Here is a 44145-nt window from a genome sequence, read left to right as displayed (position 1 = left end):
AACAGTCAACAGTCAACAGTCAACAGTCAACAGTCAACAGTCAACAGTCAACAGTCAACAGTCAACAGTCAACAGACAACAGACTAAAACTATTGTTGTTAAAATTGGAACTTCGACTCTGACTCGATCGACTACAGGAAACTTAGCTCTTTCAACTATTGCTGCATTGGTCGAAATTTTAGCTGATTTGCGGCAGCAAGGCCATCGAGTAGTTTTGGTTTCTTCGGGTGCAGTTGGGGTTGGCTGCGCGCGCTTGGGTTTGACGGAACGCCCGCGAAACATTGCTATGAAACAGGCTGTGGCGGCTGTGGGCCAAGGGCGACTGATGCGGGTGTACGATGACTTGTTTACTACTCTACAACAGCCGATCGCTCAAGTATTGCTCACCAGGGGTGATTTAGTGCAGCGTAATGGTTATGTTAACGCTTGCAATACTTTTCAGCAACTGCTCAGGTTGGGCGTGATTCCGATCGTCAATGAAAATGATACTGTGGCGGTAGACGAGCTTAAATTTGGTGATAACGACACGCTTTCGGCGCTAGTAGCGAGTTTGGTAGAAGCAGATTGGTTGTTTGTGCTCACAGATGTCGATCGGCTGTATTCCGCTGATCCGCGCAGCAATCCCGACGCGCAGCCGATCGTCCTAGTCCAAAGTATGGCACAGCTAACAGAATTTCAGGTGCAAACAGGAGATTCCCGCAGTGGTTGGGGAACCGGCGGTATGGTGACAAAAATTGAAGCGGCGAGAATAGCAACTGCATCGGGAGTGCGGACTGTCATCACTGACGGCTGCTTTCCTGGTAATATCGAGAAAATACTCAACGGAGAGTCGATCGGTACTCAATTTGAGCCTCAACCGCGCCCTGTAAACGCTCGCAAACACTGGATAGCTAACGTGCTAATTCCGGCAGGAAAACTATATTTAGATGCGGGTGCTGTCAAGGCAATTTCCCACGGCGGAAAATCGCTTTTAGCTGCGGGTATTGCTCAAGTAGAAGGAGAATTTCAAGCTGATGATTCCGTGCAGTTGTGCGATGCTGCCGGCAAGCAAATTGCTAGAGGGCTTGTGAATTATAGCAGTTTAGAATTGAGACAAATCCAGGGCTGCAAGTCAGAGAAAATTGCTGAGATTTTAGGCTATGCCGGCGTAGAAACGGCGGTACACCGAGATAATTTAGTGATTGTTTAAACTAACAAATATCGAGACAGTCGATCGGGCAATGAGCGAAGGTAGAAATTGAGGATATTTGCAGCACAGTCTTGCAAGAATTTGTTTGGCTGTGTTGGAATAGCTCGTTCATCGCTTCTGTAAACAGTTCAAATACATTTTGTGCTAATTCTAAAGCTGCTTGGCATTCCGCATTAGTAAGTTTGATCTCTGCTAAAACTTCCAACATCTCTGGCGTGTTTAAAAGGTGATAATTTTCTAAACCCCCATAACCTCCTCCAAAATCAACATATTCTTTTTGGGTAACTTGCTGTAATTCCATTACCACTGCAAGCGCCGCCTCAAAAAAAACTTTTGCCGTTCCTTCGAGGACTTCCACTAACACCAGTTTCTCAATGGGAGAGGCTTTCCAAGCGTAGCGTTCAAGCACTGAACAGAGCGATCGAGTTTTTTTAGTTTCTTCACCCCAAAGCAGTCTGAAGTCGCCGTAACTCATTAATTGGTTTAAGCCTAGTTCCTCTAGGTATTCTAGATAGTCGTGCCAGTAATAGTTTTTTTTATATGTATATTTATTAATTAGTTCCTGAACTTTGCTATTACTAGAAGATTCTCGCAATACATATTTATTTAAATCGCTCAATCCCACAGCCAAAGGAGCGAGTACAGGTGCAAAAATTAGTCGTTGATTCGCGTGGATGTGTTTATTGGCTAGAAAGTCAAATAAGGGCAATTTTGCAAACTCTTGCTTTTTGGGTTCAATGAATGCTACAATGGATTTCATACTTTTTTCGTCTGAATGGTGGCTGTCAAGATAATCTTCATACCTCTGTTAATTATCTATATTTTTGACACTAAATCATTGTGTTTATTATCATACATATTTGTATTTGAGATCATAGGTAAGAGTGTTTGCAGTCACAGCAAATTGTGACTGAAAGCATCCAGGATACAAGCCCCCGGATTCATCCGTGGAAAAATAAAAAACCTGTATCCGATGAAACTTGCCCCCCGAATTGATCCGTGGGGTCAATACTTCAATTCTAAAATCTAAAATCTAAAATCTAAAATCTAAAATCGATTGACTTGTATCATATTGTGCCCGAAGTTCGAGCATCTTGTTCCCTAGAGATAAAATGTTCTACATTTAAATTGCATATTTCGGGCGTTGCTTAAAGCCACCCCACAAGAGTTTGATTATTTATTGACCGATAATTTAAAGACTGATTAACTTAATATAGGCAAATGATAATTCTGCTCGAACTCCTAAAAAATGCTGTTTACAAAATAGGGATGCTCCCGGCAAATCAGTCCTAGACGCATAGGAGTCTCCCAACCAGGTTTCTTCGGAGATTCATCGCTGCTCAACAAAAATTTTTCTGAGAAACCCGGTTTCTTTAACCATTGGTTTTATTGGTTCTTCCCTCTTTTCTCTTCCCTCTTCTTATTCCTTCTTCCTTCTTCCGGCGGCCATCAGCCTCCAAATGACAATTTCCAATTCTCAGAATTGCCTTTAGGTGCGTTGTGAGTTACTCTATCTTTTGGATCAGTTAACACAATTATAGGAGTTAATCTTGGAACGGACTTTTTTAGCGATTAAGCCAGACGGCGTACAACGCGGACTCGTCGGCGAAATTATCGGTCGTTTTGAAGCCAAGGGCTTTAAGCTAGTTGGTATGAAGCTAATGACGGCGAGTCGCGAACTAGCGGAACAACATTATGATGTTCACAAAGAAAAACCCTTCTTTGCTGGATTGGTAAACTTTATCACTTCAGGCCCTGTAGTGGCGATGGTGTGGGAAGGCGACGGCGTTGTGGCGTCGGCGAGAAAAATCATTGGCGCAACAAATCCTCTGAATGCAGAACCTGCGACAATTCGGGGAGATTTTGCTGTCAATGTCGGCCGTAATCTGATTCACGGTTCTGATGCTGTCGAGACTGCCCGTGCGGAAATTAGCCTTTGGTTCAAGGAAGAAGAATTGAGTGCTTGGACACCTTCTTTAACTCCTTGGATTGTGGAATAGTTTTGATATTCTCCCGATTGATTAATCGGGAGATATAGCCTTTCTCAGATAGATGATATCGATTCCGGTTGCAGCGTCCGTAATTGTTGACTGTTGACTGTTGACTGTTGACTGTTGACTGTTGACTGTTGACTGTTGACAAGGGAAATATTTTACACCTAATTTCCACCTCCCAGATTCATGTGTGGAGTCAAATCTAAAATCTAAAATCTAAAATCTAAAATCTAAAATCTAAAATCGACTGACTGTTGACTGTTGACTGTTGACTTGCTGTCAAAAAAATGAAATTTGCGCCAATTATTTGTTGGCCGCTTGATTCGACTTTACGCCCGATGAATCGCCGATTTGAGATCATTCCGCCGCAGCCGGAATTGATATGAAATATCATGTGGCTGACTCACTCATCACCGTAAAATATAGAATAGTTTGAGATTTCTTCTAGTTACCAGGAGTTTCTTGATAACTAGAAAAAAAACGTTAATCGGAACTTAAAAACTCCAAATAATTATTAGTCAATTCTTTGACTGCTAATTCGTAAAACTGCTGACCTTGTTCGGGGGTTGCTAAGCCCGGATTTGAGCCCATTCTCCCGTCGGGAAATCGGCGGCGGAAGTCAGCAGCACCGAAAATTTTGTGCCCGGAAGCGACTTCTTCCGAAAGCGGAGCTTGCTTGATTGCTTCTGGATAAAGGTACTGGGTTAAGGCGATTTCGCTGGGGGTGGCGTGGGAACCTTCTTGGTTTCCGTACAATTCTTTTGCTAGTTTGTAGACTGAGCCGCACATGAACCAGTTGCCGATTTGACACTGGATTCGATCGGCATTCGGTAAATTTAAGTCAGACAAATGCGCGTAAGTCTCGGAAAATGCTGCTTTCATGGTGGCAATGTTGCCACCGTGACCGTTGATGAAGAAATATTTCTCAAATCCCGCTTTTGCCAAAGATGTGATGTAATCCCTGATTACCAGTATCAGCGTCTGCGGTCGGAGGCTGATTGTGCCGGGAAAGCTGGTGTGGTGCAAGGCCATCCCTACATTAATTGTCGGGCCGATTAAGGCATTGGCAGCTTCGCCGACACCGCGGGCGATCGCCCTGGCAGCAATGGCGTCAGTCCCGATCAAGCCGGTGGGCCCGTGCTGTTCGGTGGAGCCGATCGGGATAATTATGCCTCGGGAGCTTTCGAGATAAGCTTCTACCTCCGGCCAGGTACTCAAATGCAGCAACATGATAGGCAGTCTACATAATTTTTACTTGCTATCGTCGATCGTAGCCGGCACGGGAAGAAAAAGGAATTTGGAGCAACTTATTATTGTATTCTTAAAAAAAGCTCTACAGTGCGATCGCAACTTTACCGTTATATTACTTAACGTTAATAATTTAACCAATTGATTACCAAAATTTTACCTTTTAATAACCTTTTAAGAGTAGTATAACAAGCATATCCCTATAGATTGGGTGTTATGTGGTCAATTAACAGCGGGCAATGTTTTATGAAATTAACACCGACCCCGAAAAATGACCAGACTTCTGTGGCCTGGACACAGGCAGACAGCGCGGCTCCGGCAACTGCTCTACGGCTGTATTCCTTGCATGAGCAAGTAGCAAAGGTCGAGCGCGTGTCTGTGGGATGGACTGGCGAAGGATTCTAAGCGATCAAACAAATGGCGATCGTACAAACGATCGCAGCGCGAGAGTGCCTCAGCTACTGAAGAAGGTACCTCGCGCTAGCCACATACAAACATCACTCCCACTGATATTTATGTCTTCTGCTGAATTAAGCGAAAGTCCTTCAAGGTTGGCTGTTGGACAAGCCGGCCGTATCTTGTTATTGGAAGGTGAAGACCTGTTGCGGGAAATGCTAGCTTTAGCCCTTAAAGAACAGGGCTATGAGGTGGTGGTTACTAGCGACGGGCGCAATGCCCTGCCTTCTGTACAGGCTTCTTCGTCATACCACGGTGAATTTGCCTTCAACCTGTTAATTATGGATTCAATTAACGGTTTGGATCTGTGTCGAATGTTACGGCATCAAGGAAATCCCGTCCCTATTTTGATTATCGGTGCTAGAGGAAGTGCCAACAATTGCGCTTTTTACCTAGAAGCCGGATCGGATGATTATCTGACCAAGCCTTTTGGAATGCGGGAGTTTATCGCTCGCTGTCGGGCGCTGATGCGGCGCCAGCGCCTCAGTCGGTTACCGGAACCGAGGACGCTGCAATATAAGAGCATAACTCTGTATCCTGAAGAGTGCCGCGTGTTGGTTCGTGGTCTGGAAGTGAAATTTTCTCCTAAACAGTTTCGCTTACTAGAACTATTTATGAGTAATCCCCGGCGAGTTTGGTCTCGCGATCAGTTGCTGGAAAAAATTTGGGGTCAAGATTTTATCGGAGACAGCAAAACAGTTGACGTTCACATCCGCTGGCTGCGCGAAAAGTTGGAAATCGATCCGGGCCAACCGGAATATATCATTACGGTACGCGGGTTTGGCTATCGATTTGGTTAAATTATTAAATCAGTTGTAGAGTGGCAAATTGCAGTCGAATAGACAAATAAGGACACAACATTTTTGTGTCCTTATTTGTCTATGGAGGGTGTGCAATACAATAGCTTGGAGGTGCAACCAGTAGAGCTATTCCAGCGACTGTTGCCGTTCTCTTTTACCGTGGGCGATCGGTATAAACTCACATCTTGCCCCATTCTCAAGAACAGGCAAGATGCCTGTTCCACAAAGAGTGAATTTTCTGGTGGAAGAGGCATCTTGCGTCAGCAACAGGCAAGATGCCTGTTCCACAAAGAGTGAATTTTCTTTCTTGTGGAACAGGCATCTTGCCTGTTCATAAAAAGCTGATTGAGAATGGTGCAACATCTCAGTATAAATCAAAACTCCCCCGTCCACTCCCAACAATGAAGTTTCGAGCAATCTCCTGCAACCGCAACAGCCGCCACCATATCTGAACCGGGAAATAATTCAATTAAAGACCATCTCGATGCTTCTTCGGGGTTGTCTTCAACATTTAACAGCGCTGCAGGTTCTCCTGGTGCGAGGCTGACATCAAACTGATTCAGGGGAATAGAAAGTCCTTTGCCGACTGCTTTAATGTAGGCTTCTTTGCGAGTCCAGCAGGTGAAAAAAGCGCGGGGTTGGATCTGTTCAGGGAGCGAACGCAACACAGAGTGTTCTAAGGGTGAAAAAAACTTTTCAGCAATTTCCAGGCAAGAAAAGTTTGGATTTATGCTTTCAATATCGACACCAATATCTCGATTTTTGGTAATAGCAACTAGAGCCATGCTCCCTGAGTGAGACAAATTGAAACGCAGGGCATTTCCACCTTGTGCCGCGATGAGAAAGGGTTTGCCGTAGGGATTGTAGTCAAAGCGCAAAATGTGAGGATTTATGTTAAGATAGCGACTCAGAATCGCTCTGAGCGCGCCACGACTCACAATAAATTGCGATCGACCTTTGGGAAAGTGAAAACCCTCGGCTTTTGTCCGCTCATCGTTAGAGAGAGTCTGTTGTAAACTCTGCAAGCAAGATTCTGTTTGAGCCAGAGACACGCGCCAAACATGAATTTCGCCCAGATCCAATGTCAAGTCTAGCGGTGGGGAATTCCAGGAATCAAAAGCAGCAATCATGTATTTATCTTCTTTTCTGAGTCACCTCATCCAGCATTCCCAGAAACAGGCAAGATGCCTGTTCTACTTTGAGAAACAGGCAAGATGCCTGTTCTACTTTGAGAAAGAGGCAAGAGGGAGCATCTCAATGAAAGCAGCAAAGCTCGAAATTGGAATTAGGAGTCAGGAGTCAGGAGTCAGGAGGAAAGAAGAAGAAGGAAGAAGGAAGGAGGAAGAAGGAAGGAGCCATAATAAGTGTTTTTACAAATATGAGATGCTCCCAGGCAAGATGCCTGTTCTACAACAGATGAATTTCAATCGCAAGAATCAATTAATCCAGGTTTGTACAACTTTTCCCGCTAATTGCTGTCCCAACCAAGGCGTATTTGCCGATCGCGACTTCAGACTATGCGCGTCAACAGTCCAACTCATTTGCGGGTCGAACAAAATCAGCTCAGCAGAGACTCCTGGTGCAACAGTGGCGGGGGTTTGCCCGATACACACGGCCGGCCGGGTACTCAAAACTCGCCACAGTTCCAAAGCCGAAAATTCGCCAGTTTCTACCAGTCCGTGCCACAGCAAAGGCAAAGCTAATTCTAAGCCGATCGCCCCCGGCGGACTATCAGCAAAAGCCACAGTTTTCTCCTCATAAGTATGCGGCTTGTGGTCGATCGCGATCGCATCAATTACCCCATCTTTCACAGCTTGAATCAGCGCTAATTGGTCGTTGAGATTGCCCAACGGCGGTTCAAGGCGTAAATTCGGATCGTAGGGCAACGAAGCAGTCAGAGCATTTTTCCCGCCGCCGGAATCTTGAGAGTTTCCTGAAATTGCCCCGACATTCAACAGCAAGTGCATCCAAGTCACACTCGCAGTCACCGGCAAACCCCGCGCCTTCGCATCTCGAATCAATTCCACGCTGCGCGCCGTAGAAACCCGCATAATGTGCACTCCTGTGCCCGCAGATGCCACCAACTCCAGGATTGCCGCCAAAGCCGAAGTTTCCGCACTCGCCGGAATTCCCGGTAAACCCAACCGCACCGACACCGCACCCTCCCGCGCCGCGCCATTTCCTGCCAAAGTTCGATCGCACGGCCACAAAGCCACAGACTTGCCCAAAGGCTGGATATACTCCAGCAAACGCCTCACCAGAGCCGGATTAGACAGCGGCAAACCGTCCGCAAAACCCACCACTGCACAGGAGGCCAGCTCGCCCAACTCTGCCATCTGCTGACCTTTAACGCCCGCTGTCAGCGCTCCCCAAAAATACAAGCGGGGCAGCCCAGGCGACAAATTGCGGATATATTGCTGCAACAAAGCTAAACCGGCCAAATTGTCAACAGGTGGCGAGGTATCCGGCAAAATCGCCACTCGCGTAAAACCGCCAGCCGCGGCAGCCTGCATCAAGGATTCCAGGGTTTCTCGATCCTCAAAACCCGGTTCTCCGCTGTGGCTGTAGATATCTGTTAATCCCGGCCCCAAAATCAGTCCCTGGCAATCCCGCACTTGGGTGTCAGCGGGAAACTCAGCAATTTTTTCTGCAATGGCTTCGATCTGGCCTTCGGTAATTAGAATATCAGCGATGCGATCGCTCCCTGAAACTGGATCTAGCACTCGTACATTTTGTAGCAGTTCGCGGCTCATATAACAGAAGGAAGTTCGGCAACGGATTATGTAACGGATGTAACGGATGTAACGGATGTAAAGGATAGAAAGAAGAAGGAAGAAGGAAGAAGCAATCCAGCGCATTAGTTTCAGGAATTAAGAACTTCCTAAGCGTCGGGCGCGGTTGTTATCAAAATTCAAACTTTTTTCAGGCGCGAACCCGTAGCGGTGGGCGTTCCTTCCGCTACGGGTTCGCGCTCAGCACTTTACTAATTAGAGTGCTCCGGCTGCTGTTTTGTCAAAAACGCCGCCGCTCAAATGAGTTGTGACATTCATCGCTTGTAATACCGGCAAACCATCCGGGCCGTGGGGATAATCAATCACGCTAACGGCTCCGTTTCCTTGTTTGAATTTCCAGAAATGTTCTGGTTCCAAACCGAATAGGTGGCAGAGAATAGCTTTGTTAATGGCATCGTGAGCAACGACAATTCCAGTACCAGAAACAGATTGTACAATTTCTCGCCAAGATGCGATCGCCCGCGTCCAAACTTGCTGCAAATTCTCTCCTTCGGGCATTTGGACTGTTTCTGGAGATGTTTTCCATTCCTCTAGCAAACCCGGATAGGATTCTTCTATTTCTGATTCAAACTTTCCTTCCCAAAGTCCGTGGCTGATTTCTCTCAACTCATCCCGGAGTTCGAGTTGCAAACCGCCGTGATATTGGAGAATAATTTCCGCAGTTTCTTTCGGCCGCAGCATCGAACTACTAATCGCAAAATCTAATTTTACATCCTTGAGAAATTCTGCTGCCCGCCTGGATTGTTCGCGGCCGTTATCGTTGAGAGGTACGTCTATTTGCCCCTGAAATTTACCGGCTTTATTCCAGTCGGTTTCGCCGTGACGCACCAGCAACAAGCGGGGGCCTTGGTGTCCGTCCCTCGGTTTGGGAAAAATTTCCCCGGTATGGGAAGTTAAATTCACTGACTCTAATTGAACTGCAACTTTCTTTTTTGGCTCTCCAAGTGCGTCGTTGGTAACAGGGTAAGTTCCAAAATTAATGACGCTAATTCCGCAATTTGACTGTTGAATTGATTGATAGTAATCAGGGGTAATTTCCGACGCGGTGGCGATGAGAGCGCGGTTGATTCCGTTGTGACCTACTACTAGAATTGTGCCGTCTTGGTGGCGCGATAAAAGTTCTTGCCAAAAATGACGGGCGTTAGCAAAAATTGCCAATACGGGAAAGTGTTCGATTTCTCCGTCAGCAGATGGCAGTTTCATGGAAAATTTGTCGGGCTGTTTTTGCCACTGCTGATATGCTTCGGGGAATTTGTCGATCGCATCTTGGCGCAGCATTCCTTCCCACAGAGGCAAATCGATTTCCATCAAATTATCAGTTGGCTGGAGTTGTGGCGGATTTGTCAAGCGCGACAGGATGATTTCCGCTGTTTCTTTGGCTCGTTGCAGGGGACTGGTATAGGCGGCATCAAAGGCGATACTGCTGAGTGTGTCGCCTACTTGCAGGGCGGCGCTGCGGCCTGCTTCTGTCAAAATTGATTTATCGAGGCGGCCTTGGATGCGGCGTTCTTGATTGTATGTGCTTTTGCCGTGACGGACTAAGATAATGCGAGTCATTCGATTTTAGATTTTAGATTTTAGATTTTAGATTTAGCCTGTTACGCGCTTCGGGTGCGCGGTGCGGATATTACCTCATACATCGCGGGTGGTTACTCACATCTTGCACCATTCTCAATTACTTGTTTAGGAACAGGCAAGATGCCTGTTCCACAAGAAAACTCAATTCTTTGTGGAACGGGCATCTTGCCCGTTCTTGACAATGGTGCAACATCTGAGTTATGCCGCACTACTCCTGTAGGGTGCGCCATAAGCACCGTTGGGCTAAGGTGTGAACCTTACGCATACATGGCGGAGCGAGGATTTGTGGCGTAAGTCTTGTTGAGGCGAGTCAAAAAGATGAGCCAGTGAAATTTTACCAGTTGTCGGGATACTCTCGTCTGCAACGACCTATGATTAAAGACGGAAAAGATTTAGCCACGGATTCGCGCGGGACGGAAAAGCAGGAATGACACTGAAGCGGGTTATTTTAGGTATTTTAACGGCGATCGCGATCGCCCTGGTCGGTTTATCTTTACTTGCTAGTTGGAATCAGCCGCAAATTCAAAGCCGGCTGGAACTCTACCAGACAAATTTGCTGCTGCACGCCTCGGAGTGGCAAGGAGAAAATAATCAGAGTGATAATTTAAGTTCGGCGCGCACCAATATTGTCGGTGCAGATCCTTTAAATACGGCTTTGACGCAATATCAAGAAGCGCGAGACTCGACTCGCAAAACTCTCGAAACATCTCAAGCACAAGTTAAAGAAATTCAGTCTGCCATTGCCTCTAAGTCGGAGGACAATACTCTGAATTTGGCTCAAAATAAGGCGGCGTCCGAGTCGATAAAGCAACAGTCAGTGCTGCTAAATGAACTTGACTTGCGATTGGGAATTTTGCAGGCAAGCAGTGGCAAAACTGAGGCAGCTCTGCAAACTTGGAAAAATTTAGTTGAGCGCTACAAAACTAAAAGTGATGATGATTCTTCGGTGGAAACTGCTCAAGTTTTAACGGGAATTTGGAGCAATCAGGCTCAACTGCTGCCGGATGCTGAGCCGAGCATTCAAAAGTCTTTGGATGGCTGGTTTCGCTATCGCGCTCTAGCTCAACTTTACAAGCTGCAAGAACGTTCTAAAGAGCTGGCGGCGCTGCAAGCAGCAGAGCAAGTAACGGCCCAGCAAGCTGTAGAAAAGTTGGCAATTATAGTGGGCGTTCCGGCGATCGCACTTTGTATTGGCACGGTTTTGCTGGTTGGTTTGACAGTGCAGTGGTTGTTGCAGCGAAAGCAGTTAGATACAGCAGGTTCCGGCCCGGTGTTGGCGCGAAATGCGAGCTTGACTTGGGATGTGCCTTGGGACGGCGAGATTGTTTGGCAGGTGCTTGTAGTCGGCTTTTTCTTTGTCGGGCAAATCTTGATTCCCTATTTGTTGCTGCCAGTTTCTCTGGCTGTTTTAAAACTCAACCCAGCTACTTTTGACCCGCGCGAGAAGGCTTTTTATATCTTTGCTACTTATTTGTTGCTGTCGGCTGGGGGGCTTTCGGTACTGTATTTTTCGGTCAAGTCTTTTTTGCCTTTGCCGGAAGGTTGGTTTCGGATTAATTGGCGGGGAAGTTGGTTTTTGTGGGGTTTTGGCGGCTATTTTGTTGCTTTGCCTTTGGTAGTTTTGGTGTCGCTAATTAATCAGCAATTGTGGCAGGGACAAGGTGGCAGTAATCCGATTTTGCCGATCGTTCTCGAAGGTAGGGACAACGTGGCTTTGGCGGTGTTTTTCGGCACTGCTGCGATCGCGGCTCCGGTTTTTGAGGAAATTGTGTTTCGGGGCTTTCTACTGCCTTCTCTGACTCGCTATTTGCCTGTTTGGGGGGCGATCGCAGCTTCTGCTTTCTTGTTTGCTGTGGCTCACTTGAGTGTCTCTGAGATTCTGCCTTTGGCGACTTTGGGTGCGGTTTTGGGCTTTGTGTACACGCGATCGCGCAATCTACTTGCTCCTATGCTTCTGCACAGTCTCTGGAATAGCGGTACTCTTTTGAGTCTGTTTCTTTTGGGCGGCGGCGCGAGTTAATTCGGACGGTTGTTAATAATTGTGAATTAATCGAGTTTTTTTGACAGTTTTCGTGGGGGCGATCGACTCTTGCCAAAAACAGCAGTAGGATGTTCGGTGCGCCCCTGATATCTAGCCCGCTAAAATAACCGGAATTTCATTAGGGACGGGTTCACCCTAATCTGTAATCTCAGCCACAGATCCAGATAGACCCGCCCCGGTCGCTTATTTTAGCGGAAAAACAGGGTTTAACATGGAAGTAATATCTTATTGGCTGAGGATTGAGAGACTCACCGGGGCGATCGAACCAAGCGGAAGTTGACAATCCGGCTAATTTATAGGTAAATTTTAATTTAGGATGAGGCTTAAACCCCATGAGCAATTTGAACAGCCACAAGTTAGAGGGAACGCCGAGTTGGATGCGTTTCGCACCCTACGCAGCCTTGGGTCTGTTAATATTTTCTTTCAATTCAGGCAGCGAACTCAATTATTTCTTGAGAGGCTACTTGGTGATTATGCAGGCTCAAGTCGGTATAGTTCTGCTGTATTTGGCGATGTCTAAGTTTCGCAAAAACCCAAATAAATGAGTAAAAATTAGTAAGATTACTGAACTCGATCGTTAAAGGTAGAGATTTAAAGGTCGATCGCGGAAGTTAAAATAAAAAACTGGGGAAAGTAAAAATGGTAAAAGATAAAAGCGTAGCAGTTGTGTTAGCTTTCTTTGTAGGAGGTTTCGGAGTTCACAAATTTTATTTGGGCAATAACTTAGCAGGGGTATTATACTTGCTATTTTCTTGGACATTAATTCCGTCAGTTATCGCATTTTTCGATTTTATCGGCCTGCTGCTGATGTCGGAACAAGCTTTTCAGGTTCAGTACAATGGCGGTACGTTGCCGTCGGGGTATGCCCTCAGAGCGGCAAAAGATGTAACCGGGGCGATCGGCGAATTAAAAAAACTTTACGATATGGGCGCAATTACGGCCGAAGAATATGAAGAAAAACGCCAAAAACTGCTCCGAGAATTGTAATTAAGAAGGCAGAAGGCAGAAGGCAGAAGGCAGAAGGCAGAAGGCAGGAAGAAGGAAGTTCGGCAACGGATTATGTAACGGATGTAACGGATGTCAGTCCGATGGAAGTCGGAAGAAGGAAGAAGGAAGCCCACTATTAAAAAAGTGGGAGTGAAATAAGTAAGTGTGAGAGCACAACTATTTAAGGATAAAATTAAAGTGTCTCAAGATTTATACTGGCTGCGTCAAACTCCAAACTGGGTGTGGTATTCTTTTATTCCCTACTTCGGCGGATTGGCGATCGCCTATGCAGGCCAAAAGTCAAATATTCGCAGTTGGATGGGATGGGGTGTTGCCATTACTTTAGCAGCACTAGCGGTATCTTCTTCAACTAATTTGGGTACGATCGTTTGGATTGCTCAAATTGTCACTGCTTTTAGTTTGAAAAAGCGCTATCTGATCAAAACTGCACCCAGAGGTTTATTGGTTCCTGCAAGTCCGACGAATGCCGAAGAACTGGCAAACGTGCGCGGCAAAATAGATATTAATGAGTGTACCAAAGACGATATGGTCAGAATCTTGGGTTTGCCGATCGTCTACGCCAACGATATTGAATCTTTGCAAAACGAAGGCTACATTTTTACCCACGCCGAAGAGTTATCAGAAATAGCCGGAGTTCCCGAAAGTCACGTCCGACGCATCGCCCCGATGATTTGCTTCAGCTACAATTATCAAAAAGAATTGCAGTTTACTTGGAAACGGTTAAATATTCTTTCGCCGGAAGAGTTAATCGCCAGCGGTTTAGATCGATATGTTGCGGAAAAAATAGTTAGAGAAAGGCAGAGAAAAGGCGCTTACAAATCAGTTGTAGAAGTAAAGCGGCGGACGGGACTGCCTTTTGATTCATACCGCCATATTTGTTAATTTACAGTTGTTAGCACGAACAGCTTATCACAACAAAATTAGAAGTTTAACGACAAAAATTGTCGAAGTGAACGCCGGAGTGGAAAAAGTAATCGGGTGGTAATTCTCCTGGACTTGCTTAAGTGGCAATTTCAACCGGATCAAAGAAGTGGTACCATCTCTAAAATCTAAAATCTAAAATCTAAAATCTAAAATCGATTGAGGGATTGAAACCACTGTGGAAAAGTTGCGGGTTCGCGACTATTCAAACATCGACTGGGAAAATCTGATTGCAGAAATAGAAGACATGGGGCGAAGTGAATGCCGGAGTTTAGAGAGTAATCAGGTGGTAATTCTCCTGCACTTGCTCAAGTGGCAATTTCAACCGGATCAAAGAAGTGGTACCATCTCTAAAATCTAAAATCTAAAATCTAAAATCGATTGATTTTCTGGCAGATGAGATGATTCAAGGGTAGTATGGCAAAAAACTCGATCGCCTCCTGGTAATTGACATTAAATGCACCGGCTGGCAAAAATCTCCCCCTGCAGGCGGGCAAGCGCGAAATTATAAAAAAAGTATTTATAGCAATCCTAAGTGATTTTCTAGATATGTAAAATCTGAAAGTCTTGCTATATAAGAAGTCTAGGAAGACAAGAAGGCGTGGTGTTGTGAGACTCAGATCGGATTGCTATATCAAAAAACTGGGTTTAAAACCCCGTCCTTCTAGGACGACTTTTATGTAAACTTTTGTTGTACCACCTCTTACTTTGTGCCAGATGATGTAGCATAAGGTGGGAGGTAAAACAATGCTAGTCTTCGAGTTAAAAGCTTACGGAAAATCAAGCCAGTTCACGGCAGTAGACGAAGCAATTCGCACTGCCCAGTTTGTTCGCAATAGTTGTTTACGCTATTGGATCGACAACAAAAAAGTGAACAAGTACGATTTGAACAAATACTGTGCGGTATTGGCAGCATCGTTTCCGTTTGCTGATGAACTCAATTCGCAGGCTAGGCAAGCTAGCGCCGAACGTGCTTGGTCTGCTATCTCCCGATTCTCCGACAACTGTAAAAAAGGAACTCCCGGCAAAAAAGGGTATCCAAAATTCCAGAAAGACTGTCGTTCTGTCGAGTATAAATCGACTGGCTGGAAACTTGCAGACGACAGGAAATCGATTAAATTTAGCGACAAAAAAGGAATTGGCAAGCTCAAGCTAAAAGGTACACGCGATCTGCACTTCTACCAAATCAACCAAATTAAACGGGTTCGATTAGTAAAACGTGCAGACGGTGTATACGTCCAATTCTGTATCGATGTCGATAGAAAGGAAAACACGGAGCCCTCTGGCAATACCATCGGACTAGACGTTGGGTTGAAAGAATATTACACCGATTCAAACGGAGTTACGGTGGAAAATCCTAGATTCCTGAGAAAAGGTGAGAAAGTTCTCAAGCGTTGTCAGCGTCGCGTATCCAGAAAAACTAAAGGTTCCAAAAATAGAGGCAAAGCTAGACAGATTTTAGGTAAGCAGCATCTCAAAATAAGTAGACAACGCAAAGATCATGCAATAAAACTTGCACGGTGCGTAGTGAGCGTCAAGCGACTTGATAGCCTACGAAGATTTGAGAATCAAGAATATGGTGCAAAATCATTGCTTAGCTAAGTCTATTAACGACGCATCTTGGTATCAGTTCCGCATCTGGCTTGAATATTTTGGAAAAGTATTTGAGCGGGTAACGGTTGCGGTAAATCCGCAATATACCAGCCAAGAATGCTCTAACTGCGGAGAAGTTGTTAAGAAAACGCTGTCCACAAGAACGCACGTCTGCAAGTGCGGGTGTACCTTGGATAGAGATTTCAATGCAGCCAAAAACATCCTAAGTCGAGGATTGGGTACGGTAGGGCATACCGGAACCTTTGCACTTGATGCAAGTAACGCTTTGGGAGAATCAATCTCTACTTTGGCTGGAGAAATCCTGTCTCAGCAAATTGACTCGTAGATCAAAGAATCTCTGTGGCTTTAGCCCGGAGAGTGTCAATGAAATGCAAAACGACACAATAGTAGCAGTACCGCTAACATCAAATTATGTCTGACTCTCCTCCATCCCAAATCTCCCCAGAAGCTGCACCGGAAAGTGTTGCTACCGAAAACCGCAGTGCCAAAACTAGGCAACTGTTGGGCATGAAAGGGGCAGCTAGCGGGGAAACTTCCATCTGGAAGATTCGCTTGCAATTGATGAAACCGATTACCTGGATTCCCTTAATTTGGGGCGTGGTGTGCGGGGCGGCGTCTTCTGGAAACTATGTGTGGAACCTAGAGAATTTCTTGATCGCAGCCGCTTGTATGTTGATGTCAGGGCCGTTGTTGACCGGGTACACTCAAACTTTGAACGATTTTTACGATCGCGACATCGACGCCATTAACGAACCCTACCGTCCGATTCCCTCCGGTATCATCTCGATTCCCCAAGTAGTAACGCAAATATTGGTATTATTAGCCGCTGGCATTGGGGTGGCTTATGCTCTAGACTTGTGGGCGGGTCATGAATTCCCGATAATGACTGTTTTGACTCTCGGTGGCGCGTTTCTAGCTTATATCTACTCTGCGCCCCCGCTGAAACTCAAGCAGAATGGCTGGTTGGGAAATTATGCCCTGGGTGCTAGCTACATTGCCCTGCCTTGGTGGGCGGGTCAAGCTTTGTTTGGTACACTAGATCCCACGATTATGATCTTGACCCTGTTTTACAGTTTGGCAGGGCTGGGGATTGCGATCGTCAACGATTTCAAAAGTGTTGAGGGCGATCGGCAATTAGGGTTAAAATCTTTGCCAGTGATGTTTGGCATCAGCACCGCAGCTTGGATTTGCGTGTTGATGATAGACATCTTTCAAGCTGGGATTGCAGGCTACCTGATCAGCATCCACCAAAACCTTTACGCTGTCATTCTGCTGCTGCTGATAATTCCCCAAATTACTTTTCAGGATATGTACTTTTTGCGTAATCCCCTGGAAAATGATGTTAAATATCAGGCAAGTGCTCAGCCTTTCCTGGTTTTGGGTATGCTGGTAGCAGCCTTGGCACTGGGTCATGCGAGTTAAGCAGAGTTTTGAGGTTTGAGTTAAAAAATTTTGAATTCAAAAAATCTAATTCACTTCTCAAAAAAATACCAAGCTCTGCATTGTTAAGAAAAGTTTTGAATTTGAGTTTTGAATTAAAAAGTTTTTAATTCAAAAAATCTAATTCAAGGCAGCGGGTTATTCAAGAAAAAATGTCGAATTAAAAATTAAGAATTAAAAAAGCTAGCTTTTTTCAATTCTTAGTTTTTAATCGGACTTGATGAGGTGTGAAGGTCTGAACGTGGCAGAATTTTTCTCAAATATCAAAGATACATTGAGCAAAGTCACTAACGCAATAAGCGGTAATTCCGATCGAGAACCGCCGAAGCCTGCGAAGGGCAATAAGCTCAACTCGCCGGAATCGGAGGCGGAATTTTATACAGGGACAACGGCCCAAAGATCGGAGTATGTGGTATCAGAAGATGCTGCACCTCTAGAAGAGTCTGAATTAGAATCAGAATATTTAGAATCAGAATATTTAGAACCAGAATACGCTCGATATCCAATAGTCAACCGCAGGTGGGAAGGGTTGAGGCGCTTAATCGCTTGGTTGGAAATTGAACCTCAAGTTACCAGCTTGCAAACCAAGGGAAAAGAATTGTTGCGGCCGGGATTAAGTTTGCTGGGAACTAAATCACCCAAAAAATCGGATAGTAGCCAATTGCGGGAAAATAGCGCACCGCAGAACACCGAACTGCAGAGACATACGGAACTACAGGAAATTAGCGCACCGCAGGAAAATAGCGCACCGCAGGAAAATCCTAAAAAACGGATCTCCCGTCGCCCTAGATTTTGGATAAGTTTAGGTGTGGCCAGTATAGGCGGGGGCGCTTTAATCTACGGTTTATGGATTTTGTACACCTTAGACAAAGGTTTGCCGGATGTTAACGATTTGTCGGCCTTTAACCGCGACGGGACACTGACAATTAAGGCGGCAGATAATACGATTTTGTTGCAGTCGGGGCCTGCAACTAGAGATAAACTGAAACTTCAAGAAATTCCCGAAATGTTGGTTAAAGCTTTTATTGCCATAGAAGACCGCCGTTTTTACCAACATCGCGGGGTGGATTATCAAGGTATTGTGCGATCGATTGTTTCTAATTTGATAGCAAGAGATTTAGTGCAGGGCGGCAGTACAATTACCCAACAATTGGCTCGCGTTGTTTTTCTCAATCAGGAAAGAAGTATTAGGCGGAAGGTTCGGGAAGCTCTTTTAGCTCAAAAAATAGAGCGGGAGTTGAGTAAAGACCAAGTTTTAGAAAGATATTTAAATCTGGTTTATTTGGGTTCGGATGCCTACGGAGTGGCAGATGCAGCTTGGGTTTTCTTTAGCAAAACAGTCGATAAATTAACTTTGGCCGAGATGGCAACTTTGGCGGGCTTGCCGCCGGCACCGAGCGAATATTCGCCTTTGGTTAATCCCGATATTGCTAAGAAACGCCGCAATCTGGTGCTGCAACAAATGCAGGAAGCAAAGGTAATTACAGAGGTTCAGGCGAAGGAGGCGATGGCGGAACAGATCGCCGTTAAACCAAGTCCGCCGAAGCGATTTAAAGTAGTCGCGCCTTATTTTGCTAGTTACATTCGGAAGGAATTGCCGCGCTATGTTTCTCAGGATGCTTTGGAAGCTGGCGGTTTGACTGTCGAGACGACGGTGGATTTGAAGTGGCAGAAAATAGCGGAAAAGGTGGTTAAAGATGCGATCGAAGTTGATGGCCGCCGTCAGGGTTTTGAACAGGCGGCTTTAGTTTCTATGGACACTAAGACTGGGGAAGTTAAGGCGCTGGTAGGAGGTGGAAATTTTAAGGAAAGTCAGTTTAACCGTGCTACGCAGGCTTTGCGGCAGCCCGGATCGACGTTTAAAGGGTTGGTTTACGCAGCAGCGATGGCGGCTGGTTTTTCTCCCTATGACAGTTACGAAGACGAACCAATTATTATCGACGGCTATCAACCGAATAATTATGGCAAAAAATTTAGCGGTTGGCGATCGATCTCGGATGCTTTGACGAGTTCGGTGAATGTCGTAGCTGTGAAGGTGTTGATGGATGTGGGGTTTGAACCGGCGATAAAATTAGCCAACGATATGGGAATTAAGTCGAAATTGAGTCCGATTTATTCCTTGGCTTTGGGTTCTTCGGAGGTGAATTTGCTGGAGTTAACCAATGCTTACGGTACTTTAGCATCGCAAGGGAATTTTATTGAAGCCCACGGAATTAAGCGGGTGATTAATCAGCGGGGAGATGTGATTTATCAGGCGAATTTTAAACCGAAGCGGGTTTTGGATAAGGATAGTGCTGCGATTACTACTTGGATGTTGGAGGGTGTGGTGCAAGACGGTACGGGGGGGCCTGCGGCTTTAAACGATCGCGCTGTAGCGGGCAAAACCGGTACTTCGGAAAATGTCAGGGATTTGTGGTTTATTGGTTACATTCCACAGGTGGTGACTGGGGTTTGGCTAGGGAATGATGACAATTATCCCACGTGGGGAACTAGCGGTACGGCGGCGTATAATTGGCGCGATTTTATGAGTCAAGCTGTTAAGGGAATGCCGGTTGAGAAGTTTCCGAAGTTGCCGGAGTTGGAGGGCCGCAAACGCAGTATTAAGCCCAAACCGGTGGAGCCTAAGAGGATTATTCGCGGGATGATTGTGAATGAGGATGGTGCGATCGTACCGTACAATCCTAATCCTGAACCGAAGTATTACCCACCGCAAGAGCCGGCTTATCAAGAGCCAGCTTATCAAGAGCCGGCTTATCAAGAGCCTGCTTATGAAGAGCCAGCTTATCAAGAACCGGCTTATTAAACTATCGGTTTGGAGTAAGGACTTTATACCAATTTAATGTGAAGTTGCACATATCTCGATCCCCCTCGCATCCCCCTTAAGAAGGGGGACGAAAGATCGGAATCTTGTCCCCCCCTTAGTAGGGGCGGTGCCCCCGTGCCCGCCCTTGGCTAGGGGGGATCGGATTCTACGGGGCCTCATAAAAAATTGGTATTACTCGTTTTTTAATTGCTTTAGCCTCACCATAAAAAAGCCGTCCATGTGATGTCTGTGCGGCCACACTTTCACCCATCCTTCGGGTGATGGCTGTACGGGTAAATCAATTGTTGGCGGTTCTATTTCCCAGTGAGGATTGTTGTCTAAGAACGATCGAATAACAGTTTCATTTTCCAAGGGATGAATTGTGCAAGTTGCATAAACTAATACGCCGCCGGACTTGACAAATGTCGCTGCATTTGCTAGCAATTCCGATTGCAGTTGAGATTGTTGTTGAATGTTTTCGGGCGTGTGATGCCAGCGGGCGTCGGCGCGGCGGTGGAGGGTTCCGAGGCCAGAACAAGGTGCGTCTAGTAAAACTCTGTCTGCGAGGTTGACAAACTCTGGGAAATGGCGGCTGTCTCCGGTATGAATTTTAATAGATTTCATCTGGAGTCTGTCTGCATTTTCTTTAAGTTTTTTGAGTCTGCTGGCGGTTTTGTCGCAGGCATAAATTGTCCCTTCATCCTGCATTAATTCGGCGCTGTGGGTGGTTTTTCCCCCCGGCGCGGCGCAGGCGTCGATAATAGTTTCCCCTGGCTGGGGCGCTAGTAAATGGGTGACTAATTGAGCGCTACTGTCTTGGATTGTCCACCAACCTTCGCTGTATCCGGGGAGGTTTTGAATTGCGCCGATGCTGCCATTTAGTCTTAATGCTTGTGGCAAGTTGGGGATTCTGTTAGTTGAGATGTTGTGGGATTTGAAGGCAGCTTCGATTTGGGCGATCGAGCTTTTTAAGGGATTGATTCTCAGGTCAATCGTGGGGGATTGGTTGAACCATTCACAGAGTTGTTCGGTTTCGGCTTCGCCTATTTGTTCGATCCACAATTTTACCAGCCATTCGGGGAAGCTGTGGAGAATTCCTAGGCGTTCGACAGTTGATTTATAATTAGTAACTGTTAAGGGGTTTAAGTTGTTATCTGTTAAACGGATGTATTGGCGCAACAAACCGTTGACAAAACTGCTGAGTCCTGAAAATCCGTTTTCTTTTGCTAGTTGAACGGTGGTGTTGACGGCGGCGGAGGGGGGAATCTGGTTGAGATATTCGAGTTGATATAAGCCTAAATGTAGGATGGTACGGAGTTCGGGCGGTTGCTGGGAGGATTTCTTTGTTGCTAGTTTGTCGATGATGAAGTCGATCGATCGCATTCTCCTGACGCTACCGTAAACTAATTCTGTCACTAAACGCCGATCGAGGTCGTTGAGTTGAGAATTGCTGAAAGCGCGATCGAGTGCGGCATCTGCGAATGCACCGCGGCGGTGGACTTCGCGGAGTGCGAGAAAGGCTATTTGGCGGGGATTTTGCATGGGGAATTGTTGATATGTCAAGTTATTATAGGTGATTCAAATACCCGACGGTTGAAACCGCGTCTACACAGACAAAACTCGCCTTCGCTAGTTGAAGAAACCTAACGGTTTAAACCGCCGGTGGTCTCTAAAAGTTTCAAATTTCCTCTGGATTGATGCCCATTTCTCGCAATTTCTCGGATAGGCGATCGGCTTTTTGCTGTGCTAACTCTTTATCTTGCCGTTCTTGTTCCATTTGTTGCTGTGTTAGTTCCATTTGTCGCTGTGCTGATTCTTGTTGTCTTGACAACTCCACATAAGACAAAAACTTCTGTCCATCAGGCCGATAAATTTCCAAGTCTCCCGATTCAGTTTGAAAACGGATCTGCAAACGCGGACTCACCCAACCATCCATTAATTCAATATAGTTGAGTTTTCCATCAGAACGCAGCCAACCAATTAATTCATTATCCTCTGGACTGTAGACATAATATTCTTCGACTCCATAATCCTGGTAGAAATTAAACAGCTTAAACAGTGCTCCGATTCGATTTCCGGGCGAGAGGATTTCAAAGACTACTTGCGGGGCGATATTATCTTCAAGCCACTGTTGGTAGGAACCTCTGTAACCTTTCGGCCTGCCAAACACTACCATCGTATCAGGTGCTTGGCGAGTTTTGTTATCTCCTTCCACGGGATACCACAGCAAATCACCTGCTACAAAGACATTTTCGTTGTCTTTGTATAAGGCATCTATTCCGCCTTGAATGGTGACAATTAGTTCAAACTGTTTTGTATTGTCTGACATGGGTTTGCCGTCGCTGTCTGGGTAGATGATTTCTACTGAGGTTTTAGTTGGAATTGTTGCGGTCATGGGGATGAGTCCTTTGCTAGTATCATCAATTTCTATTTTATACCTATTTTATAGGACTTACCCACGGGACCCAGAAACCTGTTTTTTTTACGAAAATACTTCGTTCGTACTCGAAGATTAGGTAAAAAACCCGGTTTCTTTGTCGGAGTGCGTAAGTCCTGTTTTACTTATTCGGGTTTTGTTGACACCAACGGTTCTAATAAATTGCGTTCTTCAATGGGAAGTTCTAGCAAAACTCGTCTGTCGCCCTTGGTTTCCTTATAGCGGACAGCCGCTTTCAGCAGGCGGATGGGAATTTGAAATTCTTCGTACTTGCTGGTTAATTCTTGCCACAATTCTAACCAAGTGCGTGCGGCTTTGTCGCTTACCATTTCTGACATTAGCGCGGGGATGTTTCGCACAATCCCATTTCCTAATATTGAGAGACATTTGTGTTTTTCGTAAACTGCAATTAGGCTGATAATGCGAGTTTTAGTTATCGGCTCGTGCGTGTTTGCAAATAGGTTGCGGGTAATTAAATTGGCATCTTCAGAACTAACTTCCTCGTCTGATTCAATGCGTTGGAATGCGTCGTCTAAGGCGGCGAGGCCTTCATCCCAACGATTTAATCCGAGAATGGCAATGGCGCGATGGAAGAAGACATATGAATATCGATCGCCAAGTTCGATCGCTCGATCGTAAGATACTAATGCTTCATCATAGCGTTTGAGGCTCTTGAGTACAATGGCTCGTAAAACCCAAACATCCCGATCATTTTCGCCAAGTTCGATCGCCCTATCGTAAGTTTCTAAAACTTCATCGTAGCGTTTGAGGTGGGTGAGTACAATGCCTCGTAAAACCCAAAAATGCAGATTATTTTCCTCAAGCTCGATCGCCATATCGTAAGATTCTAAAGCTTCATCGTAGCGTTGGAGGTTGTAGAGCACATAGCCTCGCTTAGCCCAAGCCGACTGATTATTAGCATCAAGTTTGATCGCCATATCGTAAGATTCTAAAGCTTCTTCATAGCGTTTGAGGTCGTTGAGTACATTGCCTCGGTTAGCCCAAGCCAACTGATTATTAGCATCAAGTTCGATCTCCCTATCGTAAGATACTAAAGCTTCATTGTAGCGTTTGAGGTTGTAGAGCAAATAGCCTCGTAAAGGCCAAGCCCACGGATAATTGGTATCAAGTTCGATCACCTTATCGTAAGATGCTAATGCTTCATCATAGCGTTTGAGGTTGTAGAGTACACTCCCTCGATTAGCCCAAGCCCACGGATAATTGGTATCAAGTTTGATCGCCCTATCGTAGGATACTAAGGCTTCTTCATAGCGTTTGAGCTTATGGAGTACATAGCCTCGCTTAGCCCAAGCCAAATGATTATTAGCATCAAGTTCGATCGCCCTATCGAAAGATGCTAAAGCTTCATCGTAGCGTTTGAGCTTATGGAGTACATAGCCTCGTAAAACCAAAGCCGACAGATCGTTGGGGTCAAGTTCGATCGCCCTATCAAACGATTCTAATGCTTCATCATAGCGTTCGAGATTGTCCAAGCAACGTCCTTTTTCTAACCAATCCCGTGCCTTACCGCGAATTGCCACCAGTTTATTTGCTAGATTCAAAGCAGAAACATAATCTTTCTTCTCTTCGCAATTTTCAATTTCCCGCACGTAGGCTGCCACGCGAGAGTCTTCGCAATCATCTGTTTCCCTTGCCTGAAGCGCGCGCAGCAAATATTCTCGCTCAAGTAGCTCATTAGGTGGTAGTGTTTCCCAACTTATCTGATACTTCAAATGACTTTTTTCGGACCTATTATCAATTAGCTCTTTCCCGATCGCACTAAATCCTACTCCCAAGCGCTCCAATCGCTGTTTCAACTCTTCTTTCGTGTACCACAACCGCAAAAAATCGACAATTAAACTAATCGGCTCACCCCGATGCTTCTTCACATCCATGCAAAAACGCATCAGCACTTCTTGAAGTTCATAATACGACTCGCGCCCGATCGATTCGCTCGTCACATAACCCATTCCCGACAGTTGTTTAAGTTGGCTGGATGCTGTCTGATGCGTCATAAAACAGCGTTGGGCAATCTCTTTAACCATGACAGCCCCGCCCCGATCGCACAAAAATTCAACTATCTTTCGTTGCTGCGGCGAAAGCCACGCCATCCGCGCCTGATAGTACGGTGTCAATTCATCCAGCGTTTGCAAAAACGGTTTTACCAGTCGATCGAGCGAGTCGCGGGTCAAAAATTCCGCAAAAATCATATAAACGCGGTGGTTGCCGCCAGCCAAGTGATGGATTGCTTCAATTCGAGAACGTCCCTTTGGCGTTTCTATGAATAACTCTAGTTCTTTGTTGTCCTCTAATTTAGCGATATTTTTCAATAAGCCGACAACTTGCTCTAAATTTAGCTTTTCTAAATAATGGAGATTGAAAAAGTTGTAGAAAGGCGCTTTTTTATTGTCAATTCCTTTGAATAAATGCTGAGATGTCGCGAAAATCGTACAGAAATGATAAGTTTCTAAATAGTCTCGGAATTGCTGCTGCCCGCTGTCGCCCAACCCTTCAAACAAGTCATCCAAATTTTCTACAAGTAAAAGCAGAGTGCGCTCGGCCGCAAAATCTTTCAGCAATTCTGCTGCTTTCTGTTGAGCGGTATCGGGTAATTCACCGTAAAGCGATTCTACCCGATCGAACAATTCAGCCTTGTATTCAGCCGGATATTCTGATTGGAGCGATCGCAAAATTCGCAGGAGCAAATCGAGAAACGACGTGACGCCCCACTCTTCCTCCCGCAACCAAGCAATCAGCACTTTTTCCCGCAAATCCTCCATTTTGGAAACGCGGTGATACATTAGCGAGACTAAGTGCGTCTTCCCAATACCTCGCATCCCAATCAATAGGTGATGCTGCTCGATCGGCTGGAGGATGCTCAACCGGATTGACTCGACTAGCTCGTTTGCCAAATCGTGACGCTGCACCAACATCTCCTCTAAATCTTCGTGCTTCATCAGACTGGGCGTGAAGCGAGAAACAAGTGTACCTTTCATACTGTCAACCCCCTGGATAGTAACTGGGAACGAGAAATTCTGGTTGATACGTTTTCCATGAAATGCTTGTTATACAAGGCTTTTGAGGTTGGTACGTCTAATTTACCATATATTTAAAAAATGTACGTTATTTGTATTGTATATTTTTTAAAGCAGTGTTAGACTGCCCTTAACAAGCAAACAAGCGCCCCTAGCTGTTACTAGAGACGCTTTCGATCGCTTATCAGTTTTTGGGAGCCACTGGCTGCAACCAGTAGCACTCTCATGTTGTGTATGGTCTATATAGACCAAGGATTTCTCATGACTAATTATAACAGCGAACAGCTCAATCTGTTCACCCAGCCGATCGCAGTTACGGTGGAACTTGGTTGCACTGTTAAACGTGCCGCCCAAATAGTAGACCGCTCACCAAACTCAATCTACTACCAACTCAGGAAAAATAAACCGTATCTACGGAAGGGTGATACAGGTACATGGCAAATTGACTCGACAGGCAAAAAAGATGGCTCAATTCTTGTGAATGTTGCCATCATTTATTCTCCAACAGATAAGAATTGGAGACTTGCTTGAGCTCAAATCTCAAGGCTGCGTTAGTCCAAAGCTTAACGCAGCCTTCTGCCTCTTCGGTTGCTCAGGAAAACAGCAAGCAGAGCCTCCAAATCTGCGTCCCCAGGCAGAGCCAGGGAACAAGAAAAAATCTGAAAAATATTCCTTAAGACTTGTTACAATACACAAAACTTCATACTTTCCCCAACACTGGATGACCTTTTTCAACGCCTCCGAACCCCTAATCCGCTGCAAACAGGAACATCTCGACGTACAAGACATCGAAGGCCTGTTGCAACTCCGCTGGCAAATTGGAAATATTACTCTTTTCTCAGGATTTTATACCCGCATCGACCAAACTTTTCTGCTTTGGGGTTTGGTGACAGGGGGGATTTTTTTCACCGCTCAGTTTTTCCCCATCAGTTGGAGCTTTCAGGCGATTTTGTGGTCAACTTTGACTTTAGTTGGCACTGCGGTAATGGCTGTTTTGACTTTGTTTTGGGTAAGAGTCGAGCGAGTTAGCTGGATTCTTTACTCTTGGGCGATTTTGATGATAACTGGTTTGGTTTTGACCGATTGCAGTATTTTTGCCGGTTGGGCAGGTTTGTTGCTGCACCTTTGCGATTTGTGGTTGGGGTTGAGCGCGATCGGCTATTTGTTGACGGGACTCGGTTTGCGATCGCGCACTTTTATCCTCAGCGGACTAACTCATCTATTTAGCATCGGATTATTGCCCTTTGTCGCACCTTGGCAGTATTTGACAACGGGAATTGTTCTGGCAGGCAGTCTAATTTTGCTGTCAGAATGGCAGTGGGATATGCAATCGTCGATCGACAATACTTTGCTAAGCGCAGAACAGAAAGAATTTAACAAAATTCAACAGCAACTGCGACAGAGTGGCGCGATGGTATCCAAATAAATCACAAATGTAAAGAATTCTGTAGCACTGCTGACACTTTCCACAAATCGTACACAATAGTAAAGATACAGCATAAATAAAAAACAAACTTTAACCAGAACAGGTGTTTTGCTGTTTTACCTGTGAATCGCCAACTTTAGGGGAACGGTGTCCGGGAGGCGACTGGCTAACAATGCTGTACTTCCAACCATAAAAGTTAATTCCGGTTGAGAGTAGTTGTTAAAACAAAAAAAGTGGTGCAGGGTTTTTACCGTTTCCCCTGCTTCGCAGTCTCTGAGGAGAGGCTAAACCCTCTACTAGAACAGCCCGACGAGATTGACACAAGTTTTGACAGTTGCTCATGCCGATTTTTAAGTTCAGTGTTTAAGAAAATTGAGGAAATGCTCGCTGACGAGCATTGCAGGACTTAGGATTAAATAAGTCCTGCTTTAGTTTGGGAAATTTAAGTTCTGTTTTACTCTGACGTGCGTTTTCGCAATATTTCCCTTACTTCCATTAAAATCTGGCCCAACATATTTTTGCCGCTGCCATCTTTACCGCAACCCCAATAGTAATCAACCGGGGAATTTTCGACTATTTCCTCATCCGCAGTAGCTAGTAAAATTTCTCTAATTTCGGAATGAGTTTCAAATTTTCGGAGTACGGCTTTTCTCATGATATCATCTTTTACTTTTTCCCAATCTTTGCGGAGGGGACGAGAGCGATCGCGCCCCATTTTTGCGGCATCTTTCGGCGTTTTTGCTTGGCGAATTTGGTCACAATGAGCCGTTTGGGGAAACTTTTGTGCTTGAAAATAATGCTCAGTAGTTGGCCAATATTCTCCGTCTAACTCGAATCCATGAGTGGAAAAATTAGAAAAACAGCCGTATTCGCTGCCAGTGGTGTAGAAGTAGATAGGCATAAAGTCTGCGATTTCTATTTCGTTAATAATCTTGGTTGATCGTCAGTTTTACCTCTCTCGATTATCCACTATCTTCAACCGCAAATCAATAGTTTCAAGATGGGAACCGATGTAAGACAGCAGGGCGTAAATGAATACGATCACCCCTACCCTTTCCATAATTTCCTCAACAGAAGTCATCAAACCGTACATCAAGTTTCGCTGACCTACCGCATCTGCATAATAGCCAGTAACCATTTCCATGCCAAGTGCTCCACCGACATATATACTGCCTGCCAGTAAAAAACAATCCCTTGTTTTCCGGGGTAGGTGCAGGAGAAACTTGAGATAAGCCAGCCCAGTAACCACCACAAAAAGCGCCCCCGGAATTACCCAAATGAAGTAAAAAAATCCTCCTAAATGCAGTGCTTTTCCCAAATCGTTAATAATTAATATTTCGTGCAGACTCAAGATTTCATGTCAACAAAAAAATCCAAACATGAACCCCAGCGCTTTCCATTGCCCAAAATAGCGATCGCCCTGCTTCTTCTTAGCCGTAGCAATAATACCTAGCCAAATCGCGCAAAACAGCAAAGTAAATGACGAGTACCACGAAGGATAATTTATTTATCTGTCTAATTTAAATCAACTAATCCAGCGTTCTTAATAGTTAAAAACGTAGCGCAGAACTTGTATGATGCAACCAGCAACAGCAAAGAATAGAACCCAAATGCTGAGAGAGAAAGCAACTCTCTTCGGCGAAACAGAAATAAGGAATTTCCTCAACTTTTTGATAAACTAGAACAAGCAAAATCAAACTCTAAAGTAAAAAGTTAAAAATGGCAATAGCGGCGCAATCCGCCACCTCTGATTTTTATCTATAAAAAATTACCAATCACTGACAATGCACCTTCAAATTGAAACCTTCACTGTCCGCAAGCGGTTTGCCCTTACCATCAGCCGCGGTACAACAGCCCAAAGTACCAATTTATGGGTAAAATTAGCACACGAAGGCATCGAAGGCTGGGGAGAAGCTTCGCCGTTTTCCACAGGTTCTCGACCCCAAACTACCGAAATTCTGCTAGCCGCATTGCAGGAAGTTGCACCGCTGCTAGAAAAGTTTACTCCGTGCGATCGCCAAAAAATCGAACAAGTATTAACAGAGGTCAACTTACCCTCAGCCGCCCGCGCCGGCATCGACATGGCAATGCACGACTGGCTGGGCAAAAAAGCCGGCTTGCCCCTGTGGAAAATGTGGGGATTAGATCGATCGCGCATCGTGCCCACCTCCGTCACAATCGGCATTAATTCGCCGAGGAGTGCAAGAGAAAGAGTGCGCGATTGGTTTGGTAAAGATGCGACAGATCCAGCAAGCATCAAATACCGCGCCGTTAAGGTTAAATTAGGAAATCCCGAAGGAATCGAAGCCGACAAAGCTATGTTAACAGCAGTGCTAGAGGAAGCACCAGTTAACATTCAAATCAGTGTAGATGCTAACGGCGGTTGGAGTTTAAAAGATGCAGCCCAGATGTGTCACTGGCTGGAAAAATACCAGATAAATTATGTCGAACAGCCGCTTTCACCCGTCGCCGATATGGATGATTTTTCAGAACTGTACCGTCAATCGCCGCTGCCAATTTTTGCTGATGAAAGTTGCTTTAATAGTTCCGATATACCCAAGTTAGCGCACTGCGTCCACGGCATCAATATCAAAATGATGAAGTCAGGCGGATTGACCGAAGCAATGCGGATGATTCACACGGCAAAAGCCTGCAATTTGCAAGTAATGTTCGGCTGCTATTCAGATAGCGCGATCGCAAATACAGCAGCAGCACAACTTTCACCACTAGCTGACTATTTGGATTTGGACAGTCACTTAAATTTATTAGACGATCCTTTCACCGGTGCGATCGTCGAAAATGGGTGTTTGCTGCCAAACGGGCGATCGGGATTGGGAGTGCGGCGAATTGACCTTGTAGAATAGAAGTATCGTTAAACAGTTGACAGTTGACAGTTGACAGTTGGCAGTTGACAGTTGACAGTTGACAGTTGACAGATAAAAATAAATCTGGAGATAGTATGATACCAGTAGAATCAATTGGACAGGGAATCGATCGAGAAGCCAAGCTTTTCTTTGAAGAACACCAGCCGCCGACTGATTTAATTTTTGATGATGGTGCAGAAATGGAAAGCAACCGCCACCGTATAGCAATGACCGTTTTAATCCGTTCCGTAGAACAAGGTTTAGCTAACCGGAACGATTTTTTTGTCGGTGGCAATATGTTTATTTATTACAGCGCTAAACAGATTCGGAATCAGGATTTCCGAGGCCCGGATTTTTTCGCTGTGTTGGGTGTTGACAGCAATACTTCCCGACAAGGCTGGGTAGTTTGGGAAGAAAACGGACGTTACCCGGATGTCATTGTGGAACTGCTGTCGCCGTCAACGGCAAATCAGGACACAGGCAAAAAAAAGGATATTTACGAGCAGGTTTTTAGAACTCCTGATTACTTTGTTTTCGATCCTTTCGAGCCGAATTCTTTGCAAGGATGGCGTTTAGATGTCACCCTGCGTTATCAGCCGTTAGTGCCCAACGAGCGGGGTTGGCTGTGGTGCGAAACCCTAGGTTTTTGGTTGGGCACTTGGGAAGGAATTGTCGATCGAGAAACAGCGACTTGGGTGCGTTTTTTCGATGAATCTGGCAATTTAGTTTTGTTGCCAGAGGAAGCCGCTCAACAGCAAGCCGAAGCCGCTCAACAGCAAGCGGAACAGGAACGCCAGCGAGCCTCGCGACTAGAGGCCAGATTGCGAGAATTGGGAGAAGATCCGAGTGATCTTACCCTGAACCCAAATCACAGCTAACACCTAATCGATTTTAGATTTTAGATTTTAGATTGAAGCTAAAATCTAAAATCCCCCTCTTGAAAGTGAATCAATGACTAAAAACTATCCGATCAAAAATGGTAAAGTTGCAATCCTGCTGCACGAGGGTATTCTTGGTTCTTCCGGCAAAACAGGTTTAGCATTTTTGCGCTACAGCGAAGCACAAATTGTAGCAGTAATAGACCGCCAATGTGCCGGACAATCTTTACCAGAATTAACGGGCATTCCTCAACAAGTACCGATAGTTGCGTCCGTTGCAGAAGCACTGAAATTTGCGCCGGATATTCTGCTAATTGGTATCGCTCCTTCCGGCGGTGTTTTGCCGGCAGAATGGCTGCCAGAAATTAATCAAGCGGTAGCAGCCGGTTTGTCAGTTGTCAACGGTTTGCACGCGAAACTTGCACCTTTGATAACAGTTCCTTTAACCGAAAATCAATGGATTTGGGACGTGCGTCAGGAACCGAAATCTGTCGGTGCGATCGCCGATGCCGCCGCTGCTAAATTAAGCTGCCGCCGCGTGTTAACCGTCGGCACAGATATGAGCGTTGGCAAAATGTCAACCAGTTTAGAACTCAATCGCACTTGCTTGCAGCGGGGTTTGCGTTCCAAATTTTTGGCAACGGGACAAACGGGTTTAATGATTGGAAATGAAGGCCTTCCTTTGGATGCAGTGCGAGTTGATTTTGCGGCTGGTGCTGTCGAAGAAATGGTGATTAAATTGGGTTCTGAGTGCGATATTCTGCACGTAGAAGGGCAAGGTTCGCTATTGCATCCGGGTTCGACGGCGACTCTGCCGCTGCTGCGGGGTTCGCAGCCAACTCACTTAATTTTAGCCCACCGAGCCGGACAAACTAGCATTCGCAATCACCCGCACGTATCGATTCCCAGGTTATCAAAAGTGGTTGAATTGTACGAAATGTTAGCTGCTGCTGCGGGTGCTTTTGCAGGGGGAAAAGTGAGCGCGATCGCCCTCAACACTCATCACTTAAATGAGGCAAATGCGCTGTTAGCAATAGCTGAAGTTCAAGCAGAAACGGGATTGCCTTGTACCGATCCGGTAAGGTTTGGCGCGGAGGTTTTGTGGGAGGCGATCGACAGTTGATATGCTACAATTAACACCAACCAGCAAATAGCTACATAAAACTATGACACAAAGCATTCAAGCAAAAACACTGACACTGCTAGATGTCGAAACAAAATTTAATTTTCAACTTTGTGAAGATGAGCAATTCTTCCGGGAGTGGATTGACGATTTACCGGAAATTAGCGATGACAAAAAGCGAGCGCTCGACAACGTAAAAGCAGGTTATATCAACAGTGTCAAGTACGCGATGCTGGAAGATACCGTAAAAATGGTGGTACTGGCTCCCTTGCTATTTTTAGCAGATTTCTACTTGACTCCGTTTCATATAGAGGCAGAAAAATCAGTAGAACTGACTATTGAAGATGAAGATACAATTGTCAGGGGTAGCATCGATGTCCTGCTATTGCTGAAATCTTTTTGGGTAGTTGCGATCGAAGCCAAACGCTCTCAATATTCCGTTGAAGCTGGGCTTCCTCAGTTACTATTTTATATGCTGAATGACCCCAGCCCAGAACCAGTAACATTTGGGCTTCTGACAAATGGCAGCAGCTTTCGATTTATCAAAGTGACCAAACAAGGCACACCGCAGTATGCCGTGTCTAAACTTTTCGATATTGGGAGTCCAGGAAACGAACTTTACGAAGTCTTTCGCATTTTGAAGCAGCTAGCTGGTATAATTTCCAGTAACACCTCTTATACTTAAATACATAATATGGAACTAGATTCTGAAAGTAACAATAAATTCACTAAAGCTCACTTTGACTTTAACAATTTGCCCCAACTCACCAACCCTTGGCGACAGCTAAATCTACAAGGAGTAGCTTTAGGTTTGATTCGCTTGCCTGCTGGCGATGGCTACACATTTACTCACAGCCACGCAGAACAAGAAGAAGTTTATATTGTAGTTGAAGGCAAAGGCCTGATGGTTGTAGATGGGGAACTATTGACACTTGAGGGCGGCGATATTGTGAGAGTTTCTCCCGCAGCAAAGAGAGCATTAAAAGCTGCTGAAAATACAGCCTTGTTTGTTATCTGTACTGGAGGATTGGCTGCAGGTTATCCCAAGCAGCCCAACGCGCGCTATCTGATAGATGATGGAATTCCCGATTATGACGATGTTCCGCCTTGGTATAAGGGAAATCCCGAAATTGCCGAGAGAAATGTGCGGTTAAAAGAAAGGATGTTGAAAGCTCAATCCAAACGAGACAGTCAACAGGAATCACAATGAATGAAAGTTCTTTTTCGTTGCCGCCACAATGCGTTATCCGCCCGGCCTGTGCTCAAGACATCAAATCAATTAGAATCTTAGTGTGGAGCGCCAGACTCGATCCAACTCAGTTGCGCTGGGAGCAATTCTGGGTCATCCAATGCGAGGGAAAATTGGCAGCTTGCGGACAGTTGCGGAAATTTGCGGGGGCGCAAGAATTGGGCAGTTTGGTGGTGGCGAAAAATTGGCGCGATCGAGGTTTGGGAAGTTACCTCACAAAATATTTAATTCAACAAGCTACAGAACCGCTATATTTAGAATGTTTGGGAAAGCGACTCGCATCATTTTATACTCGCTTTGGCTTCGTAGAAGTTTCCGTACAAGAATTGCCACAGTCGCTTAAATTAAAGTTCGCTTTGTCTCAATTAGCTAAAACTTTATTCAAAATTCCTGTAACAATTATGCAGTATCCAGCAGGTTGTCTATAAGTATGACTTTTATGAATTTAAGATTCTGAATTTATGAATGGATTTTAAGTTCGACCTGTTCAATAATTGGATAACAGGGTGCGATCGACCTGCATCGATCAAAAACTCCTACCGCCTCCTGATATCTGCGTAACTCTCGATCGCCTATTAGACCTCTTGCAAAAATAATTAGGACGGGCTCTCCGGCCCATCCCACAAGAGTTATTTTTTCTTGGGAGATGGGCCGGAGAGCCCGTCCCATCAATTGATGAAAAGGATTTTTGCAAGAGGTCTATTGTCTAGGCCTAAATAGGTAGGTACACCTCAATATCGCATGGGGAGGGCGGGTGAGTTGCCAAGTTTACTTGCTTATATCATAGATCCGCTTACGGGCCCCTAATGGCGCACTGGGTGTCAGAAACCGGGTTTTTAGGGGTTTGGTGCGTCAGTTACGGACTAGATATGTATGGATATTCCGGATTGGGCGATCGAGACTGCGTAAGCTCATAATTCACTGTTGGCGGTAGTCCAGTTGGCTAAATTGGCACAGCCAGCAGCCTGATAGGTAGGCAGAAACCTCTGCAAAATCGTTGTTTGCAGGTTTCTCAGTGTCATGTGCCAGTACCAGACTCGGAAAGTGGACTGGCGATCGCCCCAAAGATATTGGACTCCTGGCAAATTAGTAAGTGTAAAGCAAGTGAGTCACAACCCAATCAAAACATAAAACCCAAAAATAAAACATTTTCACAGCAGCAGTAATGCGGAATCAGCCAATCTCTAATGTAGCTAACAACATCTACCCTTAAGGTAAATCCCACCAACTGCTCAACCACTAAATCCTTAATTCAATACCTCGGAATTACGGGATTTAGACTCCCCGCAACCGCTTCTCAAATCCCCTCAACATTTCAAAAATTCTTTGCCTTTTATCCTGATAAAACCACGGAAGGCAAGAACAATGAAATATCAAGGCAATCAATCAATCTTAACCGAGGAAATGCAGCCTCTCAAATAGCATAAACCGACAATTACACATCCCCATATATTTTAACACAACAGGAGTAAATATCATGTTCAACGTAGTAAAAGCTTTCGGCTCGATTTTCTCTACCCAAGGATACAGCACAGCTAACAATATGCTTATCAAAAATTACGTCAACACCAATTTTAACTACTTCAACGAAGAAGCTGTCGTCGATGAATCGATTTACCCGAATCAAACAGGTCGCGTCCGCTTTCAAGGTAGCTGGTGGCCCGCACGGTGCGATCGCCAAATCACCCTCACACCGGGAGACACGGTTTATGTCATCGGCGTTGACAACATCACTCTGTTAGTTTCCCTCGCTCCGGCAGACTAAATCAGAGCATGAGAGACCTGGTAATCAATTTCAACCAGGAAATGCTACTTTTCAAAGAGCCTCAAATAGGCCATAAAACTTCGATATATTTTAACACAAAAGGAGTCAACAAAATGTTTAACGTAGTAAAAGCTTTCGGTTCTATTTTTTCTCTTCACACCTACAGCACAGAAAAGAATATCTTAATGGATAACTACATCAACACCAATTTCCACTACTTCAACGAAGAAGCAGTAGTTGATGAATCGATTTACCCGAATCAAACAGGTCGCGTCCGCTTCCAAGGTAGCTGGTGGCCCGCACGGTGCGATCGCCAAATCACCCTCACACCGGGAGACACGGTTTATGTCATCGGCGTTGACAACATCACTCTGTTAGTTTCCCTCGCTCCTGCAAACTAAACTAGAAAGTAATCTCAACTTTTTCACTGTCTGAGCCCCGACTTATTCAAGAAGTCGGGGTTCTGACTATTCTGTTTTTTTGTGGCTATTTGGCGATCGCTTCCACTCAACATCTGACGCAAGACAGCAATATCTGCCTCAGTTTATTTGCCAGTAGAAATATGGCCGATCGCGCTACAATAAAATGGCATTTTTGAGAGCTTGTTTGTTGAGGCGATCGCCGAGTTGAGATTCGCTACTTTCTCGGGTGACTGCTGCTTTTTCTGATGCCTTAGCGATCGGTAGTGGTTCGAGCAGTTGGGCTTGAGCTTCCTGAATTGAAGGGTAATTTTCAGCCCAGGATGAAATCGCTTCTGAAAGGACATCGATATCATCGGATAAGGGTTCAATTAGCTGCGCTAGTTCGGTTAATTGTTCGACCCCGAAGAGCGATCGCTGCTGAGTTAATAGTTCGATAAACGAGTCGATATTTTGTTCGGGGAGTGACATCGATTCCCGTTGGATTTTGTTAATTGTTTGGCGAACAAATTCGAGAGACAAATCTAATAATTGCGCGATCGTCTCTAAATTTATCCCCAACCCTATCGTGCGACGAATGGCTTCTAACTTCGCCTGCCGCTCACCTTGTTCGAGTCCTTCTTCTAAACCTTCTTGCTTGACTTCCTGGTAAAATCGAGTTTGTCTGAGTTCGCTTAAATTCAACATGGCGGCAATTTCCTCGCGGCTTTTCTGGGGGAGTTTGTAGACGATAATTGTTTCGATGAGGTTAATTAAATCGCGTTGAACGGTGGGATCGGATATCTGTTGTCGGGCCATTGCGATCGACTGGCGTGCTTGTTCTGCTGCTGTCTCTGCTGGCTCGATTACCAGTTTAACAACTTTGACTCCCAGCGATCGATCTGCGGCTTCTGGCAATTCATCGAGGTAAATCCGTTGGACGCGCTGACTCGTTAAGAGTTCCTGAAATTGCAGCATCTGTTCGTGTTCGATGCGGCGATTGGGATAGATGACAACCACGCGCCAAGGATTGAGGGGTTTGTATTGTCGCAGATAGAGAAAGAGTTCGCCAAAGATGCGGTAGTACAAGTCGGCATCGGGTTGAAACTGAACTTCAGCCAAGTAAAATGGTTTTTCAGGTTCTTCGGTTTTGGGGAGAAATAAGCCATCGATGCGGAATGCGAGTTGTTTGATTTCGCGGGAGGTGAATTCATAGGCGGTGGCTTCGTCTGGGGAACGATCTATCAGTTCAAAGAAGAAGCGGGGAAATTCCTGAAACAGGCTGTAGAAAATGGTGTCTGTTTTCATGAGTTGTCGATGCGAATCGAAGATGGGTACTATACCATGCCGAGAGAGAACTATGACACAAGAACCCATTATGGGAGAAATCGATTTTTAGGCAGGGCAACATTTTATGCTATTGTCAAACTTGATTTTTACAGGAAATTTGGTATAAAATGGTCGATAACAAAGATACTATAGAAGTGCCTTTACGACCTCTTGTTTGGATGGGAGACTCTCGCAAAAATATCCGCGAGTTTCCTGAAGAGGTACAAAAAGCGGTAGGTTATGCGCTACAACTGGTGCAAGCTGGGGAAACACCTTTGTCAGCCAAGCCCTTTAAAGGGGTGGAAAGCGGTGTGTATGAAATCGTCAAACGTTACGATACGGATACTTACAGGGCGGTTTATGCTCTCAAGATTGGTGACAAAATCTATGTGTTGCACGCTTTTCAGAAGAAATCAAAGCAAGGGATTAAAACCCCACAGGCTGATGTTGACTTAATTAAAAAACGCTATCAAGACGCACTAGCGAGGGAGGAACAATTATGACAGAAGAAACCATTTTTGAAGAAAGCAGCGGTAATGTATTTGCTGACCTTGGATTGGCAGATGCTGACGAACTTTTGGCGCGGGGTAAAATCGGAATTCAGGTACTTCGTCTGTTGAAACAGCGCAACTTGGAACAGCGTGAAATGAGCGAGTTACTGGGCATTCCACAACCAGAAGTCTCTCATTTAATGGAGGGAGAGTTTCAACGGTTCAGCGAGGGAAAACTACTGCTTTTCCTCAAGCGACTCGATACGGAAATTACTTTACATCTTCGCCCTCGTAATAAGGGAAATCAATCTGCTGAAATTGCGATCTCGCTATAGGACTTTGGGGAACCGATCGCCCTGTTGAATTTTTTCGCAAAGGCGATCGGGGACTTCTAGCTTTTATCTATTTCACTCTCCTCATCTTTCTGCAACGCAGCCAAGATTTGAAAGCACAGCCGAAGCAGAAAGAGCAGAAATCCTGCTTGGGGATTGAGCCAGGTGGCAACACCCACTACAGTAAACTCGATTACTTTGAGCCATTTTTTCTTATTTGAACTCTTCATGTTGGTCATCTTTGTTGAAACTCTCAACAATCTGCCAAATGCAAGATAGGAGGCTGGTTTTAGATACGATCGCCTACCGCTCAGGTTATGTACAAGTTTGTCCAAGTTACGATCGCGTCGCTATAATTGGAGAAACCTGAAACCACTACATGACAGAACGTACCGGGCGATCTCTGAGGTTATCGCCAACTCAACTGAAAAACGCGGACAGCGCATTAGCAAAATTTGGTAGCAAATCCGATTTGGCTGCTGAATTAAAGATGTCGCGTACTACCATCCACAAATTTTTCAAAGGTGAAGCTGTTCAGCGCAAGCAGTTTCTTTGCATCTGCAAAAAGCTCAAACTGAAATGGGAACCCGACGCTGAACAGGTTCAGGAGAAAGGTAAACCACCGAATTCACTGTCAAATCTGCCTGCCGAGAGCGTCAAAGATCCTGTTGATGCGTTGGTTCAGCAGGTACGATCGCGCCTCCACGATGACATCCAACCCTTGCACGGCAGAATGCCGCTTTGGGGTGTCGATCGTTGCGTGCCGTTGAGTGACTTGTTTGTGGATGTCAATATTCTGGAGGAACTCAGTAGTAGTCGTAGATCGGAATTGGATGACTTGTGGCAGGACTTTAGCCAAAATCGCAGCTACCGCAGTTTCGATCGCATTGGTTTGGGCAAAAAGCTAAAACGGGTATCAGGTTTAAAGGTGCTGGCAAAGAATGCGAACCTGATGGTAGTGGGCAAACCGGGTTCGGGAAAGACCACGTATTTGCAGCGAGTGGTGATGGAGTGCAACGCAGGTAATTTACAAGCGCACCGCATTCCGGTTTTGATTAAACTGCGAGATTTTGTCGAGGATGGGGGTGAGGTTGCCTACTCGCTAGAGCGTTATCTAGAAGGGTGCTGGCGGTTATCGGATGCCGAAACTCAATTGGCGTTAGATCGAGGTCGGGCGCTGGTGCTGCTGGATGGGTTGGATGAAGTGACGGGAGAAGATGGGAAGAGCATCGCCAAGGAAATCAAGCGGTTTGCTCGCACTTATCCGCAGGTGCAGGTAATTGTGACCTGTCGAACGCAGAGTCAGGAATCACAGTTTGAGCGATTTGATTATGTGGAAGTAGCTGATTTTAATGAGTCGCAGGTGCGATCGTTTTCAGAACATTGGTATAAGGCGGTGATGCGGGATGAGTCGGGGGGACTGGCAAAAGCGAAGGAGTTTTTAGAACAACTATTTTTAGAGGCAAATAAGCCGATTCGGGACTTGGCAATTACGCCGATTTTGCTGAGTTTGACTTGTGCAGTGTTTCACCCGACGGGGAAGTTTCACTCGAAGCGTTCTAAGCTTTATGAAGAAGGGTTGAAGTTATTGCTGGAGCAATGGGATAAGGATCGGGCGATCGATCGGGATGAAATTTATCGTGATTTGTTGCTAGAGCGGAAGCTGGAGTTATTGAGCTTTCTAGCAGTGAAGAAGTTTGAGCAAGAGCAATATGTGTTGTTTGAGCAGGCGGAAATTGAGAGATATATTGCGGAGTTTTTGGGAATTGGGCAGCGGGATAGTCGATCGGTGTTGAGGGCGATGGAAGCGCAGCATGGATTGTTGATTGAGCGATCGCAACAAATATGGTCATTTTCGCACTTGACATTTCAAGAATTTCTTGTAGCAAAATGGTTCATTCAGCATCAAGATTTGCAGCAACTCATTTGTTATATGTATCAAGGACATTGGAAGGAGGTATTCCCACTAATCGTAAGTATGTTATCAGCTTCTGATTCAGAAAAGTTATTGACATTGCTCCAAGATCGTATTAATGATTTAATTAAACATAATAAGCAGCTTCAAAAATTCTTGCTTTGGGCACAAAATAAAACTGATTCTCTCCGAGATGCCCGATATAAACCAGCAGCCATACGGTCATTTTATATTTATTTTGCAGAGATTCATTTTAATTGTATTCAATATTTTCTTCATCCTGCTATTAGGGATATTCTTGCCTATAAAATCGATCCTAATTTTAGGCAAGATGTAGCTGATAGTTACAAACGCCACAATACCGCTCCTAGCGAATTTGTCTTTAGTCTGTCAAATGACATTGCAATTGATATTGCTTTTGCTCTTCTTTTTGATGCCGATGTTCTATTAACTTGGGCTATCAGGTATATGCAACAAGCTATAGTTGAGCTTGAAACCCCTCCTCAGTTAAAACTCGTTCTACAGTCTCTTATAGATGATATTTTACTTGCTCTAGTTACCTCACCTACAGAGTGGAAAAGATGTAGAAGTATAATGCGCTCTATCATGATTAAGTATCGTAACATTGGACAACATAAAAGATTTACTAATTCTCAGCAAAGTCTGTTTGACAAGTATTATAATGCCAATGTATTGTTGTGGAATTGCTTGCATTCAAGTAATTGCAGCTTCGCAATTAGGCAACAAATTGAAGACGCTCTACTATTACCGATCACGGAAATCGAAAAACGCAAACTGGAAAAAGCAGAGTAGGGCAATTCGCTATAAATCCTGTCTTATCTAATTTCGGCAGGGTTTATTTCAATAAACCGTGCCTTGAGTATGCTTAAATAATCTTAGACACTCGCTAACCATATTTAAACCAGTGAACTTTCAATCAGTCATTGCCACCTTAAACAAATTCTGGAGCGATCGCGGTTGCCTGATCGCCCAATCCTACGACACAGAAAAAGGTGCAGGAACCATGAATCCCCACACCTTTCTCAGAGCAATTGGCCCCGAACCTTGGTCAGTCGCCTACATAGAACCCTGTCGCCGCCCCACCGACGGACGCTACGGCGAAAATCCCAACCGCTTCCAACATTACTATCAATATCAAGTTTTAATTAAACCCTCTCCTCCCAATATCCAAGACATCTATTTAGACTCCCTCAGAGCATTAGGAATTCGCCCAGAAGACCACGACATTCGTTTCGTAGAAGACAACTGGGAATCGCCCACCCTCGGAGCTTGGGGGGTCGGCTGGGAAGTCTGGCTCGATGGCATGGAAATCACCCAATTTACCTACTTTCAACAGTGCGGTAGCATTGACTGTCGCCCCGTCTCCATTGAAATTACCTACGGACTAGAACGCCTCGCAATGTATCTCCAAGAAGTCGATGCCATGACGAAAATTCAGTGGAAAGATGGCATCACTTACGGCGACGTTCACCTGCAAGGAGAAATAGAACAGTGTACTTATAACTTTGAAGCTTCCAATCCCGAATTGCTGTTTACTCTATTTGGACTGTACGAGCAAGAAGCAGAACAATTGACCAAAAAAGGATTGGTTTTGCCTAGTCTTGATTATGTGCTAAAATGTTCTCACACTTTCAATTTACTCGATGCTAGAGGTGTGATTTCGGTAACGGAAAGAACCCGCTACATCACCAAAATTCGCAATTTGGCCCGGCGAGTTGCTCAGCTTTATTTGGAACAGCGCGAAAAACTGGGTTTTCCTTTAGAAAAAGCTGTAAAAGTTTGAGTTTGAGTTGGATTGTGGGGCGGGCATCTTGCCTGCCTTAAGAAGGGGCAAGATGCCCGTTCCACAAAGAGTGAGTTGGATTGGGGAGTGGGCATCTTGCCTGCCTCAAGAACGGGCAAGATGCCCGTTCCACGAAAGCCATATTTTTAATTAATTAAATGCCTAATTATTCGGAAAATAATACAGAAACAAATCCTCAACTGCGAATTGATAATGTTAGTTTAAAAACACCGATCGCCTCAAGTCATTTGTTGGAAAATATATCATTTCAGGTACAGAAGGGATCTCGCGTGGCAATTGTTGGCCCTTCAGGTGCGGGGAAAACAACGCTGTTGCGGTTGCTAAATCGGCTCAGCAGTCCCACCAGCGGCTCGATTTATCTGGAAAATACAGAATATCGCCAAATACCTGCGATCGAACTCCGCAAACAAATCACCCTCATCCTGCAAGAATCCAAGCTTTTGGGAATGTCGGTGCGAGAAGCATTGGCTTATCCTTTGAAGCTGCGGGGCGTGACTTCATCAAACATTGCTGAGAGAATTAGCGGGGCGATCGAACAACTGCACATACCCCAAGAATGGCTCAATCGCAGCGAATTCCAGCTTTCCACAGGCCAAAAACAGCTCGTGGCGATCGCCCGCGGCATCATCCTACAACCAAAAATCTTGCTTTTAGACGAGCCAACATCTGCCCTAGACGCAGGAAAAGCCGCCCACCTTTTGCAAGTATTGATACAGCTAACAAACGGCCAAACCACAATTGTAATGGTAAACCATCAATTAGAATTAGCCGAGCAATTTAGCACGCGAATTCTGCATTTACAGCGCGGAAAGCTCATCGAAGACTTGCCCTCTCATCAAATAAATTGGGTGCAACTGCGGCAAAATTTAATCCAAGCAGAAGCAGAAGCTCAACAAGAATGGTGAACAAACTAAAAAACATTTTCTGCGACTAGATACGCGGTGGAAATCCCAGAACCTTCTTCTAAATTCGCTTGGTTTAACCTCTGGTTGCGTAATTAATTTGGATGTTTTAACCGCAGAGGGCGCAGAGGGCGCAGAGAAAGAGAAGAGAAGAGATAAAGAGAGAAGTTTACCAATTGTTGAGGATTGCTAGAGATACAGTCAGATATTAGCTTTGGGAATGTTGTTTAATGTTGGCATTTGTGCTTTTACGCTAAATTGTTACTGCGGAATTAAACCCATTTTTTGATAAAGTGGCCGGACGAAGTTTTTTAAAGCTGGCAACTGTTTGGTAAAAACTATCGAGCCTAAAACACAAATTATACCTCCAATGATGACTGTATTGGGAGCGCCGATATAATTTGCCAATCCGCCGCCAACTAAATTCCCAAACGGTGTCACTCCAAAAAATGCCATCGTGTATATGCTCATCACTCTTCCGCGTTTGTCATCTTCCACAATTGTTTGCAAAAATGTGTTTCCTCCTGCAAATTGCAAAATGAAACCAAACCCCACAAACAACATCATGATTAATGACAGCCATAAGACGCGAGACAAACCCAAACCTATCAGCCCGAATCCCATAATTGCTGGTGAAATCGCAATCCATTTGCCGATGCCAACTACACTTTTGCGCGAAATCAAATAAATCGCCCCCCCAAAGGCTCCGACTCCCGAAGCAGCCATCAAAAAGCCTAGGGCTTCTGGGCCGCCGTGCAGGATTTTGGTAGCAAAAATCGGGACTAAAACTGTGTGGGACATTCCCGCAAAACTGACTAATGCTAATAGCAGTAAAATTGCTCGAATCGGGGGAAATCCGAAGGCATAAACGAATCCTTCTTTTAATCTTTGTAAGGGTTTGGTATTAGTTGCTGCAATATTACGGGCTTTGATCTGCATCGCTAATAAGCCTGCAATTACAGCGATGTAGCTGAGTCCGTCAATGAGAAAGCAATAACTTGGGCCGACTGTAGCTATCAGCAAACCTGCAATTGCTGGGCCGATTAATCTGGCCCCGTTGAACATGGAAGCGTTGAGGGCGATCGCATTTGCTAAATCTTCTTTCTTTTCTACAAGTTCCGGCACAAAAGCTTGCCGTGCCGGCGCGTCAAACGCATTAATTGCGCCTTGAAAGAAACTCAGTACCAGGATCTGCCAAATGTTAACGACTCCTGTTAGCGCTAAAAATGCTAGCGCTAAGGATTGAACCATCGCTAATATTTGAGTGGCAATTATGACTCGGTGGCGGTTCCAGCGATCGATTAAAACTCCTGCAAAAGGCAGTAAAATTAATGTGGGGATTTGACTTGTAAATCCCACCACGCCCAGCATCCAAGGTGAATCGCTCAAATTGTAGACAAGCCAAACAGTAGCGACTTGCGTCATCCAACTGCCAATCAGTGAGAGGCCTTGTCCTGCAAAAAACAGGCGATAATTTCTCGATCGCAGCGCTGGAGGAAGTTCTATTGTTTTGATTTTTGCTAGTAGATTCATGCTGCAAGTACGGCCTTAGCAATCCTATTTGATTGGTAAACATTTTTTTGGGGTAGCGTCCCTGAGCCTACCCCTAATTAGCGAAGGGCAATCATCGGGGGACGGCCCCTAGACTCATTATGACCGAAAAATTGGGTTTAAAGCCTCGTCCTTCGCTTGACGGCTTTTTTTGAGCTTAAGGCTTCTAATGAGCTCCCTTAGAGCATCTGATTTCGATCTACCGCGTGATTCGCAGTAAGATTCTAGCTTCTCAAACTCTTCATCAGTCAGCCTAAGAAATACGCTCTTTTTCATGGCAAAGTATAGCTAGATGATCTACAATAATAGCATGAAAACATTGAAGTTTAAGCTATATCAAAGCAAGCGGAATAGACACCTCAAGCGAAGTATCAATGCTGCCGGGGTGATCTACAACCATTGCATTGCACTCCATAAACGGTACTACCGAATGTGGGGAAAGCATTTGAATTGTGCAAAACTTCAATCGCATATTGCCAAACAGAGAAAGCGTAAAGCGTTCTGGCAAACGGTCGGCTCTCAAGCTGTGCAGGATATCTGCCAACGAATTGAGAAAGCCTACCAACTGTTTTTTAAGCATCACAAGAAAGGAGTTAGACCGCCCGGATTCAAGAAAGTTCGCAGATACAAATCGTTCACTCTCAAGCAAGCTGGCTACAAATTCTTAGGCGGCAATCGAATTAAGATTGGGAATCGCGTTTATCAGTATTGGAATTCCAGAGAGATAGAGGGGACGGTCAA

39 protein-coding genes and 3 pseudogenes are annotated in these 44145 nt (G+C 45.1%); 27 read left to right on the top strand and 15 right to left on the bottom strand.

Annotated features, from left to right (window positions below):
- Positions 1-91: 91 nt before the first annotated feature.
- Complete coding sequence (gene proB, locus QUB12_RS26300; protein WP_333309141.1) at positions 92-1189, top strand: glutamate 5-kinase; 1098 nt, start codon at positions 92-94, stop codon at positions 1187-1189.
- Position 1190: 1 nt separating this feature from the next.
- On the opposite strand, the gene QUB12_RS26295 is transcribed toward proB, so the two are convergent.
- Positions 1191-1949 carry a hypothetical protein gene (locus tag QUB12_RS26295; RefSeq protein ID WP_333138670.1) on the bottom strand — a complete coding sequence of 253 codons (759 nt, stop codon included), beginning with the start codon at positions 1947-1949 and terminating at the stop codon, positions 1191-1193.
- A gap of 790 nt (positions 1950-2739) precedes the next feature.
- Here QUB12_RS26295 and ndk point away from each other — a divergent pair.
- On the top strand, positions 2740-3189 hold the full coding sequence (ndk, locus tag QUB12_RS26290; protein ID WP_333105548.1) for a nucleoside-diphosphate kinase: 450 nt from the start codon (positions 2740-2742) through the stop codon (positions 3187-3189).
- Positions 3190-3666: 477 nt separating this feature from the next.
- Here the strand turns inward: ndk and QUB12_RS26285 are convergent, their stop codons facing one another.
- Positions 3667-4413, bottom strand: a complete 747-nt coding sequence (locus QUB12_RS26285) for a creatininase family protein (RefSeq protein ID WP_333138668.1) — start codon at positions 4411-4413, stop codon at positions 3667-3669.
- A gap of 533 nt (positions 4414-4946) precedes the next feature.
- Here QUB12_RS26285 and QUB12_RS26280 point away from each other — a divergent pair.
- Positions 4947-5687: a response regulator transcription factor gene (locus tag QUB12_RS26280; RefSeq protein ID WP_333138666.1), complete on the top strand. Its 741-nt coding sequence runs from the start codon at positions 4947-4949 to the stop codon at positions 5685-5687.
- Between the two features lie 126 nt (positions 5688-5813).
- Here the strand turns inward: QUB12_RS26280 and QUB12_RS26275 are convergent, their stop codons facing one another.
- The 4 genes from QUB12_RS26275 to QUB12_RS26260 form a co-directional block, all read right to left on the bottom strand.
- Positions 5814-6065 (bottom strand): hypothetical protein, encoded by a 252-nt coding sequence (locus QUB12_RS26275; RefSeq protein ID WP_333309139.1) that lies wholly within the window; start codon positions 6063-6065, stop codon positions 5814-5816.
- Positions 6062-6817: a 4'-phosphopantetheinyl transferase superfamily protein gene (locus QUB12_RS26270; RefSeq protein ID WP_333309137.1), complete on the bottom strand. Its 756-nt coding sequence runs from the start codon at positions 6815-6817 to the stop codon at positions 6062-6064. The genes QUB12_RS26275 and QUB12_RS26270 overlap by 4 nt, the downstream gene beginning before the upstream one ends.
- A 306-nt stretch (positions 6818-7123) precedes the next feature.
- Positions 7124-8440 (bottom strand): dihydroorotase, encoded by a 1317-nt coding sequence (locus tag QUB12_RS26265; RefSeq protein WP_333309135.1) that lies wholly within the window; start codon positions 8438-8440, stop codon positions 7124-7126.
- A gap of 234 nt (positions 8441-8674) precedes the next feature.
- Entirely contained in the window at positions 8675-10036 is a 1362-nt protein-coding gene (locus QUB12_RS26260; RefSeq protein ID WP_333138656.1) for a histidine phosphatase family protein, read from the bottom strand.
- A 448-nt stretch (positions 10037-10484) separates the two neighbouring features.
- On the opposite strand from QUB12_RS26260, the gene QUB12_RS26255 reads away from it, so the two are divergent.
- The 8 genes and pseudogenes from QUB12_RS26255 to QUB12_RS26220 all read left to right on the top strand — a co-directional run bounded on the left by QUB12_RS26255 (position 10485) and on the right by QUB12_RS26220 (position 19884).
- Positions 10485-12077, top strand: coding sequence for a CPBP family glutamic-type intramembrane protease (locus QUB12_RS26255; protein WP_333138652.1), 1593 nt, complete (start codon positions 10485-10487; stop codon positions 12075-12077).
- A gap of 353 nt (positions 12078-12430) precedes the next feature.
- Positions 12431-12643, top strand: coding sequence for a hypothetical protein (locus QUB12_RS26250; protein ID WP_333138650.1), 213 nt, complete (start codon positions 12431-12433; stop codon positions 12641-12643).
- Between the two features lie 94 nt (positions 12644-12737).
- The gene (locus QUB12_RS26245; RefSeq protein WP_006633318.1) at positions 12738-13085 is read left to right on the top strand and encodes an NINE protein; all 348 of its coding nucleotides are present in this window, start codon (positions 12738-12740) and stop codon (positions 13083-13085) included.
- A 165-nt stretch (positions 13086-13250) separates the two neighbouring features.
- Positions 13251-13988 carry a helix-hairpin-helix domain-containing protein gene (locus QUB12_RS26240; RefSeq protein ID WP_333280372.1) on the top strand — a complete coding sequence of 246 codons (738 nt, stop codon included), beginning with the start codon at positions 13251-13253 and terminating at the stop codon, positions 13986-13988.
- Positions 13989-14193: 205 nt separating this feature from the next.
- A pseudogene (locus tag QUB12_RS26235) lies at positions 14194-14373 on the top strand (DUF29 domain-containing protein); the annotation flags it as partial.
- A 401-nt stretch (positions 14374-14774) separates the two neighbouring features.
- A pseudogene (locus tag QUB12_RS26230) lies at positions 14775-15966 on the top strand (RNA-guided endonuclease InsQ/TnpB family protein).
- Between the two features lie 86 nt (positions 15967-16052).
- Positions 16053-17063 (top strand): chlorophyll synthase ChlG, encoded by a 1011-nt coding sequence (gene chlG, locus QUB12_RS26225; protein WP_333138645.1) that lies wholly within the window; start codon positions 16053-16055, stop codon positions 17061-17063.
- 238 nt (positions 17064-17301) lie between these two features.
- A complete protein-coding gene (locus QUB12_RS26220; RefSeq protein ID WP_333138643.1) occupies positions 17302-19884 on the top strand; it encodes a penicillin-binding protein 1A in 2583 nt (860 codons plus the stop codon).
- Positions 19885-20076: 192 nt separating this feature from the next.
- Here the strand turns inward: QUB12_RS26220 and QUB12_RS26215 are convergent, their stop codons facing one another.
- The 3 genes from QUB12_RS26215 to QUB12_RS26205 all read right to left on the bottom strand — a co-directional run bounded on the left by QUB12_RS26215 (position 20077) and on the right by QUB12_RS26205 (position 25317).
- Complete coding sequence (locus tag QUB12_RS26215; protein WP_333309134.1) at positions 20077-21426, bottom strand: 16S rRNA (cytosine(967)-C(5))-methyltransferase; 1350 nt, start codon at positions 21424-21426, stop codon at positions 20077-20079.
- Between the two features lie 136 nt (positions 21427-21562).
- Positions 21563-22279, bottom strand: a complete 717-nt coding sequence (locus QUB12_RS26210; RefSeq protein ID WP_333138640.1) for a Uma2 family endonuclease — start codon at positions 22277-22279, stop codon at positions 21563-21565.
- 167 nt (positions 22280-22446) lie between these two features.
- Entirely contained in the window at positions 22447-25317 is a 2871-nt protein-coding gene (locus tag QUB12_RS26205) for a tetratricopeptide repeat protein (RefSeq protein ID WP_333309132.1), read from the bottom strand.
- A 300-nt stretch (positions 25318-25617) separates the two neighbouring features.
- On the opposite strand from QUB12_RS26205, the gene QUB12_RS26200 reads away from it, so the two are divergent.
- Both QUB12_RS26200 and QUB12_RS26195 read left to right on the top strand, forming a co-directional pair.
- Complete coding sequence (locus QUB12_RS26200) at positions 25618-25887, top strand: hypothetical protein (RefSeq protein ID WP_333138636.1); 270 nt, start codon at positions 25618-25620, stop codon at positions 25885-25887.
- A gap of 190 nt (positions 25888-26077) precedes the next feature.
- Positions 26078-26782: a hypothetical protein gene (locus QUB12_RS26195; RefSeq protein WP_333138634.1), complete on the top strand. Its 705-nt coding sequence runs from the start codon at positions 26078-26080 to the stop codon at positions 26780-26782.
- A gap of 454 nt (positions 26783-27236) precedes the next feature.
- Here QUB12_RS26195 and QUB12_RS26190 read toward each other — a convergent pair whose 3' ends face one another.
- Both QUB12_RS26190 and QUB12_RS26185 read right to left on the bottom strand, forming a co-directional pair.
- Positions 27237-27683: an NADAR family protein gene (locus QUB12_RS26190; RefSeq protein WP_333138632.1), complete on the bottom strand. Its 447-nt coding sequence runs from the start codon at positions 27681-27683 to the stop codon at positions 27237-27239.
- Between the two features lie 48 nt (positions 27684-27731).
- Positions 27732-28133 (bottom strand): hypothetical protein, encoded by a 402-nt coding sequence (locus QUB12_RS26185; protein WP_333138630.1) that lies wholly within the window; start codon positions 28131-28133, stop codon positions 27732-27734.
- A 433-nt stretch (positions 28134-28566) separates the two neighbouring features.
- Here QUB12_RS26185 and QUB12_RS26180 point away from each other — a divergent pair, with 433 nt between their 5' ends.
- The 8 genes from QUB12_RS26180 to QUB12_RS26145 all read left to right on the top strand — a co-directional run bounded on the left by QUB12_RS26180 (position 28567) and on the right by QUB12_RS26145 (position 35062).
- A complete protein-coding gene (locus QUB12_RS26180) occupies positions 28567-29646 on the top strand; it encodes a dipeptide epimerase (RefSeq protein WP_333309130.1) in 1080 nt (359 codons plus the stop codon).
- A gap of 95 nt (positions 29647-29741) precedes the next feature.
- Positions 29742-30524 (top strand): Uma2 family endonuclease, encoded by a 783-nt coding sequence (locus QUB12_RS26175; protein WP_333309128.1) that lies wholly within the window; start codon positions 29742-29744, stop codon positions 30522-30524.
- A gap of 73 nt (positions 30525-30597) precedes the next feature.
- Positions 30598-31647 (top strand): DUF1611 domain-containing protein, encoded by a 1050-nt coding sequence (locus QUB12_RS26170; RefSeq protein ID WP_333309127.1) that lies wholly within the window; start codon positions 30598-30600, stop codon positions 31645-31647.
- A gap of 43 nt (positions 31648-31690) precedes the next feature.
- A complete protein-coding gene (locus QUB12_RS26165) occupies positions 31691-32332 on the top strand; it encodes a type I restriction endonuclease (protein WP_333138622.1) in 642 nt (213 codons plus the stop codon).
- Positions 32333-32341: 9 nt separating this feature from the next.
- Positions 32342-32857, top strand: a complete 516-nt coding sequence (locus tag QUB12_RS26160) for a cupin domain-containing protein (RefSeq protein WP_333138620.1) — start codon at positions 32342-32344, stop codon at positions 32855-32857.
- Positions 32854-33324, top strand: coding sequence for a GNAT family N-acetyltransferase (locus QUB12_RS26155; RefSeq protein ID WP_333309125.1), 471 nt, complete (start codon positions 32854-32856; stop codon positions 33322-33324). Before QUB12_RS26160 ends, QUB12_RS26155 begins: the two co-directional genes overlap by 4 nt.
- Before the next feature lie 1049 nt (positions 33325-34373).
- Positions 34374-34661, top strand: coding sequence for an NfeD family protein (locus QUB12_RS26150; RefSeq protein ID WP_333101688.1), 288 nt, complete (start codon positions 34374-34376; stop codon positions 34659-34661).
- A 113-nt stretch (positions 34662-34774) separates the two neighbouring features.
- On the top strand, positions 34775-35062 hold the full coding sequence (locus QUB12_RS26145; RefSeq protein WP_333138613.1) for an NfeD family protein: 288 nt from the start codon (positions 34775-34777) through the stop codon (positions 35060-35062).
- 174 nt (positions 35063-35236) lie between these two features.
- On the opposite strand, the gene QUB12_RS26140 is transcribed toward QUB12_RS26145, so the two are convergent.
- Positions 35237-36367, bottom strand: a complete 1131-nt coding sequence (locus QUB12_RS26140) for an Rpn family recombination-promoting nuclease/putative transposase (protein ID WP_333138611.1) — start codon at positions 36365-36367, stop codon at positions 35237-35239.
- A gap of 149 nt (positions 36368-36516) precedes the next feature.
- Between QUB12_RS26140 and QUB12_RS26135 the strand changes: the two genes are divergently transcribed.
- Together QUB12_RS26135 and QUB12_RS26130 are read left to right on the top strand one after the other, a co-directional pair.
- A complete protein-coding gene (locus QUB12_RS26135; protein ID WP_333138609.1) occupies positions 36517-36891 on the top strand; it encodes a type II toxin-antitoxin system RelE/ParE family toxin in 375 nt (124 codons plus the stop codon).
- Positions 36888-37214 (top strand): XRE family transcriptional regulator, encoded by a 327-nt coding sequence (locus tag QUB12_RS26130; protein WP_333138608.1) that lies wholly within the window; start codon positions 36888-36890, stop codon positions 37212-37214. Before QUB12_RS26135 ends, QUB12_RS26130 begins: the two co-directional genes overlap by 4 nt.
- 56 nt (positions 37215-37270) lie before the next feature.
- On the opposite strand, the gene QUB12_RS26125 is transcribed toward QUB12_RS26130, so the two are convergent.
- Entirely contained in the window at positions 37271-37441 is a 171-nt protein-coding gene (locus QUB12_RS26125) for a hypothetical protein (protein WP_333197377.1), read from the bottom strand.
- 149 nt (positions 37442-37590) lie between these two features.
- Between QUB12_RS26125 and QUB12_RS26120 the strand changes: the two genes are divergently transcribed.
- From QUB12_RS26120 to QUB12_RS26110, 3 genes are all read left to right on the top strand, one after another.
- Positions 37591-39939, top strand: a complete 2349-nt coding sequence (locus QUB12_RS26120; protein ID WP_333138604.1) for an NACHT domain-containing protein — start codon at positions 37591-37593, stop codon at positions 39937-39939.
- Between the two features lie 112 nt (positions 39940-40051).
- Complete coding sequence (gene glyQ / locus QUB12_RS26115) at positions 40052-40930, top strand: glycine--tRNA ligase subunit alpha (RefSeq protein ID WP_242720870.1); 879 nt, start codon at positions 40052-40054, stop codon at positions 40928-40930.
- A gap of 158 nt (positions 40931-41088) precedes the next feature.
- The gene (locus tag QUB12_RS26110) at positions 41089-41856 is read left to right on the top strand and encodes an ATP-binding cassette domain-containing protein (RefSeq protein ID WP_333138603.1); all 768 of its coding nucleotides are present in this window, start codon (positions 41089-41091) and stop codon (positions 41854-41856) included.
- 258 nt (positions 41857-42114) lie between these two features.
- On the opposite strand, the gene QUB12_RS26105 is transcribed toward QUB12_RS26110, so the two are convergent.
- Together QUB12_RS26105 and QUB12_RS26100 are read right to left on the bottom strand one after the other, a co-directional pair.
- Positions 42115-43386, bottom strand: a complete 1272-nt coding sequence (locus tag QUB12_RS26105) for an MFS transporter (protein ID WP_333138601.1) — start codon at positions 43384-43386, stop codon at positions 42115-42117.
- A gap of 117 nt (positions 43387-43503) precedes the next feature.
- Positions 43504-43680 carry a ribbon-helix-helix protein, CopG family gene (locus tag QUB12_RS26100; RefSeq protein ID WP_333138599.1) on the bottom strand — a complete coding sequence of 59 codons (177 nt, stop codon included), beginning with the start codon at positions 43678-43680 and terminating at the stop codon, positions 43504-43506.
- Positions 43681-43714: 34 nt separating this feature from the next.
- Between QUB12_RS26100 and QUB12_RS26095 the strand changes: the two are divergent.
- A pseudogene (locus tag QUB12_RS26095) lies at positions 43715-44145 on the top strand (RNA-guided endonuclease TnpB family protein); the annotation flags it as partial.

Origin of the sequence: Microcoleus sp. B7-D4 (assembly GCF_036705125.1) — a bacterium.
GTDB lineage: Bacteria > Cyanobacteriota > Cyanobacteriia > Cyanobacteriales > Microcoleaceae > Microcoleus.
Note: the sequence above shows the minus strand (reverse complement) of the source record. Positions and strands in the feature narration are given on the sequence as shown.

Coding starts and splice junctions, on each gene's coding strand:
- QUB12_RS26295 (WP_333138670.1), bottom strand. CDS start 1,949: ATGAAATCCATTGTAGCATTCATTGAACCCAAAAAGCAAGAGTTTGCA.
- QUB12_RS26285 (WP_333138668.1), bottom strand. CDS start 4,413: ATGTTGCTGCATTTGAGTACCTGGCCGGAGGTAGAAGCTTATCTCGAA.
- QUB12_RS26280 (WP_333138666.1), top strand. CDS start 4,947: ATGTCTTCTGCTGAATTAAGCGAAAGTCCTTCAAGGTTGGCTGTTGGA.
- QUB12_RS26270 (WP_333309137.1), bottom strand. CDS start 6,817: ATGATTGCTGCTTTTGATTCCTGGAATTCCCCACCGCTAGACTTGACA.
- QUB12_RS26265 (WP_333309135.1), bottom strand. CDS start 8,440: ATGAGCCGCGAACTGCTACAAAATGTACGAGTGCTAGATCCAGTTTCA.
- QUB12_RS26260 (WP_333138656.1), bottom strand. CDS start 10,036: ATGACTCGCATTATCTTAGTCCGTCACGGCAAAAGCACATACAATCAA.
- QUB12_RS26255 (WP_333138652.1), top strand. CDS start 10,485: ATGACACTGAAGCGGGTTATTTTAGGTATTTTAACGGCGATCGCGATC.
- QUB12_RS26250 (WP_333138650.1), top strand. CDS start 12,431: ATGAGCAATTTGAACAGCCACAAGTTAGAGGGAACGCCGAGTTGGATG.
- QUB12_RS26245 (WP_006633318.1), top strand. CDS start 12,738: ATGGTAAAAGATAAAAGCGTAGCAGTTGTGTTAGCTTTCTTTGTAGGA.
- chlG (WP_333138645.1), top strand. CDS start 16,053: ATGTCTGACTCTCCTCCATCCCAAATCTCCCCAGAAGCTGCACCGGAA.
- QUB12_RS26220 (WP_333138643.1), top strand. CDS start 17,302: ATGAGGTGTGAAGGTCTGAACGTGGCAGAATTTTTCTCAAATATCAAA.
- QUB12_RS26215 (WP_333309134.1), bottom strand. CDS start 21,426: ATGCAAAATCCCCGCCAAATAGCCTTTCTCGCACTCCGCGAAGTCCAC.
- QUB12_RS26210 (WP_333138640.1), bottom strand. CDS start 22,279: ATGACCGCAACAATTCCAACTAAAACCTCAGTAGAAATCATCTACCCA.
- QUB12_RS26205 (WP_333309132.1), bottom strand. CDS start 25,317: ATGAAAGGTACACTTGTTTCTCGCTTCACGCCCAGTCTGATGAAGCAC.
- QUB12_RS26200 (WP_333138636.1), top strand. CDS start 25,618: ATGACTAATTATAACAGCGAACAGCTCAATCTGTTCACCCAGCCGATC.
- QUB12_RS26195 (WP_333138634.1), top strand. CDS start 26,078: ATGACCTTTTTCAACGCCTCCGAACCCCTAATCCGCTGCAAACAGGAA.
- QUB12_RS26190 (WP_333138632.1), bottom strand. CDS start 27,683: ATGCCTATCTACTTCTACACCACTGGCAGCGAATACGGCTGTTTTTCT.
- QUB12_RS26180 (WP_333309130.1), top strand. CDS start 28,567: ATGCACCTTCAAATTGAAACCTTCACTGTCCGCAAGCGGTTTGCCCTT.
- QUB12_RS26175 (WP_333309128.1), top strand. CDS start 29,742: ATGATACCAGTAGAATCAATTGGACAGGGAATCGATCGAGAAGCCAAG.
- QUB12_RS26170 (WP_333309127.1), top strand. CDS start 30,598: ATGACTAAAAACTATCCGATCAAAAATGGTAAAGTTGCAATCCTGCTG.
- QUB12_RS26165 (WP_333138622.1), top strand. CDS start 31,691: ATGACACAAAGCATTCAAGCAAAAACACTGACACTGCTAGATGTCGAA.
- QUB12_RS26160 (WP_333138620.1), top strand. CDS start 32,342: ATGGAACTAGATTCTGAAAGTAACAATAAATTCACTAAAGCTCACTTT.
- QUB12_RS26155 (WP_333309125.1), top strand. CDS start 32,854: ATGAATGAAAGTTCTTTTTCGTTGCCGCCACAATGCGTTATCCGCCCG.
- QUB12_RS26150 (WP_333101688.1), top strand. CDS start 34,374: ATGTTCAACGTAGTAAAAGCTTTCGGCTCGATTTTCTCTACCCAAGGA.
- QUB12_RS26145 (WP_333138613.1), top strand. CDS start 34,775: ATGTTTAACGTAGTAAAAGCTTTCGGTTCTATTTTTTCTCTTCACACC.
- QUB12_RS26140 (WP_333138611.1), bottom strand. CDS start 36,367: ATGAAAACAGACACCATTTTCTACAGCCTGTTTCAGGAATTTCCCCGC.
- QUB12_RS26135 (WP_333138609.1), top strand. CDS start 36,517: ATGGTCGATAACAAAGATACTATAGAAGTGCCTTTACGACCTCTTGTT.
- QUB12_RS26130 (WP_333138608.1), top strand. CDS start 36,888: ATGACAGAAGAAACCATTTTTGAAGAAAGCAGCGGTAATGTATTTGCT.
- QUB12_RS26125 (WP_333197377.1), bottom strand. CDS start 37,441: ATGAAGAGTTCAAATAAGAAAAAATGGCTCAAAGTAATCGAGTTTACT.
- QUB12_RS26120 (WP_333138604.1), top strand. CDS start 37,591: ATGACAGAACGTACCGGGCGATCTCTGAGGTTATCGCCAACTCAACTG.
- QUB12_RS26110 (WP_333138603.1), top strand. CDS start 41,089: ATGCCTAATTATTCGGAAAATAATACAGAAACAAATCCTCAACTGCGA.
- QUB12_RS26105 (WP_333138601.1), bottom strand. CDS start 43,386: ATGAATCTACTAGCAAAAATCAAAACAATAGAACTTCCTCCAGCGCTG.
- QUB12_RS26100 (WP_333138599.1), bottom strand. CDS start 43,680: ATGAAAAAGAGCGTATTTCTTAGGCTGACTGATGAAGAGTTTGAGAAG.